Genomic DNA, 57,671 nt, shown 5'->3' on the forward strand with positions numbered 1-57,671 from the left:
TACTTGCGGAGATCCTTCCTTCGTCAGGATGACAAATTGGACTTTTAGAATATAAAGTTATTAAATTAATACTGCAAAAATTCTAAATTAGGATTCATAATTTTAATCAAGGCTAATTTCTTATCTCTCCAACCTTTTAATTCTTTTTCTCTTGCAATTGCATCGTGAATCCAAGTAAATTTTTCATAATAGAGCAAAAATTCAACATTGTATTTGGATGCAAAAGTTTGGGTATCCAACAAAATATTGTCACCATGTTGCTGCAATCTTTTTTTTAGATTACCTGTAACACCAATATAAAAAACAGATTTAGCCTTATTTGTCAAAATATAAATGAAATAGGTATGAAAACATTCTTGTAAAAACATAGATTTATCAATAAAAAATTTTAATCAAAATTACAGAAAATTCCGTCAATATTTTCTCGGAAAAACTTTGTATTTTTAATATCTAATCTTCATCGATATGAAATTACATCACTTGCGAAATGCCACTTTGGTTATTGAAACAGAAAAGCATGTCATTTTAGTTGACCCAATGTTGGGGAAGAGAAAAACGCTTCCTCCTTTTACCATTTTTAGATACAAGCCGAAAAGAAATCCGTTGGTGGCGTTACCCAAAAATAGCCGCGAAATATTAAGCCGTGTAACACATTGTTTTATTACGCACTTACATGCGGACCATATTGACAAAGCCGGCGAAGTTTTTTTACGCCGCAAAAGCATTCCGGTAATCTGCAGTGCAAAAGACGAAAAAGTTCTGGTGCAGAGAGGTCTCAGCGTGATACAAACTTTAGAATACTGGGAACCGCAATTTTTTCTTGACGGAAAAATAACGGGAATTCCGGCGATTCATGGCTATGGTTTTATTGCCAAATTAATGGGAAATGTAATGGGATTTATAATTGAACTTGAAAATGAGAAATCTATTTACATAAGTTCTGACACGGTTTTTACAGAACATGTCGAAAAAGTTTTAACGCAGCTTCGACCTGATATTGCAATTGTAGCCTGCGGAACTGCTAGATTAGACATCGGACAGCCTTTGTTAATGCGAATGGACGATATATTAAAATTTGCAACACTTGCTCCCGGAAAAATTATTGCCAATCATCTGGAAGCTTTAAATCATTGTCCGACCACAAGACAGGAATTAAGGAAAGTCCTTTCGGATCATGGTCTTTTAGAAAAAACAATTATTCCAAATGATGGAGAATGTTTAGAGTTTGATTAAAGGACTAACAATCCAAACTCCCGTAAGGTATTTATTGGTTTAGAATACCAGAACAGTTCAAAATCTTCTAATGAAGTTTCGAAATCATTTTTCACTTCCAGAAAAGTATAATTTTTAGCGTTTGAAACCGTTATTTTGGACAAGATAGAAATCAGCCACTCGCCTTCGTCCTTACTGGTTTGAATAGCAAAACTTTCTTTTTTATCATGAAAAGTTAAAGACATCATTTCCCAGCTTCTGCCTTTTTTCGATTTTATAAAAAGTTCCGCTGAAGGTTTTCCGCCAAGCCAAACCACTTTTGCATTCGGTTTTGTATTAAAATCATTTTGTTCTTCCAATGCATTGAAAATAAAATCGGGATCAATTTTGGTTCTCGGAATTTTAAAATCGAACCAGTCCTGAAGTTCATAATCAAAACATATCCCGTGCATAAAATTGAAGAGCGATTTTTTTAATCCGAAACTAAATTTATCGTGGTTAATTCCTGTAGAATCACTGTATTCAATATCATTATTAGCAAAAGTTCCAATAGTTTCTGTTTTTTTGGTCACGCCAAATTGTTCCGGATACAAACCTACAGGACTATGCGCCGTTAACGCAAACTGATGCCAAAAACCAGACTGTAAAACCCCTGCCTCAAACAACTGACGGACCATTTCTAAACTATCAATCGTTTCCTGAATGGTTTGTGTCGGATATCCGTACATTAAATACGCGTGAACCATAATTCCGGCTTCGGTAAAATTTCGAGTTACTTTTGCCACTTGTTCGACAGTAACGCCTTTGTCGATCAATTTCAGTAATCGATCAGACGCTACTTCTAAACCTCCGGAAACGGCAATACATCCGGAAGCTTTTAGCAATAAACATAAATCTTTAGAAAAGCTTTTTTCAAAACGAATATTCGTCCACCAGGTCACTGCCAGTTTTCGTTTTAGAATCTCGAGCGCCAAAGCGCGCATTAAGGCAGGCGGCGCAGCTTCATCTACAAAGTGGAATCCGTTTTGTCCAGTTTTTGCTATTAATTCTTCAATTCGGTCGCAAAGCAGGCTTGCCGCTACCGGTTCGTACACTTTTATATAATCTAAAGAGATATCACAAAAAGTACATTTTCCCCAGTAACAACCGTGCGCCATTGTCAGCTTGTTCCAACGACCATCGCTCCACATTCGGTGCATAGGATTTACAATTTCGATAACCGAAATATATTTATCCAAAGGAAGGTCCAAGTAATCCGGTGTTCCTACATAAGCTTGTTTGTAATCGTGTTTTAGAGAATTGTTCTTGTAAACTACTTTTTCATTTTCTAAAAGAAAAGTTCTTTTATAAGAATTATAATCTGGGTTTTCAAGATTAAAAATTAACTCTTCAATAGGAACTTCGCCATCGTCTAAAGTGATGAAATCGAAAAACTCGAAAACACGTTTATCAGAAAGTGAACGTAATTCGGTATTTGGAAAACCGCCGCCCATGGAGATTTTTATTTCAGGATGGTTTTGCTTAACCCATTGCGCACATCTGAAAGCGCTGTATAAATTTCCCGGAAACGGAACCGAAATTAAAAACAAAGTAGGATTTACAATTTCAATTTTATCTTTTAAAAGCGAAATTAAAATCGAATCGATATAGGTTGGTTCTTTTTGTAAAGCGTCATACAATTCATCAAAAGAATTTGCGCTTCTGCCCAGACGTTCGGCGTATCGGCTGAAGCCAAAATTCTCATCGACACATTCTACAATAAAATCTGAGATATCTTCCAGATACAAAGTCGCCAAATGTTTGGCTTTATCCTGAGTTCCCATAGTGCCGAAAGCCCAATCGAGTTCTTCCAATTGTGCAAAACGCGAAGCTTCCGGAAGAAAATCTTCCTGACAAATCTGCAAAGCCAAAGTTGGATTTTTTCCCTGGAGAAACTGAATTACAGAATCAATAGTTTTGATGTACTCGTCTTGTAAAGCAAAAATACGTTTCGAATTGTCTGAGATTTCAGAATGAACTTGAAACTTAGAGCTTGAAACTTCAAACAAATCAATAAGTCCTTGCTTCGAAAACAATTCCAAAATTACATCAATACCCAAATCGGCCTGAACCGATTCGATATTTTTAGTATTCAGAAAACCTTTTATATACGCCGTTGCCGGATACGGCGTATTCAGTTGAGTAAATGGTGGCGTAATTACAAAAAGTTTCGTTTTCAAAAGGGAATTATTTTTTTGCAAAAATACGGGTTATTTGGAAACTTTTGGAGAAAAGATTTTATTCATCTGATTTCTAATTTTTAATTCAGTTTTGTGGATATTTAATTACATTTGGAACAATTAAAATGTCTTGCATGAAGAAAAAATTACTTTTTACATTTATTTTGTTCTCTATTTTATTCCAAAATGCAACTATGGCGCAAGATTTACGTTGGGTTAGACAAATTGGAAACCAACAGACTGATGAGGCAGAGGCCTTAGCTGTTGACGATAATGGCAACTCCTATTCTATCGGAGTGGCACAATCTTATACATACGATCTGGATCCGACGCCAAATGGCACTCAGATTATCAATAATTTATCTACTCCTTTTTCCCCTTTCAGAGATATTTATTTAATAAAACTTGACCGAAATGGTAATTACGTTTGGGGAAAGACTTTTGGAGATTTAAAATCTGGCCAATATGCTTATGATATTAAAATTGGGAGCGATGGCAATATCTATCTTTTTTTACAAACTTCTCAATTTGTCAACAATGAAATAAGTTATTACTATACAATTGTAAAACTTTCTGCAAATGGAAATGAGTTATCTCGAAGCAGAATAAAAAACAATGGCTCATTTTTCATTTATAATTTTGATGTCGATAATCAAAATAATTTTATCATCAGTGGCTGGTTTGTAAACCCAAAAACTATTGAAATTAATAATACGCCTGTTAAATTTGAATCGCAAAATAATATTGGTCAATATATATTAAAACTAGATAACTCAGGAAATTTTATTTGGAAAAAGATATTTGATGATCCGGGTTCAAGCGATATCAAAATTAAGACAAAAGGCGATGGGAATATTATCGCTATATTAAATAATTACAACCAAGGCAATTATACTTCCACTGTTTTTAATATAAACACTAACAATGCAAATGTCATTTGGGAGAAAAAACTTTTACAGCAATCTGAAAATACTTTTCACATAGATAAAAAAGGAAATATTATTATAGCCGGAACCAATAATGTTTACCAAGGCACTATAGATGTCGACCCTTCACCGAATGTCGTAAATATATCATCTCAAAAATTTATCTTATGGCTAGATAGTAATGGTAATTATTTGGATGTAAAAGAATATTTTGTCGCTCAGTTTTCTGCAGACTTTCAAATATGGAAAATTGAAAGTGATTTTCAAAACAATATATATGTTGCTGGAGATTTTGCAGGAAAAGTAGATGCCGATCCTTCTGCAAATTCTTTTTTCTTAGAAAATCCAAATGGCTCAATTCAATATGGATCTGGTTATGTACTAAAATTTGATTCTAATCGAAATTTTGAAAAAGCTTACATGTTTATTTCTAATTATCGTTCGTTGGTAAAAGATATTCAAATTAAAAATAAAAGCATCTATGTTTTAGGCGATTTTAATTGGAATTGTGATTTTGATCCCGGACCTGCCACTCACTCATTAAGTTCTTTGAATGGAGGAATAGTTACTACTTCTGATGGTTTTGTTCTCAGACTTAGCCCTTGTGACCCATCAAAACCTGAAGGAGATGAAAATCAGCTTTTCTGCGCAAGTCAAAATGCTACTATTTCCAATCTAACGCCTAATTTTAGTGAAATTCAATGGTATGATAGTTTAACAAATGGAAATATTCTATCTGCCAATACTAATCTAGAAGATGGAAAAACTTATTATGCTTCTCAAATATCAAATAATTGCGAAACCGAAAGATTAGCCGTAAAAGTAACTATAACTAATGTTCCAGCGCCACCAACAGAGACAGCGTCTCCTTCATTTTGCAAAAAACAAAATGCTACTTTGGGCGAAATTCAGGTAACTGGTCAAAATCTAAAATGGTATGACACTTATATGTCTGCTAGCGTTTTACCAAGCAAAACTCTCTTAGAGGACAACAAAGTATATTATGTATCGCAGACCATCGCATGCGAAAGTGATAGAACGCCAATTCTAGTACATGTGTATGACACACCTATGCCAGTTGGAAATAATGATGTGCAATTTTGCAGTAACGAAATTGCCAGACTAGCAAATCTGGATATAAGTGGTACATCTCTTAAATGGTATGATACTTCGTCAAATGGAAATACTTTACCAGAAACGACTTTGTTACAAAATAATACTTACTATGTTACACAAACTCTGAACAACTGCGAAAGTGAGAGATTTGCTGTTAAAGTAAAAATAGATGAAATTCAAGTTCCGATAGCAGAATCTCCGCAGCAATTCTGTACTCAGAAAAATGCAAAAATTAATGATATTGAAATTAATGGACAAAATATCAAGTGGTACGAAAGTATTTCTGCAACAAACACTTTACCAGAATCTACTTTGCTTGAAAATGGAATCACGTATTATGCTTCTCAGACAGTAAGTACTTGCGAAAGTGACAGAATTCCAGTTATAATAAATATTTTAGAAGCAACTTCTAAAGATTGCATTAATTTGGTAAATGAACTTCCGTATCCAAAATTCTTTACTCCAAATGGAGATAGTTATAATGATATCTGGACAATTGATTTTGCTTATTTAAAAGCGAACACCGGAATTAAAATATATAACCGTTACGGGAAATTTATCAAAGAATTGGGACCAAATACTTCGTGGGACGGTACTTATCTTGGTCGGTTAGAACCTGCCTCAGATTACTGGTTTACGGTTACAAGATTAAACGGTACAGAATTCAGAGGACATTTTACTTTAAAAAGATAGAAGAGTAAATCCCTTAATCTTAAAAATGAAAGTTCCCAAAAATAAATTTCTTTGGGAACTTTTTGTTGAGAATAAATATTTTAAAACTTATGCTCTTTTCGACTTATAACCAATAAAGAAAATAAAGAAATACAAGCGGCAAAAGTCAGATAGAAACCTACGTAAGTTAACCCGTAAGTACTTGCGAGCCAAATCGCTATCATGGGAGCAAAAGCAGCGCCCAGAATTCCTGCCAGATTAAAAGTCAATGAAGCGCCCGAATAACGAACCGTGGTCGGAAACAATTCTGATAAATATGTTCCTAAAGGTCCGTATGTAAATCCCATTAAAGTCATTCCCAGGCAAACAAAGAAAGTCACCATAAATGTACTTCCTGAGTTTAAGAAATATGAAAAGAAAAATCCGAACAAGGCAATTGCAATTGTGGTAACAATCAATATTTTACGTCTTCCTATTTTATCGGCAACTATTGCAGAAAGCGGAATAAATGCCGCAAAAAACAAGACCGAAAACATTTGAATTAATAAGAAATCACGTTTTGCAAAACCTAAATCTGAAGTCGCCCAGCTTAATGTAAAAACCGTCATTAAATAAAAAACCAAAAATGTGGTTATAGCAGCAAGCGTTCCAAAAATTAATTGATTTTTATATGATTTGATTAAAGTCAGAAATGGCACTTTTACTTCTTCGTGCTCATTTTTTGAATTTTCGAAAGAAGGGGTTTCGGTAATCTTAGTCCTGATATAGAAACCTACGATAACCAAAAGTGAACTGGCAATAAAGGGAATCCTCCAGCCATAATTCATAAAATCTTCGTTACTCATTGTATCGGTCAGCAAAAGGAAAGTTCCGCCGGAAAGTAATAATCCAATAGGAGCTCCCAACTGCGGAAACATTCCATACCAGGCACGCTTGTGCGGAGGTGCATTTTCGATCGCCAACAAAACAGCACCGCCCCATTCGCCTCCCAAGCCCACGCCTTGTCCAAAACGGCACAACATTAGCAACAGCGGAGCCGCGACACCAATACTGGCGTAACCAGGAAGAAAACCAATAGTAACCGTAGAAATCCCCATAGTTAATAAAGCAGCGACAAGGGTAAATTTACGCCCGATTTTATCTCCGTAATGTCCAAAAAAAGCCGAACCTAAAGGCCGCGATAAAAATGCGATTGAAAAAGTGGCCAATGATTCTAAGGTAGCCATTGTAGGATCTGCACCTGGAAAAAACAATTGCGGAAATACCAAAACTGCTGCATTTGCATAAATATAAAAATCAAAAAATTCAATTGTAGTACCAATAAGGCTTCCAAAAAGAACATGATTTAAAGAGTTCTTCTTATTCTCGTAAGTTTTCATGTAAAATAGATATAACTTTTTTTTTGATTACAAAAATATAGTTTCATTATTAATAATTCACCTTTAAGAGAATTAGTTTTAAAGACACATTCTATTTTAACAAATTTTGTATTTATTCCATTTTAAAAAGAGACACATAATACTAATTTAAGAACTTGATTTTCGGAAGTTTAAAATAAAAAACAAAAATCAAATCATAAGCAATCGTTAAAAGCATTTTTAACTGTATATTTTCATTAAATTTACAGCTGTCAAAAATAAATTTAAAATTATGCCTACCGACTGTATCAGCTTTCAATCTTCTGGTTATTTTTCTAAACTAATGCAGGATTATTTAGACCAGAAACCAGAATTAAAATCGCTGTACAATAACTTTCCTACTCTGGAAAGTTTCGAAAAACAAATTACTGAAAAAGCGGCTAATTTTGATTCTAACAACCGAATCGCATTGGTTGAAACTTTACAGAAGCAATATGAGAAAATCGACATTTCAGATTCAACTAAGCAAAATATTTCGCTTTTAGCACTGCAAAATACCTTTACTATTACGACGGGACATCAGTTAAATCTCTTTAGCGGACCATTATATTTTTTATATAAAATTATTTCTGTCATTAATTTAACAAAAGAATTAAAGTCGAAATATCCTTCTTATAATTTCGTCCCTGTATATTGGATGGCGACGGAAGACCACGATTTTGAAGAAATAAATTACTTCAATTTTAAAGGAAAAAAAATTCGCTGGAATGCTGAAAGCAATGGTCCCGTAGGAAGATTATCAACAACCGGATTAGAAGATTTGTTTGAAGTTTATTCTAAAGAATTAGGTTCGAGTACCAATGCCGCAGAACTTAAAAAACTATTTGAAAACGCGTATTTAGAGCATGAAAACCTGGCAGATGCCACTCGTTTTTTAGCCAATGCTCTTTTTGCAAATTACGGTTTAGTGATTTTAGATGCTGATGATGCCAATTTAAAACGCGCTTTTATTCCCTATGTGAAAGAAGAATTAGAAAATCAGACTTCCTTTAAAGAAGTTCAGAAATCTATCGAATCGCTTGCGGATTACAGCGTTCAGGTAAATCCCCGCGAGATAAATTTATTTTACATTGAAGATCAGCTTCGCGAAAGAATCATTTTCGAAGACGATAAATATTGGATCAACAATACTAAGATGTATTTTTCTAAAGAAGAAATCTTTAAAGTACTGGAAAGTAATCCTGAAAAATTCAGTCCCAACGTTATTATGCGTCCGTTGTATCAGGAAATTATTTTACCCAATCTGTGTTACATTGGCGGAGGCGGGGAAATCGCTTATTGGCTGGAATTGAAAGCATTTTTTGATGCCGTAAACATTACATTCCCGATTTTGTTAGTTCGAAATTCTGTGCTTTTAGCAACTGAGAAACAGGCTAAAAAAGCAGATAATTTAAATTTAACCTGGAAAGATTTATTCAGTAAATCCGAGAGTTTGATGAGTCATATCACGCATAAACTTTCTCCATTTCCGATAGATTTAACGCCACAGAGAGAGGCACTGGAAAGACAATTTGAGTATCTTTTTGAACTCGCAGAAAAAACAGACAAATCTTTCTCCGGAGCTGTGAAAGCTCAGGAAGTAAAACAAAAAAAGGGATTGGAAAAGCTGGAAAAACGTTTATTAAAAGCACAAAAAAGGAAATTGCACGATCAATTGCAGCGGGTGGCCGATTTACAGTGCGAACTGTTTCCGAATCACGGGCTTCAGGAACGTCAAACTAATTTTTCTGAATTTTATTTAGAAAAAGGAGAACAGTTAATTCCAATTCTAATTCAAAAATTAAAACCCTTAGAACATAATTTTGACATCATAATAATCTAAAATAATTATCTTTAGAATTCAAAAGTGATAATTTAGAAACAAATAACCAGCTCATTTTCTATCTTATTGCTCTCTCAAACCAAATAGAATTATATTTTATAACCTATTAACTAACTAACCAAAATGGTAAGAGAACGCCTAATTTCGCTAGATGTCTTTCGCGGACTGACTATTCTATTGATGACTATTGTAAACAATCCCGGTGATTGGGGAAATGTTTATCCACCACTTTTACACGCGCACTGGAACGGTTGTACGCCGACAGATTTAGTCTTTCCCTTTTTTATTTTTATAATGGGTGTGGCAGTTCCACTGGCAATGCCGGAGAAAAAGTATGATGAAACGACATTCAACAAAATCCTGATTCGTTCGTTAAGAATGTTTTGTCTGGGGATTTTCTTCAATTTCTTTGGAAACATTCAACTATTTGGTTTAGATGGAATCCCGCTTCTTATTGCAAGACTGACGATAACAATTGCTGTTGGATATGCCCTGATGGGAAGTTTTAGCAACCGGTTAAAAAATATTTTAGCTTTTACTATATTATTTCTTTATCTGATTTTAGCATACGGAGGTTTTGAAGATTATCAGGATGTGAGACTTCCAGGCGTTTTACAACGTATTGCCATTGTATATTTTGTTGTTTCACTTTTATATTTGAAAGCATCCCGAAGAACCCAAATCATAACAGGGATTGTTTTACTTCTGGGTTATTGGGCCATTATGACTTTAGTTCCAGTACCTGGATTTGGTGAAGCCAATCTGGAAAGAGGAACTAATCTTGCCACGTGGCTTGATAGTGTAGTACTAAAAGGTCACATGTATTACGAAACCAAAACCTGGGATCCGGAAGGAATTTTAAGTACGCTTCCATCCATTGTCAACGGAATTATTGGTCTTTTAATCGGACAGATTTTGCAATTAAATGTGACCAAAATACAAAAAGCCCAACGAATGGGAATGATCGGTACGGTACTTATTTTTCTTGGTTTAATCTGGGATCTGGTTTTTCCAATCAACAAATCAATCTGGACAAGCAGTTATGTTTTATATACCACAGGTTTGGCAACGGTTTGTCTCACAGCATTATATTACGTTATTGATATTGCTGGTTACAAGAAAGGTTTTAAACTATTCGTAATCTGGGGTGTAAACCCAATGATTGTTTTCTTTGCTTCGCAGATTATTCCTCAGGCATTGGTAATGATTCGTTTTGGCAATCCATCGAATCCGCAGGAGCAGACTAATCTTTTAGATTATTTATATCGCTTTGGCATTGCACCTTTATTCAGTAATCCTATGACGGCTTCTCTTGCAGGAGCAGTTACTTACGTTGCTATCTGGACATTCATATTATGGATATTCTACAGAAACAAATTAATATTCAAAGTTTAAAAACCAGAATATCAATTAAGAGACATGCAGAATTCCGCAATTTTTTAGCAATTGACCTTAATCTTTCGAAAAACCGAATTTAATGCAGTTTAAATGTATTTTTATTAAAATCAATTGACAAAAAAAGTATACTTTTGCACAAAATTTAATAAAAAATAGAAATGGCAACAAATAGAACTTTTACAATGATTAAGCCAGATGCTGTTGCAAACGGACACATCGGGAATATCTTAGCAATGATTACGAATGGTGGCTTTAAAATCGTTTCATTAAAATTAACTCAATTAACTGTAGCAGATGCTAAAGCATTCTACGCAGTTCACGCAGAAAGACCTTTCTACGGAGAATTAGTTGAATTCATGTCTCGTGGACCAATCGTTGCTGCTATTTTAGAAAAAGACAACGCAGTAGAAGATTTCAGAACTTTAATCGGTGCTACAAACCCGGCAGAAGCTGCTGAAGGAACTATTCGTAAAGCATACGCAACTTCAATCGGAGAAAATGCGGTTCACGGATCTGACAGCGACGAGAACGCTGCTATCGAAAGTGCATTCCACTTTGCAGGAAGAGAGCAATTCTAATCCAGACTTTTTAGATCGAAAGATTTATAGACTACTTAGATTATAAAATAAAAACCCGCTTCAATATTGAAGCGGGTTTTTATTTTATAACAAATTGTTGACTAAAGATCACTAGAAGTCTTTTTTACCATTTTCTCAATTCTTCCATCAAGATCTTTTAGAAGCTCATCTAATGCGCTTTCGCACATTGGTAAGACCTTATCAAAAGATAAAACAGGAATTCCACCTACAATTGTTCCTGTTTTTTTAGAATTAGCTCCTTCATTAAACGCAAATACTTTTTTTCCTTTTTTATCATACAAAGCAATTCTTGCGTAAGCTCTCATCTTGATAGTTCCGGTACCACCAACAGCAAATCCTTTTACCACAGCAAAATGAATTTCTGTAAATAAAACACCGTCAGCATTCTCTTTAAACATAGTAGCCGTCGCAACTTCATTTGCAGAACCATTTATTCCTTCATAAATATATTTGTATCCAGGGTAGTTAATAATATACTTTCCAGCCTCTCCTTCTTTATCAAAATGAGGAACGTAAGCAATATATTCTTGTTTTTGAGTTACTTCATTTTCAGGAATTAGATCAAAAGGGAATTTTTTCGAATAATCATTGAAAAATGCAGCATGATATTTCTCTAAAATAGGACTAAGGTTGAAGTTCGGGTTATTACCAAGATCTGTAACTGCAGCTACTGCATTTAAACCTAGTTCAGATAAATCAATTGTTTTGTCCGTATAAAATGCTACAACAGCAACTTTTTTCTTTTGTGCAGAGCTGGTTAAAGCAAATAATACAGTTAAAATAAGTAAAATTTTTTTCATTGTTTTTTGTTTGTTTTTTTGAGTTATTAAAAGGATGTTACTTACAAAAGCAGCGCCCAAATGTATCGCAAAAAAAAACACTTCACAATAGAAGTGTTAATTATTTTTAAAATTAATCTTATAAAAAAACGTAATAAATCAGCGTAAAATCACATCTTTTACAACCTCGCGACCCAATTCTTCATTGATCATTTTAACAATTTTATATTTTCCATGGGTCAATTCCTCACGCAGGACAGAAGAACCTAATTCAACATAAAGAGTACTCCCTTTTAGAACAACATTTCGGGTATAAGTATTCACGCCACTTCCCATAAGTTGTTTCCAGGCATCCCGCACGTCAATTTGATCCATACCTGGCTGCAATTTGTTAACCTGAATAATCTGTTGTAAAACAGCGCCAATTGTACTTTCGTTATTTATTCTTTTCGCCATCATTCAATAGGTTTACTGGTCCTGTTTTTTTATAATGATATTCTATTTTTTGTGGATTTTTAACCACCAGCTTATCATCAGAAAGCAAAATAATCTCTTCGCTCCATTTTGTGTAATCTGTTTTATAATCCAGAAAAGCCTTGTCTTGGGCAAAACGTACGGTAACATTTTCAAAAGTATTAGTCGTTAAAAATGTTCCATCAAACTGCGGCATTACTTTGGTACGGAAACCTTTGTTATTTTTAATTTGAAAGAAATCAAACGTTTCATTCATTTTATAATCTTTCTGCTCGCCTTTATCAAACACTACTTTTTCAATTTCCCAGTAACCGTTTAGTTTAGAAACATCTGCAGGTTTAATATCCTGTTTACAGCTTATAAATAAAACAGACAACAAAACTATAAAACCATTTCTCATACTATTTTTCATTCAGATTAAAAGTTAGGAGCTCATTCCTGCTGTCCGCTGTATCTTTTGTCCCGTTCTTCAACGTAACAAAAGGATGCCGCTTCCATCAGGGCTAGGGCATTTGGTTTCAAAAGAAATTTTACCCGGACTACAAAGATAGTCTTATAATCACCAAAAGAAAAAACATGTACTAACTATTTAAGGAAAAATAATTAATAAAAAGTGTCTTATAATGACAGTTTAATAACTTTTAATGACTTTAAAAAAGTTAAAAAGAAATGAACTTTATCTCCAATTTTTCAAACCTAAAAAACATTACCAGAACTAAGTTGACAATGAAAAACACCATAGTATTATTTTTTATTCTTTTATTTTTAAGCTGCAGTAAAACAAAGCAGAGCGCTATCGTTTCAGAAGAAACACTTAAAAACACAAAAAACAATAACCCTGTCCAAATTAAAAAAGATAGTTTACCAAAAAGAGAAAAAGCTCCTGTCACGATTATATCCGCAACATTGATTAAAAATCAATACTCCGACCATAAAGACATTAAAATAGTTTTTAAAAACTCAGGAACAAAAACCATTAAAGCAATTAAATTTGAATGGTTTTGCCTCAATTCATTTGACGAACCTGCAGGTGGCAGATTTTTTTACGGAGAAGGAAGATTTACGACAAACTCTGTTCATATTATTAAACCAGGCCAGATACAATCTGAATTTTTAGAAGATTTCTCTACAGATGCAAATCAAATTGTCACAACTAGAGCTTATTATATTGTATATACAGATGGTTCAAAGTGGAAACTGCATGATGAAAATACTATTTATTAAAATAGACCCAAATACAATACTCTTCATAACAAAAGAGCTTTTAAATCGAAATCAATTCAATTTAAAAGCTCGTGATTTTTTTATTTGTTTTTGTTTGTTTATCGATTTGTTCTTATTCTTTTAAGAATACCTAAAAAGAACAAAATTATTCCCAATACAAGCAAAATATAATAGACAGAAAGATTATTATCTTTCAAAACATTGGCTAAAACAAAACAAATTACACTTGCAAAATAAAAAGCAACTGCCGATATGTTTTTTAAAGATTCAAAACTCATACTAATTATTTAAAGAAACTGTCAACGAATTCATATTTATTAAAGACTTGTAAATCTTCAATCCCTTCGCCCACGCCTATATATTTTACCGGAATCTGAAACTGATCTGAAATACCAATTACAACGCCACCTTTTGCGGTTCCATCTAATTTAGTAACAGCAAGAGAAGTTACTTCTGTTGCAGCCGTAAATTGTTTTGCCTGCTCAAAAGCATTTTGACCTGTCGATCCGTCTAAAACCAAAAGCACATCATGAGGAGCATCTTCTACAACTTTCTGCATGACACGTTTTACCTTTGTCAGCTCATTCATTAAATTAATTTTATTATGAAGTCGACCCGCAGTATCAATAATAACCACATCAGCATTTTGAGCCACAGCAGATTGCAAGGTATCAAATGCTACAGAGGCAGGATCACTTCCCATATTTTGTCTTACAATAGGAACATCTACGCGATCTGCCCAAACCTGCAACTGATCTATGGCTGCAGCACGAAAAGTATCTGCCGCACCTAGAACTACTTTATGTCCCGCTTTCTTAAATTGATAAGCCAACTTACCAATCGTTGTTGTTTTTCCAACTCCATTTACGCCAACAACCATTAAAACATACGGTTTTTTATCTTTCGGAATTTCAAACTCCGTTGCTTCACCGGTATTGGTTTCAGATAATAAAGAACCGATCTCATCACGAAGAATCTGATTTAACTCTTCTGTCCCTAAATACTTATCTTCAGCAACACGTTTTTCTATTCTTTCAATAATTTTCAAAGTCGTATTTACACCAACGTCAGAAGCTACCAGAACTTCTTCCAGATTATCCAAAACATCGTCATCGACTTTAGATTTTCCGGCTACGGCTTTACTTAACTTTGAAAAAAAAGTAGTTTTTGATTTTTCAAGACCTTTGTCTAAAGTCTCTTTTTTATCGGTAGAGAATAATTTTTTAAAAAAACTCATTTTTTATAGATTGTTAGTTTTTTTTGAATTTTAAAATTTCTGTGCTTTTAAAATCCCAGTGCTTAAAAAAGCCAATTGTTTGTTTCTAGTCCCGGTAGGAGCTATATTCTTTACTTGCCTTCTTTAGACAGGTAAAAATATAGCAGATAGCAGGAACAAATGTTTAAAAAAAGCCAATTGTTGGGCTGTTTTTTAAACTTTAGACAAATATAGGTAATAAAAAAGCTACTTCCGAATGAAAGTAGCTTTTCTATATACTGTGATTGTAATTATTTCTTTTTCAAGAACTCATCAACTTCTTCAGGAGCCATAATAGATTCTACGAATGTATATGCGCCAGTTTTAGGAGATTTCACCATTTTGATGGCTTTTGATAATCTCTTAGAAGATGTTTGTAACGATGCTACGGTTTTCTTTGCCATGATTCAAATGTTATTTGAAGCTTTATAAAACTCAATGGCGACACCATTTGAGATTTACAAAATCTCTAATTATTACTTAATTTCTTTGTGAACAGTTACACGTTTCAAGATTGGATTAAATTTTTTAATCTCTAATCTATCCGGAGTATTTTTTTTGTTCTTAGTTGTAATATATCTAGAAGTTCCTGCAACACCTGTAGTTTTGTGCTCAGTACATTCTAAAATTACCTGGATTCTATTACCTTTCTTTGCCATCTTGCTATATATTTATTTAGGAAAAGATTATTTGATAAATCCTTCTGACTGTGCTTTTTTCAAAACAGCAGTGATTCCATTTTTATTAATTGTTTTTATCGTAGATGCTGCTACTCTAAGAGTAATCCATCTATCTTCTTCTGGAAGATAAAAACGCTTTTTAACTAAGTTTACAGAAAACTTTCTCTTAGTTTTGTTCATAGCGTGAGAAACGTTATTTCCTACCATCGCTCTTTTACCTGTAAGGTCACAAACTCTTGACATTATACTTATCTTTTATCGTTATTCAAAATCAGGGTGCAAAGAAAAGAAAAATAAACCATTGTAGCAAAAAATTATTGCACAATTTTTAAAATTTCTTTTTGCAGTATTTCCAAACTCTTAACTGTTGCCCTATCTATCACTTTTTCACGAGGTTGTCCGAAGTTAAATTCTTCTGTAATTACTCCGTTTGGCGTTGCCAAAGCGATAAAAACAGCTCCTATTTCTGCATCAGAATCTCCTTTGGAAGGCCCTGCATTGCCCGTCGTTGCTATCGCGTAGTCTGTTTGCAATAACTTTTTAACATTCAGCGCCATGGCTGATGCAACTTCTGCACTAACCACAGAATGTGCAGAAATTATTTCTCTGGAAACCTCCAGCACATTTATTTTTGTTTCGGTTGCATACGAAACTACACTCCCTTTAAAATAAGCAGACGCCCCGGGAACGGCAGATAAAAGAGAAGCTATTCTGCCTCCGGTAAAACTTTCGGCAGTTGCAATGGTTTTATTTTGTTTGGTCAGCAATTTACCCACTACGGTTTCCAATGTTTCGTTTTCATCATAACCTACTATAATATCATGAATTATAGCATCTAATGACGTTACATTTTCTTCTATTGCCGCTTCCAGAAGTTCCTTATTAGTTCCTCTCGCGGTTAATCTTAAGCGTACTCTGCCCGGATTTGGCAGATAAGCGAGTTTTATAAATTCAGGTAGATTATTCTCCCACTCTTCAATACGTTCTGCAACTAAACTTTCGCCCTGTCCATAAGTCAGAATCGTTTTATGCAATATAAAAGGGCGTTCGTATTCGCGGACAATTTTTGGAATAATTTCTTCTTCAACAAGATATTTCATTTCGTAAGGCACCCCGGGAAGTGAAATAAAAACGGTATTTTCCTTTTTCATCCACATACCGGGCGCGGTGCCCACTTTATTCGGCAAAACCGTACAGGTTGACGGCACCAAAGCCTGATCTTTATTTAATTGCGAAATTGGCCTTTTATAAAAACCTTCAATCAATTCTGTAACATGCGCCAATACACCCTGATTGACAACGAGTTCATCATCAAAATATTCGCAAAATGTTTTTTTGGTAATATCATCTTTCGTCGGACCTAGTCCGCCGGTTATGATTACGACGTCTACCCTGTTTTGAAATTGTGCAAAAGTGTCTAAAATATGCTGTTTATTGTCGCTAATAGACAACATTTCGACAACCTCAACTCCGATTCTGTCAAGCGATTTAGCAATAAATCCAGAATTGGTATCAATAATTTGTCCAATTAAAATTTCATCTCCAATAGTAATAATAGCTGCTTTCATATTAGTGAAATGTTTTTTTCTTACTTGCGTAAGCCCATAATTTACGAATAGGTTATTCAATTATTTAAACTTTGTATTGGAGGGAGGTTTTTACGATTTTCTAAATTCAAACCGTTTTACAAAATTTAAAATAAGGATAAGTTAGTTTTATTCCTGCTTGAATTAAACAGGAATAAAACCAAATTTCTTCTAAAGATCGAAGTCTTTCTTTATCTCTTTAATCGCGTCTTTAACTTGTATTTTTATGCTTTTAAAAGTTTCGACAATATCTTTTTTCTTGCCTTCGGCTTTTGTCCAGGCTTCAACCTGCAAAATTTCTTCAAACGCGACATTAAGTCCCATTAAATCTAACGTGGGCTTTATTTTGTGTGCGTACGAATAGGCATATTTATGATCCTTTTTCTTGATTCCTTCTTTGATTTGTTTTAAATCTTCGGGAACTTCTGTTACAAATAAAGTTAAAATTTGATTTACAAATTCAGGATCGTTATCAGAAAGTGCATATACTTTCGAAAGGTTGTATTTTAAAGCCATTATTTTACTTGTATTCTGAATAATTTTTTATCTTCTAAAAAGCCTTCTAAAACATCATTTGGTTTTACAGCCGCCACACCTGCCGGAGTTCCTGTAAAAATTATATCTCCAATTTTTAAGGTAAAAAACTGGGATACATGAGAAATCAGTTCGTCGATATTCCAGAGCATCATACCGGAATTTCCTTTTTGAACTGTTTCTGAATTGGTCTTTAATTCAAAATTAAGGTTTTCCATAGAAACAAAATCTGTTTTTGGTAAAAAATCACCAATAACTGCCGAGCCGTCAAAGGCTTTGGCTTTTTCCCATGGAAGGCCTTTTTCTTTTAGTTTACTTTGTAAATCACGCGCCGTAAAATCGATTCCCACACTAATTTCGTCATAATATTTATGAGCAAATTTTGGTTCAATATATTTTCCGACTTTATTAATCTTTACGATTATTTCAATCTCGTGATGAACATCATCTGAAAACTCCGGAATTACAAACGGATGCTGTTTCAGCAAAACTGCCGAATCCGGTTTCATAAAAACAACAGGTTCAGCCGGACGTTCGTTTTTAAGTTCTTCTATATGATTGGCATAATTCCTGCCGACACAAATAATTTTCATTTTCTCTAAGCTTCTAAGATACTAAGTCGCTAAGCTTCTAAGGCAAAAAACTCAGCACCTTAGAAGCTTAAAAACTCAGAACCTTATTTCGTATTTAATTTTCTTAATTTAATTGCTGTCAGAACTTTTTTGGTATATAAAGGAAAATCAGCGTTTTGAATCCAACTGAAATATCCGGGTTCCGTTTCCAGAACTTTATTCACTTTTGCCCCTTTATGTTTTCCAAATGTAAAAATTTCTTCGTCATCTTTATCAAAAGCAATCATTCCGGCAAAATCAGCGATTTTTTTTCGGGTTGTAAACTCAGACAAAGATTTCATATCATTTTCCAGTTCCGGATAACGGTCTAATTGCGCTTTCAGAATTTCATAGGTCGCCATTGTATCTGCTTCTGCAGAATGGGCATTTTCAAGACTTTTTCCACAGTAAAATTTCAAAGCCGCACTTAATGTACGTTCTTCCATTTTATGAAAAATAGTCTGCACATCTACTGAAACCTTATTTTTCATATCAAAATCAACTCCTGCACGCAGCAATTCTTCTGCCAAAAGCGGAATATCAAAACGATCTGAGTTAAATCCGCCCAAATCACTGTCTTTTATCATATTATGAATCTGATGAGCCAGTTCTGCAAAAGTAGGTTCGTTGGCTACTTTTTCGTCTGTTATACCATGAACGGCCGTAGTTTGCGGCGGAATTGGAATTGTTGGATTGACCAACCATGTTTTACTTTCTTTATTTCCGTTTGGAAAAACTTTGAAGATTGAAATTTCTACGATTCTGTCTTTACCGATATCAATTCCCGTTGTTTCGAGATCAAAAAAGCAAATTGGCTTGTTAAGTTTTAATTCCATTTCTAATTTTTATAAGTTTACAAATGTAATTTTTAAAGCGGAATATCCTCCTTTATTCTGAGTTTTTTTGTCTAAAAATGCTTTCAATTAACGATTTTAACTTTTATAAAAAAGTCTTCGCTCTTTTTGCGTATTCTCACTTAATTGTTTTCTTACAAAGAAAAAATCCGACAAGTAGAGCACTTATCGGATTTGATTTTATTTTTTTATAACTGATTTTAGAAATCTCTGTCAACGTCAAAAGCTTCCAGATATTCTGCTACTCGTTTTACAAAACTTCCTCCTAAAGCTCCATCTACCACCCTGTGATCGTAAGAATGAGAAAGGAACATTTTCTGACGGATTCCGATAAAATCTCCTTCCGGAGTTTCTATAACTGCAGGAACTTTACGAATTGCTCCAAGAGCCAGAATACCCACTTGCGGCTGATTGATAATCGGGGTTCCGAAAACGCTGCCAAAAGTACCCACGTTTGTTACTGTGTAAGTTCCTCCCTGTGTATCGTCTGGCTTTAGTTTTCCGGCCTTAGCGCGATTTCCTAAATCGTTTACCGCTTTTGCCATTCCAACCAAATTCAACTGATCTGCATTTTTAATTACAGGAACAATTAAATTTCCGTTTGGCAAAGCCGCCGCCATTCCTAAATTGATATTTTTCTTTTTAATAATATAATCACCGTCGACAGAAATATTCATTCCAGGGAAATCTTTCAGTGCTTTTGCAACTGCTTCCATCATAATGGGCGTAAAAGTTAGTTTTTCGCCTTCTCTTTTTTCGAAAGCAGTTTTAACTTTATCTCTCCATTTTACAATATTCGTTACATCAACTTCTATAAAAGATTGTACGTGAGCAGAAGTCTGAACCGAAGCAGTCATGTAACCTGAAATCAGTTTACGCATTCTGTCCATTTCTATAATCTCATCGCCTCCGTTTACAGAAACCGGAACCGCCTGCTGACTTTTCTGAACCACTGGCTCAGCTGTTTTTGGAGCTTCAGTCACAACTTTTGCAGTTTCCTGAACCGGTTGTGGCGTTTGCACAACTCCAGATTTACGATCTTCTATATATTTTAAGATATCTTCTTTTGTTACTCGTCCATCTTTTCCTGAACCAGACAATTTCTCTAATTCATCTAAAGAAATACCTTCTTCTTTTGCAATATTTTTTACTAAAGGAGAAAAGAATTTATCTGATGCTGAGAAATCCTGAGAAGCAGAAACGGTATCTTTTACTTCTTCGATAGATTTTTCAATTGCTGCAGCTTCTGCAGGAACAGTAGCTTCCTCTGCTTTATTTACTTCAGCAGCCGGCGAATCGCCCCCTTCTGTTTCAATAATTGCTATAGTCTGCCCTACTTGTACCAAATCATCTTTTCCAAACAATTGCTCCACTAAAATTCCCGATACTTCGCTAGGCACCTCACTGTCAACTTTATCTGTTGCAATTTCAAGTACCGCTTCATCAGCCTCAATTTTGTCTCCAACTTCTTTCAACCAATTTGTAATAGTTGCTTCAGCGACACTTTCTCCCATTTTAGGAAGCTTTAATTCAAATCTTGCCATATTGTTATTCTAAAGGATGATTTTGATTTTCTGATTGCGAAATTACTGAAATTTTTAAACATAAATTATACTTAATATAATTTTTAGTTAATTTTTCTGATTTCCCCTCTGCTGTTTCTGGAATTGCTTCCAATAATAAAACCTGTTCTTTTGGGGAAAATCTTAAAAGTAATGTTCTTATCTTTAAGAGTTTCTATGATTTTGATACATTTTTTGAATGAAACATATTGATTATCCAAAATGATCTCGGTATTTTTACCCTTTAAAATCAGCCACGAATTTACCATTTTTTCTTTTTTGAAATCTAAAAAACTAACTTTATTTTCCAAAATCGAAGCCAGTTTTTCAGATAAATTCGCATTTTCAGAGTATAAAATATAGCTTTCCGGTAATGGATATTCTTTAGATTTTCCCTGAAACATTTTTGCCAGAGAGAAAAACCAAATTCCGATTTGGATGAAAAAACTAAAAAACAGCGATTTCTTAAAATGCTTTTTATAAAAGAAATTCATTGCCTCCTGAAAACGCAACATGTATTTTTCGTTTTTTATGGTACTTTCTCCTTTGTAATGCAAAACCGTTGTCCCGTGAAAATAATAGTTGTTTTTGCCTTTCTGCAACGCGCGGTAAGACAGATCGATATCATCTGCGTACATAAAACAATTTTCATCAAAACCTTTTAGATCATCAAACAATTTACTTTCTAAAAACATAAACGCGCCTACGAGAATGTCCACTTTTCCTGTTGCATTTTCATTTAAATGCTGTGCATAATACTGATTGAAAAGTTTGCTTTGCGGAAAAATTTTATATAATCCGAAAATTTTGGTAAATGCAGTCCACGGTGTTGGAATTCCGCGTTTACTTTCGGGAAGAAACTGGCCGGTGCCGTCAATTAATTTACAACCGATAATTCCGGGATTGTTTTGCCTTTCGGCGAAAGCCAGAATTTTGGTAAAAGTATCTTCTGCAACAACGGTATCCGGATTTAAAATACAAACATATTTTCCTCCCGCCTCACGAAAACCAATATTATTTCCTTTTGGGAAACCGAAATTTTCTGCGTTTTGGATAAGTTTTACGTCGGGAAATTTTTCCTTCATCATCAAAACACTATCGTCTGATGAATGATTATCGACCACAATAATTTCAGCCTCGATTTCTGTTATGGCTTCCTGAACACTTAAAACGCATTGTTCCAGAAAATAACGGACATTATAATTAAGGATAATTATCGATAACTGCATGAAAATTGAATCTGTAGATTTTGGCCGAAGTTAGAAATTTTCTGATAAACCCAAACGCAAAGACCAGTCGTTTTTGCTGATTCCGTAATCTAAGGCCAAATTACTACCGTTTCGTTTGTTCCATTTAATCCGGATTCCGGTTCCAACAGCCGGATTCCATTTTTTAAACTGATAGGTATCCAGTCTGGAAACTGATGAAATATTGGTAAATACTACAGCTCCGAAAAACCCATTTCTGCTGATATCAGTTCTATATTCGGTTTCAAAATAAATCAGAGCATTACTTCTGTACCGGTTTTTGGTAAATCCACGGCCCGTTTTTCCTTCGCGATCCCAACCAATGCTGGGTAAATCCAGATAATGTGGCTTTCCACCAAAAGTGGACCAGAAAAATGCTCTTGACGCCCAGACTCTGTGTTTGGTTTTACTAAAAGAATAGTATTTTCTGGCATCAAAATAGAAAGATTGCCATTTGTCTCCATCAACGCCGCTTGTATTAATTCGCAAATCAGCTTCTACATATAGACCTTGTTCAGGATTGATAATATTTTCCCTCGAATCGTATAAACCCTGAACCGCACAACCAAAGGAACTTTCATTGCTATAATCGCCATTCATATATTTATAGTAATCGGTTTCTTCTTCTATATATGATTCTTCTGAAATGTTTTGGTAATTATCGAAAAGAAAACCAACACCCAAGCGATAATTTCCAACTATTTTTCTGGTAATAAACTGATAGAACCGCCATTGCTGGTAATCGAGCGTAGATATTTCTTTTTTATTATTATGTTCGCCCAAACCATAAGTCAACTGCGGATAAATCATATAGCGGTAATCGCCTGTAAAATTCCATTTATTCTCTTCGGTATAAATATAAGACTGGAAAGGAAAAACGAATTGTTTACTAAAACTAAAATAAGGCGAAAATGTTACCTGAGACATTTTGGTTTTTTCATGATCTTCTCCCAAATAAAATGTTGTCAGGAAGGAAATTACCAACCCAGAACTGGAATTAACCCCAACCGGAACAGGCAGCAATGAAAAAGCTACTTTTTTCTGGTCCCTTTTTTGAATAGTGTCACCTTTATTAAAAATCTTATGAATAACATCTAAAATATCTCTTGTTCCCACGGCTGTACTGTCATTTTGGGCACAACCAAATGAAGCTATTAAAACTAAAATAATCGTAAATTTAAATTTTAAATTATTCATTTACAATATTTTAAACACTACACAAATTTAAAATATTATAAATAATAACAACCAAATTTTTTAGTAATAACTGCAATTTACAATTAGGTACTCATTTCGACATTATCCCAATCTTCGGCTCGATTAAATACCCATTCTAAAGATTTCTTCTTTCGTAAATAATTCCTTCATTTAGTTTTGCCTGCCTTCCATTTATTCTTTCGTCGACACAATACCAATGTAGCCTGTAATAGTAATCGAGCATTTCGTAAATTTCACGCTCCGATTTTAAGTTTTGTACACTTTCTAATTTCTGATTGTCTTCTTCATTTTGTAAATTAGGTAAAAGAGAAGCCATATCATCTCCACAGTAATTTTCTTCGTCTAATTCCGGTATCATTTCTGTAACCCACATGAGCGCCCACAGCGATTCTAAGTACCAGTTTAAAGAATTGACTTCTATATCTGACAGTTCTTCATTTTCTTTTTCTAAAGTTTCTCTTTCAGAATCTGAAAGATATTTGCTCAAATTATGGCTTTCAATCCAGTCTTTTATAATATAAACCGGCGCTCCAAAAGCAATGTTGATCAGCGCATTCATTACTGCCATTCTTCCTTTAATCTCCTCAAGGGATCTTAAATTTGGCGTATCTAATATTGGCAGCCAGTCATTTACCTTATATCCTTTGTTCCTGATTGCAGCATCATTTTTAAGTTTGATTCCTCTTTTTTGTAATTCGTCCATAATTGTAAATTTGAAAACTTAAAAATAAGCTTATTCTTTCTTTTTTCAAATTAAAGCTGCATCTGAATTTTATACCGGTTTAAAATTTTCATGACAAAAAGCATTATTACAGAAAATAAAAGTGCCCAGACAATTCCCGGAACTCCCTCTGTAAAATAATCCGGAATAATATGAAGATTAAATGACTGATTAAAATAGTAAATAACGCCGGGCAAAATATAAATCAATAACGGATTTGCAGCTGCGGGCATAAAAAAATCACTCCATCTGGTATGTTTCTTAATTTCCATAAGCCAGTATAAAAAGTAAAACAAGATGCTGCAAATTCCAGCTGACAGCATGGTCCAGGATGGCGTTCCCTGTATTTTGGAGATTCCGAAAAAGGGTCTTAGAGAAAATCCGACTGCAAAAAAGAAAATTATAAATCCGATTACCGGCCAATTGATTTTACTTTCAATCTTACGATCAAAAAATAATAGTGAAATTATAATTCCTGCAGCAGCTAATGCCGCATGTGTGAGATGTCCCGCAATAAAACTTAGCCATGAAGTATTTTGCACAAAAGAATTTTCGGTTAGGTTTAGCGAATTCATTACAATACAAAAAATTAAAAAAGCAATCATTGCCCAAAGATTTCCGTTTACCACCCAGTAATAAATTACCGTAAAAAGATAGGCCCAGCCAATCAGTCCCAAAATTCCCCACCATTTTGGCGTCATTCCGATTTTACCAGTTTCTTCCTGAACATACAAAAAGTATAAAGCAATTAAAACCAGCATTCCACCGTATTGAAGTACATTCTTTAACCAACGAGGAAAATCTTTAGGATATTTATTCCAGATCGGAACAGGCATTGCGTAAGCCAAAAGTCCCCAAAAAGCCGGAGCAATTAGCATTTTTGAAGCATCATAACCATATTCGGCATTTACCATAAAAACACCTATTATTATAAGTGCAATGGCCCGTTTTAAAGTGTGTGTCCAGATTGTTTTAGAATTGTCGCCTTTCAGTAACCTGGCGTTAAAAGCAAATGGTACAGACATTCCGACAATAAATAAAAAAGAAGGAAAAACAAGATCTACAAAAGTCATTGCATCTGCATCTGCCGGCATGTGTTTCATCCATTGTGGTACATTTTTAACGCTTGCCAATTCATTTACAAATATCATTACAAAAATGGTGATTCCGCGCAAAGCATCAATAGAAATAATTCTTTGATTGTACAAATTCTCTTTTATTTTCATAATTTTTTATCATTTTACTAAAAATCAAATATAACATAAATCTAAAATGTCTTATTAGAATTTCTGGATTAATTTTGCGCTTAATAAATTGAGTATTATACTTTTTGACGCATGTTATCATTCTTCAAATCTAAACCTAAATTAAAGGATCTGCTGGACGGAAGTTTTGTAGACATACATTCGCACATTCTTCCCGGGATTGATGATGGCGCTAAAAATATCCAAAAATCAGTTCGTCTTAGTAAATCTTTGCAGGAACTGGGTGTTTCTCAAATTATTACAACTCCGCATATTAGTCATTATGTGTATAATAATTCTCCTGAGATTATCCAGTCGAAACTTCAGGAAACTCAACATGCACTAGAAGAAAATAAAATTGGCACACCCATTCGTGCCGCTGCCGAGTATTTTATTGATCATTGGTTTGAAAGCCATTTGCAGCAAGAAAAACTGCTGACATTAAAAGACAATTACATTTTGGTCGAAATGTCTTATCTGCAGGCACCTTTGAACATTTATAAAACCATTTTTGAAATTAAAGTCGCCGGATATATTCCGGTTCTGGCGCATCCGGAACGATATGTTTTTTATCATAATAAATTTGAAGAATACGAAAAACTAAAAAATGCCGGCTGTCTTTTTCAGCTGAATTTACTTGCCGCTGTAGAATATTACGGATCTAAGATTGCCAACATTGCCGACGAACTTTTAGCAAAAGGGATGTACGATTTTTGCGGAAGCGATGTTCACCACAGAAAACATATTGAAGCTTTTGACAATAAAGTAAAAATTAAAAATATTAATACTCTAAAAGAAGTAATTACTAACAATCAGTTTTTTAAATTTTAAAAACCGTTAATAAGCATTCTCTTCTCCTTTAAAGATATTGATTATGGTTTTAATGATGATTTTTACATCCAGTAGAAGACTCCAGTTTTCGATGTACCAAATATCATATTCTACTCTGTTTTCCATATCACTTAAAACTTTGGTCTCGCCTCTAAATCCATTTACCTGCGCCCAGCCCGTGATTCCCGGTTTTGCATACTGTCGTACAAAATAATTACCAATTAAATCGCTGTATTCTTTGGCAAGATTAACCATGTGTGGCCTTGGCCCTACAACAGACATATCGCCTGCAAAAACATTAAAAAACTGAGGCAATTCGTCTATACTCGTTTTACGGATAAAAGCACCAAATTTAGTAATTCGGCTATCCCCTTTATGAGCTTGCTTGCTATGTGCCAAACCATTGATATACATACTTCTAAATTTTAAACACTTAAAAGTCCTGTTATCCCGGCCAGCTCTATCCTGCCTGAAAAATACAGGTCCCGGAGATTCTAATTTAATGATAATCATTATAATGGGAAATAGCCACGGAAAAATAAGAATGATTACCAGACTTGAAAAAAGCAAATCAAAAACTTTTTTTATAAGCCGGTTTGAGGCGTATTCCATAGGCTCTGTACGAAACATCAATACAGGCGTGTTTTCATAAAAAGCTACTTCTACTTTACTGGCTTTTGTATACAGCTGAAAATCCGGAATAAATTTTATACGAACCATATTTTGCTCGCAAATCCTGATTAACTCATTTATGACATCAATATTTTCAATACTTAACGCCACATACAATTCGTCAATTTCATTTTCTATGACAAATTTTTCTATATTTTCGAATTTCCCGATAATTAAAGCGGGATCAACAAGGGTTTGGTTTTGTATTTCGTCAAAGAAACCGAAGAATCGATAACCGTACGTCAGATCTTTGGCGAGGACTTTTCGAATCTTTTCTCCTGCTTCATTGGCACCAACGATAATGAATTTCTTAAAATTATACCCTTTACTGCGAATATACTTGAGGAGTTTCATCGATAAAAACCTCGTTATCATGAGCAGTCCAAAAAAGATCAGATAAAAATAAACCATTCTTAATCTGGAAACATCTCCATATTTTAAATAAACGACGAAAACAGAAATCAATGACGCATGAATGACAAGCTTTTTAATGGTTCTCCATAAAATAGATTCGATGGGTTCTACACGGACACTTCTGTTGGAATCATTTTGAAGTAATAATGCAATCCAGATTATAACCGCTAAAAGAGAAATCGTCCTTTCTTCTTTCGAAAGTAATTTATCAAGATTTCCAAATCGGGCTAAAGCCGAAAGAAGTGTCGCGAGATTTAACAATATAACATCTACCCCAACAAACAAAAGCTTGAAGTAACGCGAGATTCGGTAATGGGATAGTTTTTGTAAAATTTTCATGACACAGGTTCCTTTTTATCCGAAAAGAATAAAAAAGACTTTAACATTTAAATCGATGCAAAGTAACATTTAAATTATATTTTTTGTACCTAATTTATTATATTATTTAAAAAACTTTACTCTTAAACTATGCAAATTTAATATTGCAGTCATGATAAAAACTATTTTCTTATTTCTTTTTACTTTCACTTCAGTTTATGCGCAAATCTCGGGCTGTACAGACGCATCTGCTCAAAATTACAATGCTCAGGCTACAATAAATAATGGGAGTTGTTTGTATAAAAATCTAAAATTAAAACCGGAATATTCTATGCGTCTGAGTGATTCTGTAAAGGAAACTTCGGGATTAATTGCCTTTGATAATTTACTTTGGACACATAATGACGATCATGATAAAACAATCTACGGATTGGATTCTCTGGGAAAAATTAAACGAAAAATTGTTCTCACTCAAATAATCAATCACGATTGGGAAGAAATAGCGCAGGACAGTACACATATTTATATTGGTGATTTTGGAAACAACTATTCGGGTAACCGAACAGATTTGAAAATTTTTAAAATCGGCAAAAAATCTTTTTTAGAAGAAAACCCTAAAATTGAAACCATTACATTTACCTATTCTGATCAGACTGATTTTTCCCGTTCAAAACCAAATAAAACCAATTTAGACTGCGAAGCTTTTATAGTTTCAAAAGACAGTATTTATTTGTTTACCAAACAATGGAAATCTTTCAAAACAAGTATTTATTCCCTTCCAAATCAACCCGGTTCACAAATTGCAAAATTACAATCGACACTTGACACAAAAGGTCTGGTGACCGGTGCCACGTATTTAGAAAATAAAAAACTGATCACTTTGTGTGGCTATACCAAAGCCGGAAAACCTTTTTTGTACTTCCTTTATGATTTTAAAAGTCCTGATTTTTTATCCGGAAATAAAAGGCGAATCGATTTAAAAGTACGGTTCCATCAAATTGAAGGCATTGCGACTAAAGATGGATTGCATTATTTCTTAACCAATGAATCTTTGGTGCGAAAACCGGTTATAAATGTTGTTCAGCAGATTCATTATTTCGATTTGAGTTCTTTTCTAAATTCCTATCTCCATAAATAATTCGCAAATAGTAAGATAAAAGTTTACTTTTGCAAAAAAGTTGTGTTTTGTAAAACATTCATAACTTATAATTTATAACTCATACTTACATAGTGAATTACTTATCTGTAGAAAATATATCGAAGTCATTTGGCGAAAGAGTCCTTTTTGACAACATTTCATTTGGAATCAATAAAGATCAAAAAATCGCTTTTATCGCCAAAAACGGTTCGGGAAAAACCACCATTATGAGCATTATTAATGGGTTGGATGAACCTGATACCGGACAGGTTGTTTTGAGAAAAGGAATCAGAATGGCTTTTCTTTCTCAGGATAATAATTTACAGGATGAATTGACGATCGAAGAAAGTATTTTTGCATCTGATAATGAAACGCTGAAAATAATTGAAGCTTACGAAAAGGCTTTGGAAAATCCGGAAGATGAAGAAGCGTACCAAAAAGCTTTTGACGGAATGGATCAGCATAATGCCTGGGATTTTGAAACGCAATACAAGCAGATTTTATTTAAATTAAAGCTGGAAGATTTTAAACTTAAAGTAAAAAATCTTTCCGGAGGACAGAAAAAGCGTCTTTCATTGGCGATAATTCTAATCAATCGCCCTGATCTGTTGATTCTGGATGAGCCGACCAACCATTTGGATCTTGAAATGATTGAATGGCTTGAAAGTTATTTTGCTAAAGAAAACATCACGTTGTTTATGGTAACACACGATCGTTTCTTTTTAGAACGTGTTTGTAATGAAATTATCGAACTTGACAATGGAAAATTATACCAGTACAAAGGAAATTATTCGTACTATCTGGAAAAAAAGGAAGAAAGAATAACTTCTGAAAATGCAAGTGTTGATAAGGCCAAAAACTTATTTGTAAAAGAACTGGAATGGATGCGCCGTCAGCCAAAAGCAAGAACTACAAAATCTAAATCCCGTCAGGACGATTTTTATGTAATTAAGGAAAAAGCGCAAAGCCGTCGTAAAGAGAATAAAGTGGAGCTTGAAATTAATATGGAAAGAATGGGAAGCAAAATTATTGAGCTTCATAAACTTTCTAAAAAATTTAAAGACAAAGTTATTCTGGATAATTTCAGTTTTGATTTTCAGCGTGGAGAACGTATCGGTATAATCGGTAAAAACGGAACAGGAAAATCTACTTTCTTAAATCTTTTGACAGGAACAATCCCACCAGACAACGGACGCGTAGTAAAAGGTGATACCATTAAAGTTGGATATTATACGCAATCAGGAATTAATCCAAAACCGGGGCAACGTGTTATTGATATCATCAAAGAATACGGTGAATTTATTCCGTTGGCAAAAGGAAGAATGATTTCTGCTTCGCAATTATTAGAGCGTTTCCTTTTTGATGCCAAAAAACAATACGATTATGTAGAGAAATTGAGCGGTGGCGAATTAAAGCGTCTGTATTTGTGTACGGTTTTAATCCAGAATCCAAATTTCCTAATTCTCGATGAGCCAACAAACGATTTAGACATTGTAACTCTGAATGTTTTGGAAAGTTTTCTTTTAGATTATCCGGGATGTCTTTTAGTGGTTTCTCACGATCGCTACTTTATGGATAAAATTGTCGATCACCTGTTTATATTCAGAGGTGAAGGCGAAATCGAAAATTTCCCTGGAAATTATTCTGACTTCAGAGCTTATGAAGACAGCGCAGATGTAGCTCAAAAAGAAGAAAACAAGGCCGAAAAGAAAGACTGGAAACAAAACAACCCAACTGGAAATCTATCTTTTAACGAGCAGAAAGAATACCAGAAAATCGAAAGAGAAATTAAAGATCTGGAAATCGAAAAAACTAAAATCGAACAATTATTCTCTGAAGGAAAAGTTGCAGATGCCGATATTGAGAAAAAAGCGAACGAACTGCAAAACATTATAAAAAAAATAGAAGCAAAAGAAGAACGATGGTTTGAGCTTTCGGCTAAGATTGAAGGGTAGTTCTGTTTGTTTCAGGTTTCAGGTTTCAGGTTTCATCCTGACGCTTCTGGCAAAGGTTTAAGTGTTTAACTAAAATCATATTCGACTGCGCCTGAGACTAAAATCTTTATTTACTTATATTTACAACATTAAAAAAAATTAATACCACATAAAATGAAACATGTATTTACTGCTCTTTTAGTAATGACTTTATTTATTTCCTGTTCAAATGATACTACTTTAGAAAGAATCGATACCACAGATTATTCTGCAAAAAATGATAAGGAAATACAGGATTATCTAACGAAAAATAATTTAACTGCCACGAAAACTTCCAGTGGTTTATGTTATATCATCAATGAACAGGGAACAGGACAAAACCCAACAACATCATCAACTGTAACAGTCGTTTACAAAGGAACTTTAACCAACGGAACTGTTTTTGATCAAAGTGCTGCAGGAGCAACATTTCCTTTAAACAAACTTATATTAGGATGGCAGGAAGGATTACCAAAATTTAAAGAAGGCGGAAGTGGTATTTTATTAATCCCATCTCGTTTAGGATATGGAAATACCAAGGTTCAAAATATTCCTTCTGGTTCTGTTTTAATTTTTGAAATAAAACTGACTAAAGTAGCCAACTAAAGTTGCGTTATAAAACTGTAAGGGAATGCTGTTTCAAATTAAATCGTATTTAAAATTTCTTTGGAATTCAAAAAATGAACATGCTGTTCATTCTCCATTTGTTTTTAATTTACTGACGAGATGTTTTTACGACAGGAAATATAAACCGGAATATGCCATTTTAAAAAAGTACCGAAGATCGCTTTTAGAGAATGCTAATTTTATTGAAGTAACCGACTTTGGAGCGGGCTCCAGAGTTTTCAGATCCAGTAAAAGACAAATTGCTAAAATTGCTAAAACAGCGGGAATCTCGCCAAAACGTGCCGAATTATTATTTCGTGTAACTACTTATTTTCAGCCTGAGAATATACTGGAAATTGGTACATCGTTAGGTCTTGCAACTTCTGCATTGGCTCTGGGATCCCGAAGCCTCGGGACGAAAGGGAAAGTAATCACGATTGAAGGTTGTCCAAATACTGCTGATATAGCAAAAAATCAATTAGAACAATTTAGTTGTAATAATGTTGAAAATGTAATATCAGAATTTGAATCTTTTTTAATTACAGAAAACCTGCAATCTGTAATTTATGATCTTATTTATTTTGACGGAAATCATTCTAAAAGCGCGACTTTAAAGTATTTTGAACTTTTGCTGCCCACTATTACTAATGATTCAGTCTGGATTTTTGATGACATACATTGGTCAGAGGAAATGGAAGAAGCCTGGGAAGTAATCAGAAATCACCCGAAAGTAAAGGTTACAATTGATACCTTCCAATGGGGATTTGTGTTTTTTAGAAGAGAACAGGAAAAAGAGCATTTTATAATTCGAACATAAAAAAAAGACAATCATTTCTGATTGTCTTTTTTGTTTATATTAAACTACTAAATTATTTTTTAGCGTCTTTGTTTTCTTCAGATTTTGCTCCCATTCTGTTAACAGTATACATTGGTGCAAATTTAACTTTTAAACCAGCAATTTTTCTATTGTCTTCTGCTGAAAGTCCTTCTTTTTCAACTGTATTTTTACGGCTGTCAAGTGCTTCATACATTAACTTAATTTCATCCCAGTCTTCTCTTGAATATTTATCTTTATTGTCTTCTACCGTGTGAACGAATTGCTGATAAACGCTATGAATATTCTGCGCAGTTACCCAGCTAAAGTTCATATCATCACCGATTTTTCCTGCACCAAACAAAGCGTCTCTTAAAGATTGTTTTGGACTTGCTGCTGCCGGAGGGGCAAATTGGGCGGTCATTTCGTTTTTAAATTCCTCGTATTTCAGTTTACTTGCATTAATTTTTTCAGTTGCATCTGCATTGTCTTTAATATCAGCTAAAGCAGCCTGAGCTTCCTGAGATCTTCTGTCATATTCTGTTTCAACAGTTTGCCAGTTTTCTTTTAAATCCGCAGCAGCGACATTTTTTACAGAATCTACGTAAGTTACATAAGAGTCTACTGTTCTTTGTGCTTTTTCTTGTTTTTCATCTTTACATGATGTAAAAGCTACTGCAATTAATGCAATTCCAATTGTGATTTTAATATTTTTCATATTACTGATTATTTAATTAATATGATTCAAATTTACTTAAAACCTAAATCAAAAAATTACATTATTATCATGTTTCTAAAATAAAAAACATCTTAAAACTATAAAAAACAGTATTTTATGTTAATTATGTAAAATATTAAATATATTCTATAACCTAGCTCTGTTTTAAAAATCGAAATTAAAGCAATAACACGGATAGAGGAGAAAAATTGTAACAAAAACCAAATGACAGCTACTAATATTTTTATTGAAAAGTGTTTTGTACTTTTAAATCCAAAATTGAAAATCGAATGGCTGAACCATTAATTAAAATAACCGACATAAAGCGAAATTTTGTTTTAGGAAACGAAATTGTATACGTATTAAAAGGTATTAATCTGGAAATAAAAAAAGGCGAATATGTCGCTTTGATGGGACCATCCGGTTCCGGAAAATCTACACTAATGAATTTATTAGGATGCCTGGATACTCCAACTTCCGGTCATTATGTATTAAATGGGAAAGACGTCAGCCAGATGCGTGATGATGAGTTGGCAGAGATAAGAAATAAGGAGATTGGTTTTGTATTTCAGACTTTTAATCTTTTACCAAGAACAACCGCACTCGATAATGTCGCTCTTCCTATGATTTATGCCGGTTACGGAAAATCGGAAAGGATTGCACGGGCAACAGAAGTTTTAAAACAGGTAAATTTGGCTGACAGGATGGATCACCAGCCCAATCAGCTTTCCGGAGGTCAGCGCCAGCGTGTTGCCGTAGCGAGAGCTTTGGTCAATAAACCTTCTATAATTCTTGCCGATGAGCCAACCGGAAACTTAGACAGTAAAACTTCTGTAGAAATAATGAAGCTTTTTGGAGACATTCATGCACAGGGAAATACTGTAATTCTTGTAACTCACGAAGAAGATATCGCCGCTTATGCGCATAGGGTTATTCGTTTAAGAGACGGATTAATTGAAAGTGATACCAGTAAATGATTTAGTCCCGACACTTCGGGATTGAGAACCTTAGTCCCTTAGCAACTTAGAAACTTAGCAACTTTTAAAAAAAAATGAAAGTATATACCAAAACAGGAGACAAAGGAACGACAGCTCTTTTTGGAGGAACCCGTGTTCCTAAAGATCACATTAGAATCGACAGTTATGGTACTGTTGACGAATTAAATTCTTATATAGGACTAATTCGCGATCAGGAAATGGATGCTCATTATAAAACAATCTTAATCAAAATACAGGATCGTCTTTTTACAGTTGGTGCCATTCTGGCAACTCCACCGGAAAAAGAAGTTTTAAAAAATGGCGAACTGCGATTAAAAAATCTCGGTATAATTGATTCAGATGTTGAATTACTCGAAAACGAAATTGATAAAATGGAAGAAAGCCTTCCTCCTATGACGCATTTTGTTTTACCAGGCGGACATCCAACTGTGTCACATTGTCATATTGCGAGATGTATCTGTCGCAGAGCAGAACGTTTAGCAGTCCATTTAAGCCATAATGAGCACGTTCCGGAAATAGCAATTCAGTACTTAAACCGACTTTCTGACTACCTTTTTGTCTTGGCACGGAAGTTGTCCTCTGACCTAAAAGCGGAGGAAGTGAAATGGATTCCGAGGAAGTAAATTTTAGATTCTACTCCCGACACATCGGGATAGATTTTAGATTGTTTTAGGTCTAAAATCTAAAATCAACAATCTAAACTCTGCAATTAATAAGGACGTTCTTAAATTTTATTAAAATAAATGAAAATTTACTTGTCTTTTTCAGTAAAAAATTTATTTTTGCACAAACTAAACAGATAACAGATGTATTGGACATTAGAATTAGCATCTTATTTAAGTGATGCGCCATGGCCTGCTAACAAAGACGAACTTATTGACTACGCTATTAGAGCTGGTGCTCCATTAGAAGTAGTAGAAAACCTTCAGTCAATCGAAGATGAAGGGGAGATATATGAATCAATGGAAGAAATTTGGCCTGATTATCCAACAGACGAAGATTATCTTTGGAATGAGGATGAATATTAAAAAATAAACCAAATGAAAAAGTCTCATCACAGAGGCTTTTTTTTTGGTTCAAATACATATATAATAAAGAAATACAATAAATCATGAGTTTCATAAACAGTATTATTAAAGTCTTTGTAGGTGATAAATCACAGAAAGATGTCAAAGCTTTACAACCTTATTTAAATAAAATTAAAACATTCGAAGCGCCTTTAATGAGTCTTTCAAACGATGAATTAAGAGGCCGAACTGTTTTTTTTAAAGAGAGAATAAAAGAAGCAAGAGCTGAAAAGGATGCTAAAATTGCTTCGCTTAAAGCGGAAGTAGAAAACATCGTAGACATTGATAAAAGAGAAGATCTTTATGATGCAATAGATACTCTTGAAAAAGAAGCTTATGAAATCTCTGAAAAAACTTTACTGGAAATTCTTCCTGAAGCTTTTTCTGTAGTAAAAGAAACAGCGCGTCGTTTTAAAGAAAACTCACATATTGAGGTAACTGCAACAGCGAAAGACCGCGAATTTTCAGCTTCAAAATCATACATTACTATTGAAGGCGAAAAAGCAATCTGGGCCAACAAATGGAATGCTGCCGGAAAAGATATTACCTGGGACATGATTCACTATGATGTGCAGTTAATTGGTGGTATGGTTTTACATGAAGGTAAAGTTGCCGAAATGCAGACAGGTGAAGGTAAAACTTTGGTTGCCACCCTTCCTCTTTACTTAAATGCTTTGACAGGAAACGGAGTTCACTTAGTAACTGTGAATGATTACTTGGCAAAACGTGATAGTACCTGGAAAGCGCCTTTATTCGAATTCCACGGTTTATCTGTTGACTGTATCGACAATCACCAGCCAAGTACAGAACAAAGAAAAAAAGCATACGACGCAGATATCACTTACGGAACTAACAATGAGTTTGGTTTTGACTATTTAAGAGACAACATGGCGCATTCTCCTAGCGATTTAGTGCAGAGAAAGCATAATTTTGCTATTGTCGATGAGGTCGATTCTGTATTAATTGATGATGCGAGAACACCGCTTATTATTTCAGGACCGGTTCCACAGGGAGATCGTCATGAATTCAACGAATTGAAACCAAAAATTGAAAACTTAGTTGCACAACAGCGTCAGTTAGCAAATGGTTTCTTAGCAGAAGCTAAAAAATTAATTAAAGAAGGAAATACTAAAGAAGGCGGATTCTTATTATTAAGAGCTTACAGAAGTTTACCTAAAAATAAGGCATTAATTAAATTTTTAAGTGAAGAAGGAATTAAACAATTACTTCAAAAAACTGAAAATCAATACATGCAGGACAACAATCGTGAAATGCATAAAGTTGATGAAGCTTTGTATTTTGTGATTGAAGAAAAAAACAATCAGGTTGAATTGACAGATAATGGTATCAAATACCTTTCCGGAGATACTGATGCCGATTTCTTCGTTTTACCGGACATTGGAACAGAAATCGCTGCAATCGAAAAACAAAAGTTAGACAAAGACGCTGAAGCAGAAGCCAAAGAAAGATTATTTCAGGATTTTGGTGTAAAAAGCGAGCGTATTCACACACTTACACAGCTTTTAAAAGCATATGCCTTATTCGAAAAAGATGTAGAATATGTGATCATGGACAACAAAATTATGATTGTCGATGAGCAAACAGGCCGTATCATGGACGGACGTCGTTATTCTGACGGTCTTCATCAGGCTATTGAAGCTAAAGAAAATGTAAAAATTGAAGCTGCTACTCAAACATTTGCTACTGTTACATTACAGAATTATTTCAGAATGTACAATAAATTGGCAGGTATGACAGGTACTGCAGTTACAGAAGCGGGCGAATTGTGGCAGATCTACAAACTGGATGTTGTGGAAATCCCAACCAATCGTGGAATTGCAAGACAGGACAAAGAAGATTACATCTACAAAACAACACGTGAGAAATTTAACGCTGTAATTGAAGATGTTACCGAATTATCAAATGCAGGAAGACCAGTTCTGATTGGAACAACTTCTGTTGAGATTTCGGAGTTATTAAGCCGTATGTTAAAAATGAGAGGCGTTACACATAACGTTTTGAATGCTAAAATGCACAAACAAGAGGCTCAAATTGTAGAGGAAGCAGGAAAAGCCGGAGTTGTAACTATTGCAACAAACATGGCTGGTCGTGGTACCGATATTAAATTATCTCCGGAAGTAAAAGCTGCAGGAGGTTTAGCAATCGTGGGTACAGAACGTCATGATTCCCGTCGTGTAGACAGACAGTTACGTGGTCGTGCAGGACGTCAGGGAGATCCGGGAAGTTCTCAGTTCTATGTTTCTCTTGAAGATAACTTAATGCGTTTATTTGGTTCTGAAAGAGTTGCTAAAGTAATGGACAGAATGGGTCTGAAAGAAGGTGAAGTAATTCAGCATTCTATGATGACTAAATCTATCGAACGTGCTCAGAAAAAAGTAGAAGAAAACAACTTTGGTGTTCGTAAACGTTTATTAGAATATGATGACGTAATGAACTCTCAGCGTGAAGTAGTTTACAAACGTCGTCGTCACGCATTATTTGGTGAGCGTTTGAAACTGGATATTGCGAATATGCTTTATGATACCTGCGAATTAATAGTAAGTCATAATAAAGGCGCTAATGATTTTAAAGGATTTGATTTTGATTTAATTCGTTATTTCGGAATTACATCTCCAATTTCAGAAGCAGATTTTGCTAAATCATCTGATATTGAAATTACCGGAAAAGTATACAAAGAAGCTTTAGCATTTTACACTGAAAAAACAGAAAGAAGTGCCAGAGAAGCTTTCCCAATTATCAAAGGAGTTTACGAAGAACCAAACAATCACTTTGAAAGAATTGTAGTTCCATTTACAGACGGAATCAAAACTTTGAATGTGGTAACGGACCTGAAAAAAGCTTACGATAGCGAAGGTGCTCAATTAATCGCAGATTTTGAGAAAAACATCACACTTTCTATTGTTGATGAGGCCTGGAAAAAACACTTACGCAAAATGGACGAATTGAAACAATCTGTTCAGTTGGCTGTTCACGAGCAAAAAGACCCATTGCTTATTTACAAATTAGAAGCCTTCAATCTGTTTAGAGGAATGTTGGATAATGTAAACAAAGAAGTTATTTCATTCCTATTTAAAGGTGATCTGCCTGCTCAAAATGCTCCGGAAATTCACGAAGCAAGAGAAGTTCGTCAAAAAGAGAATTTACAATTAACTAAAGACGAAATTCCAAATAGTGAAGAGATCAATCGTGAGGCAGGAGAAACTCAACAACGTCAGGTAACTGAAACTATTGTTAGAGATATGCCAAAAATCAACAGAAATGATACTGTTACAGTTCAGGAAGTTGCAACCGGCAAAACCGAAGAAATGAAGTTTAAAAAAGCGGAAAGTTTAATCGCTTCAGGAACCTGGGTTTTGGTTAAATAAAAAATTAAAGATCTCATCTTTGAGCTTTATATATAAAAAAATCTCCGATTAATAATCGGAGATTTTTTTTTAAAAGAATTAATTAGCGTGGATTATCTTCGTAATAACGTGCTTCAATTCTTTTTATATCTTTTATCGTATTCTTTGCCCATTGTAAACGTTTTACCAGAATTTCTTCCTCAGTTAATTTCCAGTCAATATCAGACTGGCGCAGTCTGCTAGTTAGATTTTGAATGATTATAGCAGCAGAAACCGAAATGTTTAGACTCTCTGTAAAACCAACCATTGGAATCTTTAAATACCCGTCAGCTTTGTCCATAATTTCTTGTGACAGTCCTTCTTTTTCTGTTCCAAAAAACAAAGCACTTGGTTTCGTGATATCAAAATCTTCCAACATACAATCTTTTTCATGCGGAGTTGTTGCAATAATTTGATAACCTTTATTCTTCAAATCTGACAGGCAGTTTGAAATTGAATCAAAGCGATTGATATCTACCCATTTTTGAGCACCCAAAGCAATTTCCTTATCGATTCTTTTCCCGAAACGCTGTTCGATAATATTCAATTCCTGAATTCCGAAGACTTCACAGCTGCGCATTACAGCACTTGTATTATGCATTTGAAAGACATCTTCAACAGCAACGGTAAAATGTTTAGTTCTTTTGCTGAGTACTTCTAAAAATCTTTCTTTGCGGTTGTCTGTTAATATATTTTCTAAGAATGCGAGGTAATCTAAATCAATCATTATAAAATTCTGTTTATTACTAGTTTAAATGTCTTAACTTAAAAGTATCAGTTTGCGAAAATAACTATTTCATTTGAAACATTTCTCATTTGATTATCTTTGAGATAAGAATCAAAAATTTCAAATAAAAATGAAAAAGAAACTCGTAGTCTTAACCGGCGCAGGAATCAGTGCTGAAAGTGGAATTAAAACTTTTCGGGACAGTGACGGATTATGGGAAGGGCATGATGTAATGGAAGTTGCAACTCCCGAAGGCTGGCATAAAAACCAGGATTTGGTTTTGGATTTTTATAATAAAAGACGTCAGCAGCTTAAAGAAGTTCAGCCGAATTTAGGTCATATTATTTTAGCCGAACTCGAAAAAGATTTTGATGTACATATAATCACACAAAACGTAGATGATTTGCATGAACGTGCCGGAAGTACCAAAGTTTTGCATTTGCATGGAGAATTATTAAAAGTAAGAAGTATAAAAGATAAAAACCTAATTCTGGATTGGACTGAGGATTTATTTACAGGAGATTTTGATGAAAATGGATATCAACTAAGACCTCATATTGTCTGGTTTGGAGAAGAAGTCCCGGCACTTGAAGAAGCAATTGATATTACAGAAACTGCAGATTACTTTGCCGTTATTGGAACTTCATTGCAAGTTTATCCTGCTGCCGGTTTAATTTCTTACACGCCGTCTACAACTACTGTTTTTTATATTGATCCAAAACCAATTACTATTCCGAATATCAGAAATAAAGTAGAAACGATTGCAAAATTTGCTTCTGAAGGAGTTGCAGATTTAAGAACAAGATTAAATTCATTTTAAAACATATAAATGCAGGTTTGGGTTACTTCTAATCGCTAAATTCTGTTTATATTTGCACCTTTCGAAAAACAACATAACAATGACTACTCTAAACGAATTGAATGCTATATCTCCTATTGACGGACGTTATAGAAATAAAACTCAAAATTTAGCCCCTTTTTTCTCTGAAGAAGCTTTAATAAAATACCGTGTTTTAGTTGAAGTGGAATACTTCATTGCTTTATGTCAGATTCCATTACCACAATTACAAGGTATTGATGCGTCTTTATTTGAAAGCCTGAGAAACATTTACAAAAATTTCTCTACTGAGGATGCACTGTGGATCAAGGAAACTGAAAAAGTAACCAACCATGATGTAAAAGCGGTTGAATACTTTATTAAAGAGGCATTTGAAAAATTGGGTTTATCTCAATACAAAGAGTTCATTCACTTCGGACTAACATCTCAGGATATTAATAATACTGCCATTCCGCTTTCTACGAAAGAAGCTTTTGAACAGGTTTACATGCCGACTTTAGTTGCTGTAATTGCAAAATTAAAAGAATTAAGTGTAGAATGGAAGGACATTCCGATGTTGGCTCGTACACACGGACAACCTGCCTCTCCTACTCGTTTAGGAAAAGAGATTTTGGTTTTCGTTGAGCGTTTAGAAGAACAGATGCGTTTGTTATTCAACGTTCCTTTTGCAGCTAAATTTGGAGGAGCAACAGGAAACTTTAACGCACATCACGTGGCTTATCCACAAATTGACTGGAAACAATTCGGAAATAAATTTGTTGAAACCGATCTTGGTTTACAGCATTCTTTCCCAACCACTCAAATCGAACATTATGACCATTTTGCGGCATTTTTTGATGCTTTAAAAAGAATCAATACTATTATAATCGATTTGGACCGTGATATCTGGACGTATGTTTCGATGGATTATTTCAAACAAAAAATCAAAGCCGGAGAAATTGGTTCTTCTGCAATGCCACATAAAGTAAATCCAATTGATTTTGAAAATTCTGAAGGAAACTTAGGAATTGCAAATGCTATTTTTGAGCATTTATCGGCAAAATTACCCATTTCGAGACTGCAGCGCGATTTAACTGACAGTACCGTTTTGCGTAATGTGGGAGTTCCTTTCGGACACACCATTATTGCTTTTGAAGCCACATTGAAAGGTTTGAACAAACTGCTTTTAAACGAAAAGAAATTTGCTGAAGACTTAGAAAAAAACTGGGCGGTTGTGGCAGAAGCTATTCAGACTATTTTACGTCGCGAGGCTTATCCGAATCCTTATGAAGCTTTAAAAGGTCTAACCAGAACTAATGAAGCGATTGACAAAAATGCAATTCATAATTTTATTGCCACATTGGAAGTTTCAGATGCAGTAAGAGCAGAATTAATGCAAATTACCCCTGGTAATTACACAGGAATTTAAAGAAAACCTAAAATATTTTCCCAAAAAAAGCTATCTTTATCGAGATAGCTTTTTTTATTATATCCGGTTCCAGCCCAGATTGAAATGAAAAGCCTTTTGCAAAAAAAGCCTTATTTTGCTGGTGCAAAGCGTAATCCCGAAGCTTCGGAAAGCTCCTGCAAAACTTAATAATAGGTATTTTAAGTAAAAGCTTGTAATGAAAACTGGATTGGCTCCTAAAAAAAATACCACCTTTATTTATGATCGCATTGAATGCCGCTGCTGAAAGCACACATCATTTACAACCTTTAATTAGTGATCTGGGATTAATCCTGATGACTGCCGGAATTGCTGTTTTATTATTTAAAAAAATGAAACAGCCGTTGGTTTTAGGGTATCTGATTGCCGGATTTCTGGCGGGAAACCATTTTGATTTTTTCCCCTCAATCACCGATATGAAAAGTGTCGAAGTATGGGCAGAAATCGGGGTTATATTTTTACTATTTAGTCTAGGTCTCGAATTTAGTTTTAAAAAGTTAATGAAAGTCGGAGGCACGTCTTCTGTCACTGCAATTACGCAAATTATGTTTATGACATTAATTGGTTACTGCGTGGGACAATGGATGGGTTGGGGCAAAATGGATAGTATTTTTCTGGGTGCCACACTTTCTATTTCCTCTACCACAATTATTATTCGGGCTTTTGATGAATTGGGTGTTAAAGGAAAAAAATTCGTTGGTATTGTATTTGGAGCGCTGATTGTTGAAGACATTGTCGCGATTTTGATGCTGGTCTTACTTTCTACAATTGCGGTGAGCGACCAGGTTTCAGGCGGCGAATTATTACAGTCTGTTTTAAAATTGATTTTCTTTCTCATCATCTGGTTCCTGGGCGGAATTTTTATAATTCCGACTGTTCTAAAAAAAGCCAAACATCTTTTAACCGATGAAATGCTTTTGATTATTTCGCTTGCATTATGTTTAATGATGGTTATGTTTGCAGCAAACGTTGGATTTTCTCCCGCATTAGGAGCGTTTATTATGGGATCTATTATTGCCGAAACGACTCAGGCAGAAAAAATTGAACATCTCATCCAGCCGGTAAAGGATTTGTTTGGTGCGGTTTTCTTTGTCTCTGTCGGAATGTTAATTAATCCGGACACTTTGTTGACCTATGCACTTCCTGTTGCAATCATTACATTACTGACGATTTTTGGAAAAGCATTGAGTTCTTCTATTGGAGCACTTATTTCCGGTCAGCCCTTAAAACAATCCGTGCAAACGGGAATGAGTCTGGCACAAATTGGCGAGTTCTCTTTTATTATTGCAACGCTGGGAATGACTTTAAAAGTTACAAGTGATTTTCTTTATCCAATCATTGTTGCTGTTTCTGCCATAACTACTTTTACAACTCCGTTTTTAATTAAATATTCGGAAAGATTTGCCTTTTTTCTGGAATCAAAAATGCCCAAAAGATGGGTTAAAAACATTAATAGATACAGTGTGAATGCTCAGGCAATTAAATCTGTAAGTACCTGGCAGATTGTGCTTCGCTCTTCGGTTACGCAGATTATTCTTCACACTATTATTATAACGGCAATTATTTTATTGTCATCCAAATTTATAGCGCCATTGGTTGCCGACACAAGATTCGGAAATACCTTGGCTGCCTTATTGACATTAGTTGTAATTGCACCTTTTTTATGGGCGCTTTCTCTCAGAAGGGTAAAAGTTGAAGAAGTAGAGATATTGTGGGAAGAGCGCAAATATCGTGGCGCACTATTAATGCTTATCCTCATTAGAATGAGTCTTGGACTGTTCTTTGTTGGTTTTTTACTGAATATTTTCTTTTCGCCATTAGTTGCTTTTGTAGCACTTATCATTGCAATTGGAGCCTATCAGATTTTCCCTAAAAAACTAAATGAACAATATCATAAAATTGAAAATCACTTTTTAAAGAACCTCAACGATCGTGAAAATAAAAAAATAGACCGAAGATATGCCAATTTAATGCCTTGGGACGGGCACATGTCGTTTTTTGAAATCAAAAAAGAATCGAATCTGGTTGGTCAGACTTTGCAGGAATTAAAAATCAGGGAGCAATTAGGAATCAATATTGCCTATATTAAGCGTGGTGATGTTACTATTCCGATTCCTATTAAAACAGAACGTTTATTTCCCGGAGATGAAATTTGTGTAATTGGTACCGATGAGCAGATTACACAATTCACAAAGTTCCTGACACAAAATGAAGTTGAAGCGCCAACAAAAGTGCAGGAAACCGATATTGTCCTGCGTCAACTGGAAGTTTCGCAGCAGGATTTTATTCAGAAAAGCATCGGACAATTTCGCGCAAAAACAGACGGAATGGTTGTAGGCATCGAAAGAAACGGAAATCGTATTCTTAATCCCGAATCGAGTTTAATTTTACAAAAAAATGATATTCTCTGGGTAGTTGGAGATAAAAAGAAAATGGCCGCGTTGTTGGCGGTAAAATAGGTTCTAAGCTGCTAAGGTACTGAGTTGCTAAGATTTTTGGTTGTTGACTTATTATTTTAAATATGAGAAAGCGCTGAAATTAATTATAATTTCAGCGCTTTCTGTATAAAAATATGAAGTTGATTTCAAAGAGATAAACCTTAGCATCTTAGAAACTTAGTACCTCAGAAACTTAAACTTACTTATTCGGTTGCGGTGTTAAACGCAGGTAAGGTTTAATTGGTGTATGTCCTTTTGGAAATTTAGCTGGAATCTCACTGTCCGGAATTGCCGGAGCAATTACCACATCTTCACCATCTTTCCAGTTTGCCGGAGTTGCGACACTGTAATTTGAGGTTAATTGTAAACTGTCAATTACACGCAATAATTCGTCAAAGTTTCTTCCTGTTGAAGCGGGATAAGTCAGAGTCAATTTGATTTTTTTATCAGGTCCGATCACAAAAACAGAACGAACTGTAAATTTGTCGCTTGCATTTGGATGCAGCATGTCATACAAATTGGCTACTTTTTTATCTTCATCTGCAATAATTGGAAAATTAACTTCTGTATTTTGAGTTTCGTTAATATCTTTAATCCACTCTTTATGCGAATCTAAACCGTCTACACTCAAAGCAATAACTTTAGTATTTCTTTTGGTAAATTCAGGAACATAATTGGCCACGGTTCCTAATTCGGTAGTACAAACAGGGGTAAAATCTGCAGGATGAGAAAATAAAACACCCCATGAATCTCCTAACCATTCGTGAAAACTTATTGGCCCTTGTGTGGTTTCTGCCTGAAAATCGGGAGCTATATCACCTAATCTTAATGTTGACATAATTTAATATTTTTAGTTCATCTAAAATTAATTAAAAAATGCATGTAGAAAACATTTAAAATGCAAAAAAAAGTTAAAATTCTACTTTCTCGATATAATTACTATTTTAAACTATATCAAGTCTAATATAAAGTACCAAAACGCGAGGGTCAGAAAGGAAATCGGAATTCCAAAACCAATCATCATACTGCTTAATTTTGGTTTTAAACCATACGTTGACGCTAAAATTGCACCCGTAATCATAGGCGCCATCGCGGTTTCCATAATGGTAATTTTTATTGCTTCTGAATGCTGATTGAAAATAAAAACATACAGCACAAAAATTACAGCAGGAATTAAAAACAACTTAAAAAATAATCCAAGACGCAGAAATTTCCAATGCTGGCTTTTCCGGTCAAATGTCAATTGTAAACCTACAGAAAGCAGGGCAAGCGGTGTTACTAAACTTCCTATAAGCAGTAAAAGAGATTGGATATTTTGATGTAAATCGTAACCTAAAATATTCAAAAGGCAAGACAAAACAAACATGATAAATGGCGGAAACAAAATGATTTTTTTTAAAATTCCCAACGCATTCGGACTCCCTTTAGAATAAAAAGCAGCCGTAAAAACCCCAAGTGTAGAAACTACTACAAACGTTCCGGGCTGATCGACCAGAATTGCGGTTTCGAGCCCTTTCTTTCCAAACAAAGCTTCAATAATTGGATATCCTAAAAAAGAACTATTGCTTAAACCCGCAGTTAAAATCAGACAGCCAATCAATTTATTCGACCAGCCGTTTCTTCTTCCTAAAAAATGAAAAAACAAAAAAGCTAAAATGTACGTAATCCAGCCCGCCCCTATTGGAAATAATAATTCGTTGCTCCACCTTATTTTCGGAATATGATATAAAGTAATCGCAGGAAGGCAAAAATAGATAACAATTTTGTTGAGTATTTTATAAAGAGAAGTTGGAAATTGTTTTACATGTTGTAAAACCAAACCCAGTGTAAGGAAAAAAAATATTAGAATAAAGTTGTTCATATCTGTATATCAAACAAAAATAAGAATTTAAAAAATGACGCAAACCATTAATTTTTAGTTAAAATTGTTTTTTGTGTTACAAAACACACTATATTTGTAACATATTTTATTACAGTATGATTTCAGGTAAATTTGCCATAACGATTCACATTCTAACATTGCTGCATAAATTCCCAAACGACTTTTTGTCTTCGGAGTTTATTGCGGGAAGTATCAATCTGAATCCTGTTCTGGTTCGAAAAGAAATTGCCAATTTAAAAGCACATCATATTGTAGAAAGTAAAGAAGGAAAAAATGGCGGAACAAAATTGGCTGTAAATGCTTCTAATCTGACATTAAAAGAAATATTTGAAATGACATTTGAAACGATTGGTTTAGGTTTTGCAAAAAATCAGCCGAATCCTGATTGTCCTGTCGGAAGGAAAATCAATCAGAATCTGGAAGCTTTGTACAGTGAAATGAACCAAAAAGTAAGCGCACAGCTGGAGAACATTTCTCTCGAAGATTTTTCGAATCAATTCTAAACTATTTTTTTAAACAAAACTGTAACATTTTTTATTACTAAATAAATTTTATATCATGAAAATCGCACTTATCGGAGCTACAGGTTTTGTTGGCTCAGCAATCTTAAATGAATTAGCAGAAAGAAAACACGAAATTACTGCAATCGCCAGAACTCCAAAAGAAACAACAAATGCAACTTGGGTTGCGGCAGATATTTTTAATATCGAGGCTTTGGGAGAAATATTAAAAGGACATGACGTTATTGTAAATGCATTTAATCCCGGATGGACAAACCCAAATATTTATGATGATTTTTTAGCAGGTTCAAAAGCAATTCAGGAAGCGGCAAAAAAATCGGGTGTTAAGCGTTTTATCACAATTGGTGGTGCAGGAAGTTTATTTGTAGCTCCAGATTTACAAGCTGTTGATACCCCAGATTTTCCTAAAGAAATTTATCCCGGTGCAAATGCTGCAAGACATTATCTGGATATCATTAAGGAAGAAAAAGATCTGGACTGGGCATTTTTTAGTCCGGCATTCGAAATGCACGCCGGAACGACGACAGGAAGAACAGGAAAATATCGTTTAGGACTTGACAATCCGGTTTTTAACGACGAACAAAGAAGTATTCTATCTGTTGAAGACTTAGCTGTAGTTATTGCTGATGAAGTAGAGAATCCGAAACACCATCAGGTTCGTTTTACAGCAGGATATTAATTTTTCAAGCGGCTAAGACACTAAGGTCCTATTTTTTTCCGCATTACATGAATTGCATTAATTTTTTAATTTAATTCGTTTATTAGTGAAATTCGTGGCAAACATAACAAACAGTTTCAAAAGCAAATACTGCCTTTTGAAACTGTTTTTGTTTTCTGTACTTTTACAAAACCAAAAGAACTACTGTGTCTGATTTACAAAAACATTCGAGTGCTTTACAGGAAAAAGCTGGAATTTCGCCTCCCGAAATTACCAATGCTGTTGCTATAAATCAGATTAAAAAAAACCGCCGGCAACAACCATCTTCCGATGAATTAATAGCCGATATCCTTAGCGGAAACCGAACTGCATTAAGCCGTTCGATTACTTTGATCGAAAGTACCAATCCCGAGCATTTTGCAAAAGCCGGTGAGATAATTCAGGGATGTCTCCCCTACGCTAATAAATCAATACGGATTGGTATAACAGGAGTTCCCGGAGTGGGAAAAAGTACTTTTATAGAAGCTTTCGGAAAGCATCTCACACAACTCGGAAAAAAAGTTGCCGTTCTTGCCGTTGACCCTAGTAGTTCACTTTCGCACGGAAGCATTCTGGGCGACAAAACCCGAATGGAGGAATTGGTTAAAGATGAAAATGCTTTTATACGACCAAGTGCTTCCGGAGATACTTTGGGCGGTGTGGCGCGTAAAACCAGGGAAACTATTATTTTGTGTGAAGCAGCAGGTTTTGATACTATTATTATCGAAACTGTTGGCGTCGGTCAAAGCGAAACCGCCGTACACAGCATGGTTGATTTCTTTCTGCTTTTAAAAATATCAGGTGCCGGCGACGAACTTCAGGGAATCAAACGAGGTATTATGGAAATGGCAGATGCCATTGTCATCAACAAAGCAGACGGCGATAATATTAAAAAAGCAAATCTGGCAAAAGTAGAATTTGGCAGGGCTTTACATTTATTTCCTCCAAAAAAGTCCAACTGGCAGCCAAAAGTAACTACGTGCAGTTCTCTGACAAAAGAAGGAATTGCTGACGTATGGAATACTATTTCTGATTATTTTGAAATGACAAAGGAAACTGGATTTTTTCAGGAGAAAAGAAACAATCAAAATCAATTCTGGATGATGGAGACCATCAACGAACAGTTAAAACAGAATTTCTACAACAATCCAGACATTATTCAGGCATTAGAAGATAATAAAAAAGCAGTGCAAAACAATGAAATTTCATCATTTGCAGCTGCTCAGAATCTTTTGAAAAAGTATTTTCTTAAAGGCTTATAGGTTCAAAGGGACAAAGGGACAAAGTGATGCATCGGTGTCTATCACTTGTTCCTTTGTTCCTTTGTTCCTTTGTTACTTTGCACCTTTGCTACTTTGCACCTTTGCTACTGTGCTACTTTTTCCTCAACTTATATTTACTCTCTTTATACAAATTTCCAGCTGTAATTACATGCGCCAAAGCATCCTTTGCCAATTCTTCGTTTAATTTTACCGGTATCAGAGTGGTATCATTTTTAATTTCAAATTGTAAAGGTTTTAAATTTGGCTGCATTATTACAACCTGATTTTCAACTCTAAAAGCATTAATATCATTAAACTGCATAATAGATCTTCCTTTTACTTTTGAATCTAATGTATTCAGATTTCTGCCGACCATTGGAGTTTCAAACGGCAGTCCGAGATAAGCCAGCAATGTGGGCGGAATATCTATCTGACTGGCGAGTCTGGAATATGAAACACCTTTTGGAACTCCAGGACCCATTATTAATGCCGGAATATGGAATTTATTAATCGGAACCAGGTTTTTCCCGTAAGTTCTCGTATTGTGATCTGCGATTACAATAAAAATTGTGTTTTTAAAATAGTCTTCTTTTTTAGCCATTTCAAAGAATTTCCCAATAGAGAAATCGGCATATTTCATGGCATTATTAACGGTATTCGGCTTTTTGTCATACGGTTTTATTCGACCCTCAGGATATTCAAAAGGTTCGTGATTCGAGGTCGAAAACATTAGTGAGAAAAAAGGTTTATTTCCTTTTGATTTGAAATACTGATTGGCTTTTGTTACCAAATCTTCATCAGAATAACCCCAGGTTCCTTTAAAAGCATATTTATTTCCATCAGAATCAAAATCTTCCTGATCGACAATGTCGCTGAAACCGTTTCCGTTAAAGAAGGAAGCCATGTTATCAAAATTCGCCATTCCGCCGTAGATAAAACTGGTATCGTATCCTTTCTGTTTTAAAGCTTCCGCTAGAGTAAAAAAGCCCTGTTGGCTATTTCCCAGTTTCACAACACTTTCAGACGGAGAAGGGAGAAATCCTGTGACAACAGCTTCGATTCCGCGAACGCTGCGTGTTCCTGTACAGTATAAATTAGTAAATAATAAACCTTCTTTAGAAAGTTTATCAAATTCAGGCGTTAATGGTTTCCCTCCTAAAATACCAACATACTCTGCCCCTAAACTTTCCTGTAAAAAGATCACCAGATTATAGGGTTTTGATTGGGCAGAATCCGGTTGCTGTACATGCAAAAACGGAATATCATGATCTGTAAAATCATTTGGTCCCGCAATCATGTATTTCTTTACGCGTGCAATCGCTTCGGCTTCATCCATTTTACCGTACATTTTAGTATTTCCTTCATTTTTGATAGAATACGCCGCAAAGGCAACAGTATAAAATGAATTTAATCCCAGCGTATTGGTCAACTGATCTGTCGAAAAGACAGCATTACTAGCATTGATCGGACGCTTTGAAGTCAGACTTGAGCGTGCGCCAAAAAACAGTAAAAATGCTACTAAGGGAAATAATAGCAATTTAAATTTATAGTTTGTATCTGTAGTATAAAAAAGCACTTTGCCTTTTTTAAAAGCAAAATAAAGCGTTACTCCTAAAATTAAAAAAGTAATGATGATAGAAGTCAGATAACTTTTTAAAAGCATTCCCACAACTTCTTTTGGGTAAATAAGGTAGTCCAGAAAAATTTTGTTGGGTCTGGTATCGTATTGCTTTATGAAATCCGGCGAGGCCAATTCTACAAAAAGAATCAGAAATAAAAACAATAAACTGTAAATCACCAGAAAATTGTTGGTGAATTTCAGCCATTTATTCGGCAAAAAAGTAATCAGCAGTGCCGGAAGGAAAGACAAATAACAAAGCAAAATTAAATCCATACGCAATCCTATTGGAAATATGTACCAGAAATCAGGAGTCTGCTCTACTCTTTCCTTAAACAGAAAGAACAGAAAAATGCGGCTCAGCGTTGTAATCAGCAATCCAATTGCAATGAAATTAAAAATAGGTTTTAAAAAAGTTAGCTTCTTCATCAATAAAAATTTAAGAACGTAAAAAAGAGAATTAGATCGTTACAAAGAAATTATTCTTCGTAACGATTTATTTCGCGGTCGTAAAATTCATTTGCTTTCTCAATTAAACCTTCCATTTCGATGTTCAATTCAGATTCGTCAAGATCTTCGGCTTCTTCCAAAAACTCCACCTCATCGTCTTTTAAATTGATAATAAATCGTGGATAATCTAAGTGAATGATAAAAATATCGTCTGGAAAATCTGTATTGTCTCCGAGTAAAAATTTAGGTAATTCCATATTGTTTATTATTTATTTTTAGTTTTTTTGTTTCTTGTTTATTTTGCCAAAGATCGCAAGTTCTCAAATGATTTTTTTTCAAAAACTAAAACCTTTAAGAATCTCTAATTTCCGGCTCCTAATAAACTTCAAATTTAATTATTTGTAAGTGAATTTTTGATTAATTTTCCCGTAAGGTAATTAAAACGAAGATACAGTAAAACGGCCGCAGTTGTTAAACCTGCCAAAAGTCCGATCCAGACACCTTCTGCCTTCCATTCTGTAAACTCTCCGAGATAATACGAAATCGGAAAACCAACTACCCAATAAGCGACAAAGGTGATATACATCGGAATTTTTACATCCTGCAATCCGCGGAGTGCTCCTAAAACCACAACCTGAATTCCGTCTGAAATTTGAAAAACAGCAGCAATTAACAATAATTTTGAAGCAATTTCTATTACCTCTGTATTATCTGTCAGCTGTAAAGTATTTTCCATATTTATGAAAACATAGGGAAGCACGGTATGAAATAGTACAAAAATGATTGCGAAGAAAACTTCCAATATAATTGCCAGTAAGAAAATGGATCTCGCAACAACCAGTAATTTTTTATAATCCATTAAGCCTCTCTGATTGCTGACACGAATCATTGAAGTTACGCTCAATCCCATGGCAAACATAAACGTTAATGAAGCCAGACTTAATGCAATCTGATTGGCCGCCTGACTCGTTTTTCCTATATTCCCGCAAAGCCAGATCGAAGCCGTAAACAATACTACTTCAAAAAGCATTTGCATGGCAGAAGGAAATCCGATGCTTACGATTTTTTTTATTGTTGTTTTTTTGATTTCATTAAAACTGAAATTACTGAAGAAACGTTTCAAATCATTTCTTTTTGACAACATGATGTGCATGAACATCACAAGAAATATTCTGGAAATTACCGTTCCAAGTGCGGCACCGATGATTCCCATTTTAGGAAAAAACCAGATTCCATAAATCAGAACATAATTAATTCCTACATGAAGCACATTTGCCATAACCATTGCATACATGGAGTATTTGGTCATTGACATTCCATCTGCAAATTGTTTATAACCCTGATACATTATTAGCGGAATAAGCGAAAAAGCAACCCAGCCTAAATACGGCTTAGCCAGAACAATAACTTCTGCCGGCTGATGGAGTAATTCCATAATTGGTTTTGCCAGCATAATAACTCCAAAGAGAAACAATCCTAAAATGGTACATAAAAACAAACCGTGATGAAACGCAGAGCGAATTTTACCGTCATTTTTTTCAGCATCTCCTTCGGCTACAATTGGTGTAATAGCAGTAGAAAAACCTATTCCCAAAGACATTGCAATAAAAATCATGCTGTTTCCGAGAGAAACCGCTGCAAGTTCTGTACTTCCCAGTTTACCAACCATAATATTATCAACTATACCTATTAAGGTATGTCCCACCATCCCTAAAATAATCGGGTAAGCCAGTCTTAAATTATACGAAAACTCCTTTGTGTACTGCTTTAAATTCACTTCTGTATTTTATTAGGCGGCAAAGATAATCAGAAGCTTCGAATTCTGTTCTATTAATAAAATTATATACCAATTTTAAGGTAAAAATAAGCAGACCTCAATATTATATAACGATTATTAAAAATTGTATAACGATCCCGAAGTAGCTCCAATATAATTTTACACCATTAATAATTCAAAAAAAAATGTCATGAGAAAATTACAAATTATCTGCCTAGCTGCTTTTTCATTTTTATGCGCCAACACAACTTTCGCTCAAGACAGTGAAGTCCAAAATTACGATCAGGGTTTTAGATTAGGTTTTGGAGTTAATGGCGGTTTGCCAACCGACGGTGATTACGACTGGGCGCTTGGAGGAGATGTTCGTCTACAGTACGATTTATCTCAAAAAACTTCTTTGACTCTAACAACTGGTTTTACCAATTTGTTTAACGGAGACAAGGACGAACTTGGAAATGACATCAAAGATCTTGGATTTATTCCGGCCAAAGCAGGTTTCAAAGCTTTTGTATGGGAAGATCAATTTTATGTTATGGGAGAAGTAGGTGCTGCTTTTGCAGTAACTAATGACTATAATCAGACTTCATTTTTATGGGCTCCAGGAATTGGATACGCCAATAAATACATTGACTTAAGTGTTCGTTACGAAGATTATCATGATTTTAGAACCAACCAGGTAGCATTACGTGTTGCTTACGGTTTTAAACTCTAAAAAATAGGTTTAATTTATTATTTTGTTTTTGGTAAAAACCCCGACAGCCCTCTATAGCTAGTCGGGGTTTTTGTTTGTTCTGTTTTTAATTTAAATTCGTAGTTAATTCAGAATTATGATTTTTTAAAAAATTATCTGATTGTCAAATTATCTCAATTATCAAATTTTCTTATTTCTCCCCCAGTTCCTTTTTATACAATTCTATGTTCAAGGCTGTTTTTTCATCCAGTTCGGGTTCTTTAATATCGGTATGTTTTTTCATTTCTTCCCAGATTATTTTGGCTACAATATAGCGTGACATTTCTTTATCATCTGCCGGAACAATATACCATGGTGCGTGCGGAGTTGACGTTTTATTAATGGCTTCTTCGTAATAGTTCATATAATCTTCCCAATAACCACGCTCTTTCAAATCGCCCGGAGAGAATTTCCAATTGTGCTTTTCTTCTTCCAGTCGGCGAAGTAAACGCTGACGCTGTTCTTCCTTACTCAAATGCATATAGAACTTCATCACAATCATTCCGTTTTGTGTAATATGCTTTTCAAAATTATTAATCTGTTCAATTCTCTTTTCCCAGAATTCGGGTGTAATGTCATCAACCGAATTAATATCGGGCAGATTTTCGCCTAAAATATATTCCGGATGCACACGCGTTACCAAAACATTTTCATAATGTGTACGGTTAAAAATCGCAAATTTTCCTTTTTCGGGCAAAGCAATATAATGTCTCCACAAATAATCGTGTTCCAATTCTGTCGAATTCGGCGTTTTAAAACTATGCACCACAACGCCACGCGGATTAAATTCTTTAAAAACCTCGCGAATGAGACTGTCTTTTCCCGAGGTATCCATTCCCTGCAGACAGATTAAAACGCTGTATTTATTGTGCGCATACATTACATCCTGTAAATCGCTCAGTTTTGCTTTTACTTTCTCGAGTTTTTCTTCTTTTTCACTATCGTCGGCTTGTATATCTAATAAAGTTGGAATCTTTTTCAGTTTTATTTTTTCAACAACTTTAAAATCATTTGGATCTATTGATTTCATATTTTCAAATTTTTGTAATATAAATATACTACTTTTACGAAGCAAATTCCTGCTATTCATTGCAATACTTTTCAATAAATTGCTTTTTTCCAAGCCATAACAAGAGCTTCCGCTGGTCGCTTTGTTCTGTCAGGAAAAAATACAATTTCTTTTCAAAGTATTTCCATTTCTATCAGGGCTAGAGATTGGTTTTCAAAACAACACTTCATGGAAAAATTTACATTAGAAATATTATTTCAGATTATCGGAATTGGTTCGGCATCCGGCTTATTCTTCCACAACGATGCACTTTACGTAATTGGCGATAACAGCGGATTTCTGTACGAATACAATATGCAGAATCAACAATTGAATCAACATCCTTTATTGGATAATCCAGCCCAGAATATTCCCAAAAACCTAAAACCCGATTTTGAGTCAATGACCAATCATAACGACACACTTTACATTTTTGGTTCCGGCTCTACCGAAAAAAGAAATCAGATGCTTGCTTTTGATCTGAAAAATAAAACGGTCGTCCAAAAAAATAATCTGGTAGATTTATATGCATTAATGCAGAGTTTCGGCGAAATAAAACCCGAAGATTTCAATTTGGAAGGTGCTATATTCGATGGAGAAAACTGGTACTTATTTAATCGAGGAAACGTAATTTCAAACAAAAACACCATTTTTACCATTCACGCCAAAAATCTTTCAGAAGAGTTTGCCTTGATTTCTGTTAATTACAAACTTCCAAAAATTAAAGGCGTTCGCTCCAGTTTTACCGACGCGGTCTTGGTAGAAGATAAAATTTACTTTCTATCTACTGCAGAAGACACCAAATCGACTTATGACGACGGCGAAATCTTAGGAAGTTTTATTGGCCGCATCGATCTTAAATCCATGAAAATAGATTTTACGCAAAAAATAACCTCAACCAATAAATTTGAAGGTTTGACTTTGTACAAAAAATCAAATGACAAAATAGAGTTTTTGCTTTGCGAAGACAATGACACAGATTTATTAGAAACTAAAATCTATAAATTGACTTTGCCGGTTAAGTAAAATTTGATCAGCTTTTTTGTCATTCCGAGGAACAAGAAACCTTCGCAAGTAACCCTACAATCTTTTTTGCGCGGAGAATATTATTCAGAATGAATAATAGAATTTATAAATGTTAGACGCCTGCATTGCGTCTCTATGGTAAACCTCTTTAACTTTGTAGCTTTGTAACTTTGACCCTCAAAAAAGTTTTTAAACTTTTTTTCATTCCCGTCCCAACCTTTTTATCTTTTAATGTCTCTATATAAGAAAGACACCAATTGTGATAAACGAAACTCAAATAGCAAACTGTAAAAAAATGCACCGCGATGCCCAGCGTCAGGTGTACGAATACATGGCGCCAAAATTGTACCGCCTTTGCAAAAGATACCTCAAAAAGGAAGAAGAGATTGAAGAAGCCCTTGCCGATTCCTTCTTTACAATCTTTACCAAACTGGATCAGTTGAAAGAAGCTTATGCTTTTGAAGCCTGGGCCAGAAGAATTACGGTAAACCATTGTTTGGCGACCATTAGAAAAGAAACCAACTTCAACATGTATCTCGATGACGTAAAATTGCTTTCGCAGCCTTTTGTCGATGAACTGAATACATTAGAAGAAGAAGATTTACTGAATTTATTAAATCACATTCCGGATGGCTGTAAAACAGTATTCAATCTTTTTGTTATAGAAGGTTTTGCGCATAAAGAAATAGCCGAAATGCTAAAAATCTCCGAAGGTACTTCAAAATCACAATTGAATGCTGCCAAAACCAAACTTAAAGAACTGGTTAATAAACTGTATTATCAAAAAGCAAAGTAGTCATGGACAATCAGGATAAATTATTCGATAAAATAAAAGAAGCTTCGCAAAATGCGGAATTCAAAGACTTTCCCGGAATGGAAAAAGTCTGGTCAAGAGTAGAAGAAAAACTAGACAAAAAAGAAGATAAAAAAACAATTTCATTATGGAAGAAGGTTGCAATAGCTGCTTCTCTCCTACTATTAATTTCTTTAGGTTCTCAATTTTTACAATCTGATGAAAATGCTGTTAATGAAACTCCAAAAGTAGTTTTAGATCAAAAAGAAAAAGATAAAGATCCGATTAACACAGAAAGCAACGAAATTATTTCAACTAATTCTGAAATTGTTACGACAGAAGAGGGCGCTAAGATTTTAGAGATTCAAAAAGAAAGACAAAAGACGGTTGCTGTTCAGGAAACAATTGTTCCAAAAACCACGTTAGCTCAACCAATTTCATCTCCAAAAATTAGCGCTGAAGCTGTTACCGCTGCTCCGGCTCAAAAAGATTATATATCCGAAAGTAATGAAATGTATGCACAGGAAGAAAAGATTTCAGGCTCACTTGAAAGAAATGAAAGAGAATCTGCAAAAGTTGCCTTTGCTGCAAGAGAAACTCAAAAAGCAAAAAAGCCAGCTCCGCTTGTAATTCTGAATGGAAATGCAATGGCACACAGTGACGCTGCTAAAAGGGATAAAATGATGCGATCTGAAATAGAAAATGTAAAGCCAGAAAATATGGATTCATTACTGATTTTAGATGAACCTTTATACATAATCGACGGGATTTATTATTCGGAAAATGATTTATTCGGAAATAATCCAACAAGTCCGTATGCACCTTTAGACAAACAAGACATTAAAACAATAACCATTTTACAAGACCTTGAAGCTACTTCCAAATATGGCGAAAAAGGTAAAAAAGGAGTCGTAATTATCACTACAAAAAACGGAAAGCCGACGCCTAAAAAATAATCTCAAGCTTTGTCAAAGTTCGCGGCTTGACAAAGCTTACAACTCATTATTAACTTAAAAAATTATTATCATGAAAAGTTTAAAACTTATTTCATCAGCCATTGCTATGCTTATATGTTTCGTAAGTATGGCGCAGGAAAGAACGATTACCGGAAATGTCACAGATGAGTCCAAATTACCAATTCCGGGCGTTACAATAACGATCAAGGGTACTAAAAAAAATACGCAAACAGATTATAAGGGGAATTATTCTCTTCTGGCAAAAAAAGGAGATGCACTTGTTTTTAGTTTTATTGGAATGGGTTCTCAAACCCTATATGTAAAAGAATCCAATGTTATTAATGTAGTATTAAAAGAAAATAGCGCTCCATTACAGGAAGTCGTTGTTACAGCTTACGGCACAGTAAAGAAGAAATCATATGTTAATGCAATTGTTTCTGAAAAAACACAAAAGAGAAGCACTTCTTCTCCGGCATTGCACGGAAGAGTTGCCGGACATGTTCAAAATAATGTGGGATATGCGGCAAGTCCGAGCGTAACTATTCGCGGAGTCGCCACTCTTTCTCCAAAAAACGAACCGATGTATATTGTGGACGGAGTTACAATGAAAGCCAATCAAATGGCAAAAATTAATCCGAATGATATTGACAATGTTTCGGTTTTAAAAGACAAAGACGCGACTGCCGTTTATGGAAGCAACGCCTCAAACGGAGTTGTCATAATTGCAACTAAAAATGAACTTTACAAAAATCTTTCAGAAAAAGAATTAGACAAAAAATTAAATATCACTCCACTTCCGACAGAACCCACTCAGGAAGATTATGACACTTTCGTGGAAAATGCTTTTGAAAGTCCGAAAACAGCACCACTTTCTACATTTTCGATTGATGTCGATAATGCGTCGTACACTAACATCAGAAGATTTTTAAATAATGGACAGACAGTTCCAAAAGATGCAGTTCGTGTGGAAGAAATGGTGAATTTCTTTAAATACAGTTATCCTCAGCCAAAAGGCGAAAATCCATTTTCTATAAATACCGAATTGAGCGATTCGCCGTGGAATTCCAAAAACAAAATCCTGAAAATTGGTTTACAGGGAAAAAACATTCCGACAGAAAATTTACCGGCTTCAAACTTAGTTTTCTTAATCGACGTTTC

The 57,671-nt window shown here is 34.6% G+C and carries 54 protein-coding genes (1 of these 54 running past the window's edge); 26 read left to right on the top strand and 28 right to left on the bottom strand.

Annotated elements, in window-relative coordinates:
- Positions 1 to 65 precede the first annotated feature (65 nt).
- Positions 66 to 368, bottom strand: a complete 303-nt coding sequence (locus ABEB31_RS03410) for a GIY-YIG nuclease family protein (protein ID WP_347049937.1) — start codon at positions 366 to 368, stop codon at positions 66 to 68.
- A 97-nt stretch (positions 369 to 465) separates the two neighbouring features.
- Between ABEB31_RS03410 and ABEB31_RS03415 the strand changes: the two genes are divergently transcribed.
- Positions 466 to 1,233: an MBL fold metallo-hydrolase gene (locus ABEB31_RS03415; protein ID WP_347049938.1), complete on the top strand. Its 768-nt coding sequence runs from the start codon at positions 466 to 468 to the stop codon at positions 1,231 to 1,233.
- Here the strand turns inward: ABEB31_RS03415 and ABEB31_RS03420 are convergent.
- Positions 1,230 to 3,431, bottom strand: a complete 2,202-nt coding sequence (locus tag ABEB31_RS03420; protein WP_347049939.1) for a B12-binding domain-containing radical SAM protein — start codon at positions 3,429 to 3,431, stop codon at positions 1,230 to 1,232. The two genes, ABEB31_RS03415 and ABEB31_RS03420, sit on opposite strands and share 4 nt — an antisense overlap.
- A 134-nt stretch (positions 3,432 to 3,565) precedes the next feature.
- Here ABEB31_RS03420 and ABEB31_RS03425 point away from each other — a divergent pair, with 134 nt between their 5' ends.
- Positions 3,566 to 6,166, top strand: a complete 2,601-nt coding sequence (locus ABEB31_RS03425) for a T9SS type B sorting domain-containing protein (protein ID WP_347049940.1) — start codon at positions 3,566 to 3,568, stop codon at positions 6,164 to 6,166.
- An 80-nt stretch (positions 6,167 to 6,246) separates the two neighbouring features.
- Here the strand turns inward: ABEB31_RS03425 and ABEB31_RS03430 are convergent, their stop codons facing one another.
- Entirely contained in the window at positions 6,247 to 7,524 is a 1,278-nt protein-coding gene (locus tag ABEB31_RS03430; protein WP_347049941.1) for an MFS transporter, read from the bottom strand.
- 271 nt (positions 7,525 to 7,795) lie between these two features.
- On the opposite strand from ABEB31_RS03430, the gene bshC reads away from it, so the two are divergent.
- The 3 genes from bshC (at position 7,796) to ABEB31_RS03445 (ending at position 11,361) form a co-directional block, all read left to right on the top strand.
- Positions 7,796 to 9,385: a bacillithiol biosynthesis cysteine-adding enzyme BshC gene (gene bshC / locus ABEB31_RS03435; protein WP_347049942.1), complete on the top strand. Its 1,590-nt coding sequence runs from the start codon at positions 7,796 to 7,798 to the stop codon at positions 9,383 to 9,385.
- A 123-nt stretch (positions 9,386 to 9,508) separates the two neighbouring features.
- Positions 9,509 to 10,780 (top strand): acyltransferase family protein, encoded by a 1,272-nt coding sequence (locus ABEB31_RS03440; protein WP_347049943.1) that lies wholly within the window; start codon positions 9,509 to 9,511, stop codon positions 10,778 to 10,780.
- A 161-nt stretch (positions 10,781 to 10,941) separates the two neighbouring features.
- Positions 10,942 to 11,361 (top strand): nucleoside-diphosphate kinase, encoded by a 420-nt coding sequence (locus tag ABEB31_RS03445; RefSeq protein WP_012026941.1) that lies wholly within the window; start codon positions 10,942 to 10,944, stop codon positions 11,359 to 11,361.
- Positions 11,362 to 11,462: 101 nt separating this feature from the next.
- On the opposite strand, the gene ABEB31_RS03450 is transcribed toward ABEB31_RS03445, so the two are convergent.
- The 3 genes from ABEB31_RS03450 to ABEB31_RS03460 form a co-directional block, all read right to left on the bottom strand.
- Positions 11,463 to 12,182 (bottom strand): hypothetical protein, encoded by a 720-nt coding sequence (locus ABEB31_RS03450; RefSeq protein ID WP_347049944.1) that lies wholly within the window; start codon positions 12,180 to 12,182, stop codon positions 11,463 to 11,465.
- A gap of 138 nt (positions 12,183 to 12,320) precedes the next feature.
- Positions 12,321 to 12,617 carry a DciA family protein gene (locus ABEB31_RS03455; protein ID WP_347049945.1) on the bottom strand — a complete coding sequence of 99 codons (297 nt, stop codon included), beginning with the start codon at positions 12,615 to 12,617 and terminating at the stop codon, positions 12,321 to 12,323.
- A complete protein-coding gene (locus ABEB31_RS03460; protein WP_347050038.1) occupies positions 12,598 to 13,035 on the bottom strand; it encodes a lipocalin family protein in 438 nt (145 codons plus the stop codon). The genes ABEB31_RS03455 and ABEB31_RS03460 overlap by 20 nt, the downstream gene beginning before the upstream one ends.
- A gap of 326 nt (positions 13,036 to 13,361) precedes the next feature.
- On the opposite strand from ABEB31_RS03460, the gene ABEB31_RS03465 reads away from it, so the two are divergent.
- The gene (locus tag ABEB31_RS03465; protein WP_347049946.1) at positions 13,362 to 13,859 is read left to right on the top strand and encodes a hypothetical protein; all 498 of its coding nucleotides are present in this window, start codon (positions 13,362 to 13,364) and stop codon (positions 13,857 to 13,859) included.
- Positions 13,860 to 14,142: 283 nt separating this feature from the next.
- Here ABEB31_RS03465 and ftsY read toward each other — a convergent pair whose 3' ends face one another.
- The 13 genes from ftsY to ABEB31_RS03530 form a co-directional block, all read right to left on the bottom strand.
- Positions 14,143 to 15,096: a signal recognition particle-docking protein FtsY gene (gene ftsY / locus ABEB31_RS03470; protein WP_347049947.1), complete on the bottom strand. Its 954-nt coding sequence runs from the start codon at positions 15,094 to 15,096 to the stop codon at positions 14,143 to 14,145.
- A 269-nt stretch (positions 15,097 to 15,365) separates the two neighbouring features.
- On the bottom strand, positions 15,366 to 15,518 hold the full coding sequence (locus tag ABEB31_RS03475; protein WP_008468081.1) for a DUF4295 domain-containing protein: 153 nt from the start codon (positions 15,516 to 15,518) through the stop codon (positions 15,366 to 15,368).
- Between the two features lie 72 nt (positions 15,519 to 15,590).
- Positions 15,591 to 15,773 (bottom strand): 50S ribosomal protein L33, encoded by a 183-nt coding sequence (gene rpmG / locus ABEB31_RS03480; RefSeq protein ID WP_007805817.1) that lies wholly within the window; start codon positions 15,771 to 15,773, stop codon positions 15,591 to 15,593.
- A 27-nt stretch (positions 15,774 to 15,800) separates the two neighbouring features.
- Positions 15,801 to 16,037, bottom strand: coding sequence for a 50S ribosomal protein L28 (rpmB, locus tag ABEB31_RS03485; protein ID WP_008468080.1), 237 nt, complete (start codon positions 16,035 to 16,037; stop codon positions 15,801 to 15,803).
- Positions 16,038 to 16,108: 71 nt separating this feature from the next.
- Positions 16,109 to 17,362 (bottom strand): competence/damage-inducible protein A, encoded by a 1,254-nt coding sequence (locus ABEB31_RS03490; RefSeq protein WP_347049948.1) that lies wholly within the window; start codon positions 17,360 to 17,362, stop codon positions 16,109 to 16,111.
- Positions 17,363 to 17,551: 189 nt separating this feature from the next.
- On the bottom strand, positions 17,552 to 17,896 hold the full coding sequence (locus ABEB31_RS03495; protein ID WP_347049949.1) for an Hpt domain-containing protein: 345 nt from the start codon (positions 17,894 to 17,896) through the stop codon (positions 17,552 to 17,554).
- Positions 17,896 to 18,507, bottom strand: coding sequence for a fumarylacetoacetate hydrolase family protein (locus ABEB31_RS03500; protein ID WP_347049950.1), 612 nt, complete (start codon positions 18,505 to 18,507; stop codon positions 17,896 to 17,898). The genes ABEB31_RS03495 and ABEB31_RS03500 overlap by 1 nt, the downstream gene beginning before the upstream one ends.
- Positions 18,508 to 18,590: 83 nt before the next feature.
- A complete protein-coding gene (locus ABEB31_RS03505; protein ID WP_347049951.1) occupies positions 18,591 to 19,361 on the bottom strand; it encodes an exonuclease domain-containing protein in 771 nt (256 codons plus the stop codon).
- A 218-nt stretch (positions 19,362 to 19,579) separates the two neighbouring features.
- Positions 19,580 to 20,923 (bottom strand): dihydrolipoamide acetyltransferase family protein, encoded by a 1,344-nt coding sequence (locus tag ABEB31_RS03510; RefSeq protein ID WP_347049952.1) that lies wholly within the window; start codon positions 20,921 to 20,923, stop codon positions 19,580 to 19,582.
- An 83-nt stretch (positions 20,924 to 21,006) separates the two neighbouring features.
- Entirely contained in the window at positions 21,007 to 22,170 is a 1,164-nt protein-coding gene (locus ABEB31_RS03515; RefSeq protein WP_347049953.1) for a glycosyltransferase family 2 protein, read from the bottom strand.
- A gap of 30 nt (positions 22,171 to 22,200) precedes the next feature.
- Complete coding sequence (locus ABEB31_RS03520) at positions 22,201 to 23,385, bottom strand: BamA/TamA family outer membrane protein (protein ID WP_347049954.1); 1,185 nt, start codon at positions 23,383 to 23,385, stop codon at positions 22,201 to 22,203.
- 136 nt (positions 23,386 to 23,521) lie between these two features.
- Complete coding sequence (locus tag ABEB31_RS03525; protein WP_347049955.1) at positions 23,522 to 24,109, bottom strand: DUF4272 domain-containing protein; 588 nt, start codon at positions 24,107 to 24,109, stop codon at positions 23,522 to 23,524.
- 50 nt (positions 24,110 to 24,159) lie between these two features.
- A complete protein-coding gene (locus tag ABEB31_RS03530) occupies positions 24,160 to 25,353 on the bottom strand; it encodes a DUF5009 domain-containing protein (RefSeq protein ID WP_347049956.1) in 1,194 nt (397 codons plus the stop codon).
- Between the two features lie 111 nt (positions 25,354 to 25,464).
- On the opposite strand from ABEB31_RS03530, the gene ABEB31_RS03535 reads away from it, so the two are divergent.
- Complete coding sequence (locus ABEB31_RS03535; protein ID WP_347049957.1) at positions 25,465 to 26,202, top strand: tyrosine-protein phosphatase; 738 nt, start codon at positions 25,465 to 25,467, stop codon at positions 26,200 to 26,202.
- 6 nt (positions 26,203 to 26,208) lie between these two features.
- Here the strand turns inward: ABEB31_RS03535 and ABEB31_RS03540 are convergent, their stop codons facing one another.
- On the bottom strand, positions 26,209 to 27,627 hold the full coding sequence (locus ABEB31_RS03540) for an undecaprenyl-phosphate glucose phosphotransferase (protein WP_347049958.1): 1,419 nt from the start codon (positions 27,625 to 27,627) through the stop codon (positions 26,209 to 26,211).
- A gap of 151 nt (positions 27,628 to 27,778) precedes the next feature.
- Here ABEB31_RS03540 and ABEB31_RS03545 point away from each other — a divergent pair, with 151 nt between their 5' ends.
- The 4 genes from ABEB31_RS03545 (at position 27,779) to ABEB31_RS03560 (ending at position 32,140) form a co-directional block, all read left to right on the top strand.
- Positions 27,779 to 28,744, top strand: a complete 966-nt coding sequence (locus tag ABEB31_RS03545; protein ID WP_347049959.1) for a T9SS C-terminal target domain-containing protein — start codon at positions 27,779 to 27,781, stop codon at positions 28,742 to 28,744.
- Between the two features lie 92 nt (positions 28,745 to 28,836).
- On the top strand, positions 28,837 to 30,699 hold the full coding sequence (locus tag ABEB31_RS03550; protein WP_347049960.1) for an ABC-F family ATP-binding cassette domain-containing protein: 1,863 nt from the start codon (positions 28,837 to 28,839) through the stop codon (positions 30,697 to 30,699).
- A gap of 153 nt (positions 30,700 to 30,852) precedes the next feature.
- Positions 30,853 to 31,323 carry an FKBP-type peptidyl-prolyl cis-trans isomerase gene (locus ABEB31_RS03555; RefSeq protein ID WP_347049961.1) on the top strand — a complete coding sequence of 157 codons (471 nt, stop codon included), beginning with the start codon at positions 30,853 to 30,855 and terminating at the stop codon, positions 31,321 to 31,323.
- Between the two features lie 25 nt (positions 31,324 to 31,348).
- Entirely contained in the window at positions 31,349 to 32,140 is a 792-nt protein-coding gene (locus ABEB31_RS03560; protein WP_347049962.1) for an O-methyltransferase, read from the top strand.
- Positions 32,141 to 32,192: 52 nt separating this feature from the next.
- Here the strand turns inward: ABEB31_RS03560 and ABEB31_RS03565 are convergent, their stop codons facing one another.
- Positions 32,193 to 32,855, bottom strand: a complete 663-nt coding sequence (locus ABEB31_RS03565; RefSeq protein WP_347049963.1) for a DUF6565 domain-containing protein — start codon at positions 32,853 to 32,855, stop codon at positions 32,193 to 32,195.
- 290 nt (positions 32,856 to 33,145) lie between these two features.
- Here ABEB31_RS03565 and ABEB31_RS03570 point away from each other — a divergent pair, with 290 nt between their 5' ends.
- The 4 genes from ABEB31_RS03570 (at position 33,146) to secA (ending at position 38,306) form a co-directional block, all read left to right on the top strand.
- Positions 33,146 to 33,832, top strand: a complete 687-nt coding sequence (locus ABEB31_RS03570) for an ABC transporter ATP-binding protein (RefSeq protein WP_347049964.1) — start codon at positions 33,146 to 33,148, stop codon at positions 33,830 to 33,832.
- A gap of 74 nt (positions 33,833 to 33,906) precedes the next feature.
- Entirely contained in the window at positions 33,907 to 34,476 is a 570-nt protein-coding gene (locus ABEB31_RS03575; RefSeq protein WP_347049965.1) for a cob(I)yrinic acid a,c-diamide adenosyltransferase, read from the top strand.
- Positions 34,477 to 34,659: 183 nt separating this feature from the next.
- Positions 34,660 to 34,881: a DUF2795 domain-containing protein gene (locus ABEB31_RS03580; protein WP_007138072.1), complete on the top strand. Its 222-nt coding sequence runs from the start codon at positions 34,660 to 34,662 to the stop codon at positions 34,879 to 34,881.
- A gap of 83 nt (positions 34,882 to 34,964) precedes the next feature.
- A complete protein-coding gene (secA, locus tag ABEB31_RS03585) occupies positions 34,965 to 38,306 on the top strand; it encodes a preprotein translocase subunit SecA (RefSeq protein WP_347049966.1) in 3,342 nt (1,113 codons plus the stop codon).
- Between the two features lie 82 nt (positions 38,307 to 38,388).
- On the opposite strand, the gene ABEB31_RS03590 is transcribed toward secA, so the two are convergent.
- Positions 38,389 to 39,051 (bottom strand): TrmH family RNA methyltransferase, encoded by a 663-nt coding sequence (locus ABEB31_RS03590; protein ID WP_347049967.1) that lies wholly within the window; start codon positions 39,049 to 39,051, stop codon positions 38,389 to 38,391.
- A 130-nt stretch (positions 39,052 to 39,181) separates the two neighbouring features.
- Here ABEB31_RS03590 and ABEB31_RS03595 point away from each other — a divergent pair, with 130 nt between their 5' ends.
- The 3 genes from ABEB31_RS03595 (at position 39,182) to ABEB31_RS03605 (ending at position 43,774) form a co-directional block, all read left to right on the top strand.
- Entirely contained in the window at positions 39,182 to 39,871 is a 690-nt protein-coding gene (locus ABEB31_RS03595; protein WP_347049968.1) for an SIR2 family NAD-dependent protein deacylase, read from the top strand.
- 79 nt (positions 39,872 to 39,950) lie between these two features.
- The gene (gene purB, locus ABEB31_RS03600; protein ID WP_347049969.1) at positions 39,951 to 41,297 is read left to right on the top strand and encodes an adenylosuccinate lyase; all 1,347 of its coding nucleotides are present in this window, start codon (positions 39,951 to 39,953) and stop codon (positions 41,295 to 41,297) included.
- 239 nt (positions 41,298 to 41,536) lie between these two features.
- Positions 41,537 to 43,774 (top strand): cation:proton antiporter domain-containing protein, encoded by a 2,238-nt coding sequence (locus ABEB31_RS03605; protein WP_347049970.1) that lies wholly within the window; start codon positions 41,537 to 41,539, stop codon positions 43,772 to 43,774.
- 178 nt (positions 43,775 to 43,952) lie between these two features.
- Here ABEB31_RS03605 and ABEB31_RS03610 read toward each other — a convergent pair whose 3' ends face one another.
- Positions 43,953 to 44,591 carry a peroxiredoxin gene (locus ABEB31_RS03610; RefSeq protein WP_347049971.1) on the bottom strand — a complete coding sequence of 213 codons (639 nt, stop codon included), beginning with the start codon at positions 44,589 to 44,591 and terminating at the stop codon, positions 43,953 to 43,955.
- 111 nt (positions 44,592 to 44,702) lie between these two features.
- On the bottom strand, positions 44,703 to 45,614 hold the full coding sequence (locus ABEB31_RS03615) for an AEC family transporter (protein WP_347049972.1): 912 nt from the start codon (positions 45,612 to 45,614) through the stop codon (positions 44,703 to 44,705).
- A gap of 116 nt (positions 45,615 to 45,730) precedes the next feature.
- On the opposite strand from ABEB31_RS03615, the gene ABEB31_RS03620 reads away from it, so the two are divergent.
- From ABEB31_RS03620 to meaB, 3 genes are all read left to right on the top strand, one after another.
- A complete protein-coding gene (locus ABEB31_RS03620; RefSeq protein ID WP_347049973.1) occupies positions 45,731 to 46,138 on the top strand; it encodes an RrF2 family transcriptional regulator in 408 nt (135 codons plus the stop codon).
- Between the two features lie 55 nt (positions 46,139 to 46,193).
- Positions 46,194 to 46,835 (top strand): NAD(P)-dependent oxidoreductase, encoded by a 642-nt coding sequence (locus ABEB31_RS03625; RefSeq protein ID WP_347049974.1) that lies wholly within the window; start codon positions 46,194 to 46,196, stop codon positions 46,833 to 46,835.
- Positions 46,836 to 47,020: 185 nt separating this feature from the next.
- Positions 47,021 to 48,115 carry a methylmalonyl Co-A mutase-associated GTPase MeaB gene (meaB, locus tag ABEB31_RS03630; protein WP_347049975.1) on the top strand — a complete coding sequence of 365 codons (1,095 nt, stop codon included), beginning with the start codon at positions 47,021 to 47,023 and terminating at the stop codon, positions 48,113 to 48,115.
- A 112-nt stretch (positions 48,116 to 48,227) separates the two neighbouring features.
- Here meaB and ABEB31_RS03635 read toward each other — a convergent pair whose 3' ends face one another.
- From ABEB31_RS03635 to ABEB31_RS03645, 3 genes are all read right to left on the bottom strand, one after another.
- Positions 48,228 to 50,162: an LTA synthase family protein gene (locus ABEB31_RS03635; RefSeq protein WP_347049976.1), complete on the bottom strand. Its 1,935-nt coding sequence runs from the start codon at positions 50,160 to 50,162 to the stop codon at positions 48,228 to 48,230.
- Between the two features lie 50 nt (positions 50,163 to 50,212).
- The gene (locus ABEB31_RS03640; RefSeq protein WP_347049977.1) at positions 50,213 to 50,440 is read right to left on the bottom strand and encodes a hypothetical protein; all 228 of its coding nucleotides are present in this window, start codon (positions 50,438 to 50,440) and stop codon (positions 50,213 to 50,215) included.
- A 134-nt stretch (positions 50,441 to 50,574) separates the two neighbouring features.
- On the bottom strand, positions 50,575 to 51,960 hold the full coding sequence (locus ABEB31_RS03645) for an MATE family efflux transporter (protein ID WP_347049978.1): 1,386 nt from the start codon (positions 51,958 to 51,960) through the stop codon (positions 50,575 to 50,577).
- A gap of 190 nt (positions 51,961 to 52,150) precedes the next feature.
- Between ABEB31_RS03645 and ABEB31_RS03650 the strand changes: the two genes are divergently transcribed.
- On the top strand, positions 52,151 to 52,672 hold the full coding sequence (locus ABEB31_RS03650) for a hypothetical protein (RefSeq protein ID WP_347049979.1): 522 nt from the start codon (positions 52,151 to 52,153) through the stop codon (positions 52,670 to 52,672).
- Between the two features lie 169 nt (positions 52,673 to 52,841).
- On the opposite strand, the gene ABEB31_RS03655 is transcribed toward ABEB31_RS03650, so the two are convergent.
- Positions 52,842 to 53,720: a PPK2 family polyphosphate kinase gene (locus ABEB31_RS03655; RefSeq protein WP_347049980.1), complete on the bottom strand. Its 879-nt coding sequence runs from the start codon at positions 53,718 to 53,720 to the stop codon at positions 52,842 to 52,844.
- Between the two features lie 207 nt (positions 53,721 to 53,927).
- On the opposite strand from ABEB31_RS03655, the gene ABEB31_RS03660 reads away from it, so the two are divergent.
- The 4 genes from ABEB31_RS03660 to ABEB31_RS03675 all read left to right on the top strand — a co-directional run.
- Entirely contained in the window at positions 53,928 to 54,764 is an 837-nt protein-coding gene (locus tag ABEB31_RS03660) for a DUF6929 family protein (RefSeq protein WP_347049981.1), read from the top strand.
- A 295-nt stretch (positions 54,765 to 55,059) separates the two neighbouring features.
- Positions 55,060 to 55,560 (top strand): RNA polymerase sigma factor, encoded by a 501-nt coding sequence (locus ABEB31_RS03665; RefSeq protein WP_347049982.1) that lies wholly within the window; start codon positions 55,060 to 55,062, stop codon positions 55,558 to 55,560.
- A gap of 2 nt (positions 55,561 to 55,562) precedes the next feature.
- Complete coding sequence (locus tag ABEB31_RS03670) at positions 55,563 to 56,513, top strand: hypothetical protein (RefSeq protein WP_347049983.1); 951 nt, start codon at positions 55,563 to 55,565, stop codon at positions 56,511 to 56,513.
- 70 nt (positions 56,514 to 56,583) lie between these two features.
- Positions 56,584 to 57,671: the 5' portion of a YfbK domain-containing protein gene (locus tag ABEB31_RS03675; RefSeq protein ID WP_347049984.1), read on the top strand. The gene runs 1,066 nt beyond the window's last position; only the first 1,088 of its 2,154 coding nucleotides appear in the window; it begins with the start codon at positions 56,584 to 56,586; the stop codon falls past the right edge of the window.

The organism is Flavobacterium olei (genome assembly GCF_039749035.1).
Lineage (GTDB): Bacteria > Bacteroidota > Bacteroidia > Flavobacteriales > Flavobacteriaceae > Flavobacterium > Flavobacterium olei.

Coding starts and splice junctions, on each gene's coding strand:
- ABEB31_RS03410 (WP_347049937.1), bottom strand. CDS start 368: ATGTTTTTACAAGAATGTTTTCATACCTATTTCATTTATATTTTGACA.
- ABEB31_RS03415 (WP_347049938.1), top strand. CDS start 466: ATGAAATTACATCACTTGCGAAATGCCACTTTGGTTATTGAAACAGAA.
- ABEB31_RS03425 (WP_347049940.1), top strand. CDS start 3,566: ATGAAGAAAAAATTACTTTTTACATTTATTTTGTTCTCTATTTTATTC.
- ABEB31_RS03430 (WP_347049941.1), bottom strand. CDS start 7,524: ATGAAAACTTACGAGAATAAGAAGAACTCTTTAAATCATGTTCTTTTT.
- bshC (WP_347049942.1), top strand. CDS start 7,796: ATGCCTACCGACTGTATCAGCTTTCAATCTTCTGGTTATTTTTCTAAA.
- ABEB31_RS03440 (WP_347049943.1), top strand. CDS start 9,509: ATGGTAAGAGAACGCCTAATTTCGCTAGATGTCTTTCGCGGACTGACT.
- ABEB31_RS03445 (WP_012026941.1), top strand. CDS start 10,942: ATGGCAACAAATAGAACTTTTACAATGATTAAGCCAGATGCTGTTGCA.
- ABEB31_RS03450 (WP_347049944.1), bottom strand. CDS start 12,182: ATGAAAAAAATTTTACTTATTTTAACTGTATTATTTGCTTTAACCAGC.
- ABEB31_RS03455 (WP_347049945.1), bottom strand. CDS start 12,617: ATGGCGAAAAGAATAAATAACGAAAGTACAATTGGCGCTGTTTTACAA.
- ABEB31_RS03460 (WP_347050038.1), bottom strand. CDS start 13,035: ATGAGAAATGGTTTTATAGTTTTGTTGTCTGTTTTATTTATAAGCTGT.
- ABEB31_RS03465 (WP_347049946.1), top strand. CDS start 13,362: ATGAAAAACACCATAGTATTATTTTTTATTCTTTTATTTTTAAGCTGC.
- ftsY (WP_347049947.1), bottom strand. CDS start 15,096: ATGAGTTTTTTTAAAAAATTATTCTCTACCGATAAAAAAGAGACTTTA.
- ABEB31_RS03475 (WP_008468081.1), bottom strand. CDS start 15,518: ATGGCAAAGAAAACCGTAGCATCGTTACAAACATCTTCTAAGAGATTA.
- rpmG (WP_007805817.1), bottom strand. CDS start 15,773: ATGGCAAAGAAAGGTAATAGAATCCAGGTAATTTTAGAATGTACTGAG.
- rpmB (WP_008468080.1), bottom strand. CDS start 16,037: ATGTCAAGAGTTTGTGACCTTACAGGTAAAAGAGCGATGGTAGGAAAT.
- ABEB31_RS03490 (WP_347049948.1), bottom strand. CDS start 17,362: ATGAAAGCAGCTATTATTACTATTGGAGATGAAATTTTAATTGGACAA.
- ABEB31_RS03495 (WP_347049949.1), bottom strand. CDS start 17,896: ATGGCTTTAAAATACAACCTTTCGAAAGTATATGCACTTTCTGATAAC.
- ABEB31_RS03500 (WP_347049950.1), bottom strand. CDS start 18,507: ATGAAAATTATTTGTGTCGGCAGGAATTATGCCAATCATATAGAAGAA.
- ABEB31_RS03505 (WP_347049951.1), bottom strand. CDS start 19,361: ATGGAATTAAAACTTAACAAGCCAATTTGCTTTTTTGATCTCGAAACA.
- ABEB31_RS03510 (WP_347049952.1), bottom strand. CDS start 20,923: ATGGCAAGATTTGAATTAAAGCTTCCTAAAATGGGAGAAAGTGTCGCT.
- ABEB31_RS03515 (WP_347049953.1), bottom strand. CDS start 22,170: ATGCAGTTATCGATAATTATCCTTAATTATAATGTCCGTTATTTTCTG.
- ABEB31_RS03520 (WP_347049954.1), bottom strand. CDS start 23,385: ATGAATAATTTAAAATTTAAATTTACGATTATTTTAGTTTTAATAGCT.
- ABEB31_RS03525 (WP_347049955.1), bottom strand. CDS start 24,109: ATGGACGAATTACAAAAAAGAGGAATCAAACTTAAAAATGATGCTGCA.
- ABEB31_RS03530 (WP_347049956.1), bottom strand. CDS start 25,353: ATGAAAATAAAAGAGAATTTGTACAATCAAAGAATTATTTCTATTGAT.
- ABEB31_RS03535 (WP_347049957.1), top strand. CDS start 25,465: ATGTTATCATTCTTCAAATCTAAACCTAAATTAAAGGATCTGCTGGAC.
- ABEB31_RS03540 (WP_347049958.1), bottom strand. CDS start 27,627: ATGAAAATTTTACAAAAACTATCCCATTACCGAATCTCGCGTTACTTC.
- ABEB31_RS03545 (WP_347049959.1), top strand. CDS start 27,779: ATGATAAAAACTATTTTCTTATTTCTTTTTACTTTCACTTCAGTTTAT.
- ABEB31_RS03555 (WP_347049961.1), top strand. CDS start 30,853: ATGAAACATGTATTTACTGCTCTTTTAGTAATGACTTTATTTATTTCC.
- ABEB31_RS03560 (WP_347049962.1), top strand. CDS start 31,349: ATGCTGTTTCAAATTAAATCGTATTTAAAATTTCTTTGGAATTCAAAA.
- ABEB31_RS03565 (WP_347049963.1), bottom strand. CDS start 32,855: ATGAAAAATATTAAAATCACAATTGGAATTGCATTAATTGCAGTAGCT.
- ABEB31_RS03570 (WP_347049964.1), top strand. CDS start 33,146: ATGGCTGAACCATTAATTAAAATAACCGACATAAAGCGAAATTTTGTT.
- ABEB31_RS03575 (WP_347049965.1), top strand. CDS start 33,907: ATGAAAGTATATACCAAAACAGGAGACAAAGGAACGACAGCTCTTTTT.
- ABEB31_RS03580 (WP_007138072.1), top strand. CDS start 34,660: ATGTATTGGACATTAGAATTAGCATCTTATTTAAGTGATGCGCCATGG.
- secA (WP_347049966.1), top strand. CDS start 34,965: ATGAGTTTCATAAACAGTATTATTAAAGTCTTTGTAGGTGATAAATCA.
- ABEB31_RS03590 (WP_347049967.1), bottom strand. CDS start 39,051: ATGATTGATTTAGATTACCTCGCATTCTTAGAAAATATATTAACAGAC.
- ABEB31_RS03595 (WP_347049968.1), top strand. CDS start 39,182: ATGAAAAAGAAACTCGTAGTCTTAACCGGCGCAGGAATCAGTGCTGAA.
- purB (WP_347049969.1), top strand. CDS start 39,951: ATGACTACTCTAAACGAATTGAATGCTATATCTCCTATTGACGGACGT.
- ABEB31_RS03605 (WP_347049970.1), top strand. CDS start 41,537: ATGATCGCATTGAATGCCGCTGCTGAAAGCACACATCATTTACAACCT.
- ABEB31_RS03610 (WP_347049971.1), bottom strand. CDS start 44,591: ATGTCAACATTAAGATTAGGTGATATAGCTCCCGATTTTCAGGCAGAA.
- ABEB31_RS03615 (WP_347049972.1), bottom strand. CDS start 45,614: ATGAACAACTTTATTCTAATATTTTTTTTCCTTACACTGGGTTTGGTT.
- ABEB31_RS03620 (WP_347049973.1), top strand. CDS start 45,731: ATGATTTCAGGTAAATTTGCCATAACGATTCACATTCTAACATTGCTG.
- ABEB31_RS03625 (WP_347049974.1), top strand. CDS start 46,194: ATGAAAATCGCACTTATCGGAGCTACAGGTTTTGTTGGCTCAGCAATC.
- ABEB31_RS03635 (WP_347049976.1), bottom strand. CDS start 50,162: ATGAAGAAGCTAACTTTTTTAAAACCTATTTTTAATTTCATTGCAATT.
- ABEB31_RS03640 (WP_347049977.1), bottom strand. CDS start 50,440: ATGGAATTACCTAAATTTTTACTCGGAGACAATACAGATTTTCCAGAC.
- ABEB31_RS03650 (WP_347049979.1), top strand. CDS start 52,151: ATGAGAAAATTACAAATTATCTGCCTAGCTGCTTTTTCATTTTTATGC.
- ABEB31_RS03655 (WP_347049980.1), bottom strand. CDS start 53,720: ATGAAATCAATAGATCCAAATGATTTTAAAGTTGTTGAAAAAATAAAA.
- ABEB31_RS03660 (WP_347049981.1), top strand. CDS start 53,928: ATGGAAAAATTTACATTAGAAATATTATTTCAGATTATCGGAATTGGT.
- ABEB31_RS03665 (WP_347049982.1), top strand. CDS start 55,060: ATGCACCGCGATGCCCAGCGTCAGGTGTACGAATACATGGCGCCAAAA.
- ABEB31_RS03670 (WP_347049983.1), top strand. CDS start 55,563: ATGGACAATCAGGATAAATTATTCGATAAAATAAAAGAAGCTTCGCAA.